49 protein-coding genes and 3 pseudogenes are annotated in these 51,842 nt (G+C 66.9%); 22 read left to right on the top strand and 30 right to left on the bottom strand.

The window, feature by feature from the left end:
- Positions 1–657 precede the first annotated feature (657 nt).
- On the top strand, positions 658–1,686 hold the full coding sequence (locus AUL32_RS23890; protein ID WP_062120952.1) for a LysR family transcriptional regulator: 1,029 nt from the start codon (positions 658–660) through the stop codon (positions 1,684–1,686).
- On the opposite strand, the gene AUL32_RS23885 is transcribed toward AUL32_RS23890, so the two are convergent.
- A complete protein-coding gene (locus AUL32_RS23885) occupies positions 1,667–1,912 on the bottom strand; it encodes a hypothetical protein (protein WP_061973655.1) in 246 nt (81 codons plus the stop codon). The genes AUL32_RS23890 and AUL32_RS23885 overlap by 20 nt on opposite strands.
- On the bottom strand, positions 1,909–2,481 hold the full coding sequence (locus AUL32_RS23880; RefSeq protein ID WP_244493256.1) for a hypothetical protein: 573 nt from the start codon (positions 2,479–2,481) through the stop codon (positions 1,909–1,911). The genes AUL32_RS23885 and AUL32_RS23880 overlap by 4 nt, the downstream gene beginning before the upstream one ends.
- Positions 2,482–2,569: 88 nt before the next feature.
- Here AUL32_RS23880 and AUL32_RS23875 point away from each other — a divergent pair, with 88 nt between their 5' ends.
- Positions 2,570–2,779: a hypothetical protein gene (locus AUL32_RS23875; protein WP_148639962.1), complete on the top strand. Its 210-nt coding sequence runs from the start codon at positions 2,570–2,572 to the stop codon at positions 2,777–2,779.
- A gap of 4 nt (positions 2,780–2,783) precedes the next feature.
- Here AUL32_RS23875 and AUL32_RS23870 read toward each other — a convergent pair whose 3' ends face one another.
- The 3 genes from AUL32_RS23870 to AUL32_RS23860 are packed head-to-tail and all read right to left on the bottom strand — an operon-like array spanning position 2,784 to position 4,784.
- A complete protein-coding gene (locus AUL32_RS23870) occupies positions 2,784–3,392 on the bottom strand; it encodes a DUF1007 family protein (RefSeq protein WP_062120950.1) in 609 nt (202 codons plus the stop codon).
- On the bottom strand, positions 3,389–4,195 hold the full coding sequence (locus tag AUL32_RS23865; RefSeq protein WP_062120948.1) for a hypothetical protein: 807 nt from the start codon (positions 4,193–4,195) through the stop codon (positions 3,389–3,391). The genes AUL32_RS23870 and AUL32_RS23865 overlap by 4 nt, the downstream gene beginning before the upstream one ends.
- Positions 4,185–4,784, bottom strand: a complete 600-nt coding sequence (locus tag AUL32_RS23860) for a HupE/UreJ family protein (protein ID WP_062120946.1) — start codon at positions 4,782–4,784, stop codon at positions 4,185–4,187. Before AUL32_RS23860 ends, AUL32_RS23865 begins: the two co-directional genes overlap by 11 nt.
- Before the next feature lie 770 nt (positions 4,785–5,554).
- On the opposite strand from AUL32_RS23860, the gene AUL32_RS23855 reads away from it, so the two are divergent.
- Entirely contained in the window at positions 5,555–6,859 is a 1,305-nt protein-coding gene (locus tag AUL32_RS23855; RefSeq protein ID WP_374700980.1) for an alpha/beta fold hydrolase, read from the top strand.
- Positions 6,860–6,889: 30 nt separating this feature from the next.
- A complete protein-coding gene (locus AUL32_RS23850; protein WP_062120941.1) occupies positions 6,890–8,053 on the top strand; it encodes a M24 family metallopeptidase in 1,164 nt (387 codons plus the stop codon).
- A gap of 99 nt (positions 8,054–8,152) precedes the next feature.
- Here AUL32_RS23850 and AUL32_RS23845 read toward each other — a convergent pair whose 3' ends face one another.
- From AUL32_RS23845 to AUL32_RS23835, 3 genes are read right to left on the bottom strand one after another with little or no spacing between them, the layout of a single operon-like run.
- Entirely contained in the window at positions 8,153–10,408 is a 2,256-nt protein-coding gene (locus AUL32_RS23845) for a xanthine dehydrogenase family protein molybdopterin-binding subunit (protein ID WP_062120964.1), read from the bottom strand.
- Complete coding sequence (locus tag AUL32_RS23840; protein WP_062120939.1) at positions 10,401–11,459, bottom strand: FAD binding domain-containing protein; 1,059 nt, start codon at positions 11,457–11,459, stop codon at positions 10,401–10,403. Before AUL32_RS23840 ends, AUL32_RS23845 begins: the two co-directional genes overlap by 8 nt.
- On the bottom strand, positions 11,456–11,956 hold the full coding sequence (locus tag AUL32_RS23835; RefSeq protein WP_062120936.1) for a (2Fe-2S)-binding protein: 501 nt from the start codon (positions 11,954–11,956) through the stop codon (positions 11,456–11,458). Before AUL32_RS23835 ends, AUL32_RS23840 begins: the two co-directional genes overlap by 4 nt.
- 199 nt (positions 11,957–12,155) lie before the next feature.
- Between AUL32_RS23835 and AUL32_RS23830 the strand changes: the two genes are divergently transcribed.
- The 8 genes from AUL32_RS23830 to rnhA all read left to right on the top strand — a co-directional run bounded on the left by AUL32_RS23830 (position 12,156) and on the right by rnhA (position 20,368).
- Complete coding sequence (locus tag AUL32_RS23830) at positions 12,156–12,752, top strand: TetR/AcrR family transcriptional regulator (RefSeq protein ID WP_062120933.1); 597 nt, start codon at positions 12,156–12,158, stop codon at positions 12,750–12,752.
- 164 nt (positions 12,753–12,916) lie between these two features.
- On the top strand, positions 12,917–14,026 hold the full coding sequence (locus tag AUL32_RS23825) for a LacI family DNA-binding transcriptional regulator (protein ID WP_082660098.1): 1,110 nt from the start codon (positions 12,917–12,919) through the stop codon (positions 14,024–14,026).
- Positions 14,023–15,078 (top strand): sugar phosphate isomerase/epimerase family protein, encoded by a 1,056-nt coding sequence (locus tag AUL32_RS23820; protein ID WP_062120930.1) that lies wholly within the window; start codon positions 14,023–14,025, stop codon positions 15,076–15,078. The genes AUL32_RS23825 and AUL32_RS23820 overlap by 4 nt, the downstream gene beginning before the upstream one ends.
- Entirely contained in the window at positions 15,078–16,223 is a 1,146-nt protein-coding gene (locus AUL32_RS23815; RefSeq protein WP_210177815.1) for a Gfo/Idh/MocA family protein, read from the top strand. Before AUL32_RS23820 ends, AUL32_RS23815 begins: the two co-directional genes overlap by 1 nt.
- Entirely contained in the window at positions 16,208–17,725 is a 1,518-nt protein-coding gene (locus AUL32_RS23810; protein WP_062120927.1) for a sugar ABC transporter ATP-binding protein, read from the top strand. Before AUL32_RS23815 ends, AUL32_RS23810 begins: the two co-directional genes overlap by 16 nt.
- Positions 17,722–18,711 (top strand): ABC transporter permease, encoded by a 990-nt coding sequence (locus AUL32_RS23805; RefSeq protein ID WP_062120924.1) that lies wholly within the window; start codon positions 17,722–17,724, stop codon positions 18,709–18,711. Before AUL32_RS23810 ends, AUL32_RS23805 begins: the two co-directional genes overlap by 4 nt.
- Positions 18,712–18,743: 32 nt before the next feature.
- Positions 18,744–19,691, top strand: coding sequence for an ABC transporter substrate-binding protein (locus AUL32_RS23800; RefSeq protein WP_061973677.1), 948 nt, complete (start codon positions 18,744–18,746; stop codon positions 19,689–19,691).
- Between the two features lie 194 nt (positions 19,692–19,885).
- Positions 19,886–20,368, top strand: coding sequence for a ribonuclease HI (gene rnhA / locus AUL32_RS23795; RefSeq protein ID WP_062120922.1), 483 nt, complete (start codon positions 19,886–19,888; stop codon positions 20,366–20,368).
- Positions 20,369–20,540: 172 nt separating this feature from the next.
- Here the strand turns inward: rnhA and AUL32_RS23790 are convergent, their stop codons facing one another.
- From AUL32_RS23790 to AUL32_RS23780, 3 genes are read right to left on the bottom strand one after another with little or no spacing between them, the layout of a single operon-like run.
- Positions 20,541–21,872 carry an NAD(P)/FAD-dependent oxidoreductase gene (locus AUL32_RS23790; protein ID WP_061973681.1) on the bottom strand — a complete coding sequence of 444 codons (1,332 nt, stop codon included), beginning with the start codon at positions 21,870–21,872 and terminating at the stop codon, positions 20,541–20,543.
- 1 nt (position 21,873) lies between these two features.
- Positions 21,874–22,587, bottom strand: a complete 714-nt coding sequence (locus tag AUL32_RS23785; RefSeq protein WP_062120919.1) for an SDR family NAD(P)-dependent oxidoreductase — start codon at positions 22,585–22,587, stop codon at positions 21,874–21,876.
- Positions 22,584–22,976, bottom strand: a complete 393-nt coding sequence (locus AUL32_RS23780) for a MarR family winged helix-turn-helix transcriptional regulator (RefSeq protein ID WP_244493254.1) — start codon at positions 22,974–22,976, stop codon at positions 22,584–22,586. The genes AUL32_RS23785 and AUL32_RS23780 overlap by 4 nt, the downstream gene beginning before the upstream one ends.
- Positions 22,977–23,888: 912 nt before the next feature.
- Between AUL32_RS23780 and AUL32_RS26495 the strand changes: the two genes are divergently transcribed.
- Complete coding sequence (locus AUL32_RS26495) at positions 23,889–24,152, top strand: HAD family hydrolase (protein WP_082639153.1); 264 nt, start codon at positions 23,889–23,891, stop codon at positions 24,150–24,152.
- A gap of 691 nt (positions 24,153–24,843) precedes the next feature.
- Here AUL32_RS26495 and AUL32_RS23770 read toward each other — a convergent pair.
- A complete protein-coding gene (locus AUL32_RS23770) occupies positions 24,844–25,275 on the bottom strand; it encodes a GNAT family N-acetyltransferase (RefSeq protein WP_062120917.1) in 432 nt (143 codons plus the stop codon).
- Positions 25,276–25,468: 193 nt separating this feature from the next.
- Complete coding sequence (locus tag AUL32_RS23765) at positions 25,469–25,948, bottom strand: DMT family transporter (RefSeq protein WP_062120914.1); 480 nt, start codon at positions 25,946–25,948, stop codon at positions 25,469–25,471.
- On the opposite strand from AUL32_RS23765, the gene AUL32_RS23760 reads away from it, so the two are divergent.
- Positions 25,947–26,924, top strand: coding sequence for a LysR family transcriptional regulator (locus AUL32_RS23760; RefSeq protein WP_244498037.1), 978 nt, complete (start codon positions 25,947–25,949; stop codon positions 26,922–26,924). The genes AUL32_RS23765 and AUL32_RS23760 overlap by 2 nt on opposite strands.
- A gap of 224 nt (positions 26,925–27,148) precedes the next feature.
- On the opposite strand, the gene AUL32_RS23755 is transcribed toward AUL32_RS23760, so the two are convergent.
- Entirely contained in the window at positions 27,149–27,529 is a 381-nt protein-coding gene (locus tag AUL32_RS23755) for a winged helix-turn-helix transcriptional regulator (RefSeq protein WP_062120912.1), read from the bottom strand.
- A gap of 97 nt (positions 27,530–27,626) precedes the next feature.
- Here AUL32_RS23755 and AUL32_RS23750 point away from each other — a divergent pair, with 97 nt between their 5' ends.
- The gene (locus tag AUL32_RS23750; RefSeq protein ID WP_062120909.1) at positions 27,627–28,688 is read left to right on the top strand and encodes an SDR family oxidoreductase; all 1,062 of its coding nucleotides are present in this window, start codon (positions 27,627–27,629) and stop codon (positions 28,686–28,688) included.
- Here AUL32_RS23750 and AUL32_RS26350 read toward each other — a convergent pair.
- The 11 genes and pseudogenes from AUL32_RS26350 to AUL32_RS26485 all read right to left on the bottom strand — a co-directional run.
- Positions 28,662–29,006 carry a diguanylate cyclase domain-containing protein gene (locus AUL32_RS26350; protein ID WP_062120906.1) on the bottom strand — a complete coding sequence of 115 codons (345 nt, stop codon included), beginning with the start codon at positions 29,004–29,006 and terminating at the stop codon, positions 28,662–28,664. The genes AUL32_RS23750 and AUL32_RS26350 overlap by 27 nt on opposite strands.
- 10 nt (positions 29,007–29,016) lie before the next feature.
- Positions 29,017–29,337: a diguanylate cyclase domain-containing protein gene (locus AUL32_RS26345; RefSeq protein WP_192847524.1), complete on the bottom strand. Its 321-nt coding sequence runs from the start codon at positions 29,335–29,337 to the stop codon at positions 29,017–29,019.
- Positions 29,338–29,407: 70 nt separating this feature from the next.
- A pseudogene (locus AUL32_RS26490) lies at positions 29,408–29,800 on the bottom strand (aquaporin); the annotation flags it as partial.
- On the bottom strand, positions 29,760–30,260 hold the full coding sequence (locus AUL32_RS23735; RefSeq protein ID WP_062120900.1) for a YidB family protein: 501 nt from the start codon (positions 30,258–30,260) through the stop codon (positions 29,760–29,762). The gene AUL32_RS23735 and the pseudogene AUL32_RS26490, both read right to left, overlap by 41 nt.
- A 70-nt stretch (positions 30,261–30,330) precedes the next feature.
- Complete coding sequence (locus AUL32_RS23730; RefSeq protein ID WP_244498036.1) at positions 30,331–31,278, bottom strand: YsnF/AvaK domain-containing protein; 948 nt, start codon at positions 31,276–31,278, stop codon at positions 30,331–30,333.
- A 4-nt stretch (positions 31,279–31,282) separates the two neighbouring features.
- A complete protein-coding gene (locus AUL32_RS23725; protein ID WP_062120897.1) occupies positions 31,283–31,720 on the bottom strand; it encodes a DUF2382 domain-containing protein in 438 nt (145 codons plus the stop codon).
- 270 nt (positions 31,721–31,990) lie between these two features.
- Positions 31,991–32,170, bottom strand: coding sequence for a CsbD family protein (locus tag AUL32_RS23720; RefSeq protein WP_062120894.1), 180 nt, complete (start codon positions 32,168–32,170; stop codon positions 31,991–31,993).
- Positions 32,171–32,294: 124 nt separating this feature from the next.
- Positions 32,295–33,800 (bottom strand): helix-turn-helix transcriptional regulator, encoded by a 1,506-nt coding sequence (locus AUL32_RS23715; protein ID WP_062120891.1) that lies wholly within the window; start codon positions 33,798–33,800, stop codon positions 32,295–32,297.
- A 181-nt stretch (positions 33,801–33,981) separates the two neighbouring features.
- Positions 33,982–34,738 (bottom strand): annotated as a pseudogene (locus AUL32_RS26540) (IS5 family transposase); the annotation flags it as partial.
- 68 nt (positions 34,739–34,806) lie between these two features.
- A complete protein-coding gene (locus tag AUL32_RS23705; RefSeq protein ID WP_244498035.1) occupies positions 34,807–35,502 on the bottom strand; it encodes a substrate-binding domain-containing protein in 696 nt (231 codons plus the stop codon).
- 63 nt (positions 35,503–35,565) lie between these two features.
- Positions 35,566–35,709 (bottom strand): annotated as a pseudogene (locus tag AUL32_RS26485) (helix-turn-helix domain-containing protein); the annotation flags it as partial.
- Between the two features lie 93 nt (positions 35,710–35,802).
- Between AUL32_RS26485 and AUL32_RS23700 the strand changes: the two are divergent.
- The 5 genes from AUL32_RS23700 to AUL32_RS23680 all read left to right on the top strand — a co-directional run bounded on the left by AUL32_RS23700 (position 35,803) and on the right by AUL32_RS23680 (position 41,599).
- On the top strand, positions 35,803–36,435 hold the full coding sequence (locus tag AUL32_RS23700) for an RraA family protein (protein ID WP_062120885.1): 633 nt from the start codon (positions 35,803–35,805) through the stop codon (positions 36,433–36,435).
- 83 nt (positions 36,436–36,518) lie between these two features.
- Entirely contained in the window at positions 36,519–38,042 is a 1,524-nt protein-coding gene (locus AUL32_RS23695) for an ABC transporter substrate-binding protein (protein ID WP_062120883.1), read from the top strand.
- Positions 38,043–38,134: 92 nt separating this feature from the next.
- Positions 38,135–39,052, top strand: coding sequence for an ABC transporter permease (locus AUL32_RS23690; RefSeq protein ID WP_062120880.1), 918 nt, complete (start codon positions 38,135–38,137; stop codon positions 39,050–39,052).
- Complete coding sequence (locus tag AUL32_RS23685; protein ID WP_082660095.1) at positions 39,018–39,971, top strand: ABC transporter permease; 954 nt, start codon at positions 39,018–39,020, stop codon at positions 39,969–39,971. The genes AUL32_RS23690 and AUL32_RS23685 overlap by 35 nt, the downstream gene beginning before the upstream one ends.
- Positions 39,968–41,599, top strand: a complete 1,632-nt coding sequence (locus AUL32_RS23680) for an ABC transporter ATP-binding protein (RefSeq protein ID WP_062120879.1) — start codon at positions 39,968–39,970, stop codon at positions 41,597–41,599. Before AUL32_RS23685 ends, AUL32_RS23680 begins: the two co-directional genes overlap by 4 nt.
- A 150-nt stretch (positions 41,600–41,749) precedes the next feature.
- Here AUL32_RS23680 and AUL32_RS23675 read toward each other — a convergent pair whose 3' ends face one another.
- From AUL32_RS23675 to AUL32_RS23655, 5 genes are read right to left on the bottom strand one after another with little or no spacing between them, the layout of a single operon-like run.
- Positions 41,750–42,379, bottom strand: coding sequence for a methyltransferase family protein (locus tag AUL32_RS23675; RefSeq protein ID WP_062120876.1), 630 nt, complete (start codon positions 42,377–42,379; stop codon positions 41,750–41,752).
- Positions 42,380–42,432: 53 nt separating this feature from the next.
- Positions 42,433–43,779 carry an ATP-binding protein gene (locus AUL32_RS23670; protein ID WP_192847522.1) on the bottom strand — a complete coding sequence of 449 codons (1,347 nt, stop codon included), beginning with the start codon at positions 43,777–43,779 and terminating at the stop codon, positions 42,433–42,435.
- A 44-nt stretch (positions 43,780–43,823) separates the two neighbouring features.
- Positions 43,824–44,567 (bottom strand): response regulator transcription factor, encoded by a 744-nt coding sequence (locus AUL32_RS23665; RefSeq protein ID WP_061973721.1) that lies wholly within the window; start codon positions 44,565–44,567, stop codon positions 43,824–43,826.
- 50 nt (positions 44,568–44,617) lie between these two features.
- The gene (locus AUL32_RS23660; RefSeq protein WP_082660094.1) at positions 44,618–47,707 is read right to left on the bottom strand and encodes an efflux RND transporter permease subunit; all 3,090 of its coding nucleotides are present in this window, start codon (positions 47,705–47,707) and stop codon (positions 44,618–44,620) included.
- The gene (locus tag AUL32_RS23655) at positions 47,704–48,912 is read right to left on the bottom strand and encodes an efflux RND transporter periplasmic adaptor subunit (RefSeq protein WP_280137602.1); all 1,209 of its coding nucleotides are present in this window, start codon (positions 48,910–48,912) and stop codon (positions 47,704–47,706) included. The genes AUL32_RS23660 and AUL32_RS23655 overlap by 4 nt, the downstream gene beginning before the upstream one ends.
- A 327-nt stretch (positions 48,913–49,239) precedes the next feature.
- On the opposite strand from AUL32_RS23655, the gene AUL32_RS23650 reads away from it, so the two are divergent.
- Together AUL32_RS23650 and chrA are read left to right on the top strand one after the other, a co-directional pair.
- Positions 49,240–50,079 (top strand): MipA/OmpV family protein, encoded by an 840-nt coding sequence (locus AUL32_RS23650; RefSeq protein WP_062120868.1) that lies wholly within the window; start codon positions 49,240–49,242, stop codon positions 50,077–50,079.
- A 478-nt stretch (positions 50,080–50,557) separates the two neighbouring features.
- The gene (chrA, locus tag AUL32_RS23645; RefSeq protein WP_062120865.1) at positions 50,558–51,778 is read left to right on the top strand and encodes a chromate efflux transporter; all 1,221 of its coding nucleotides are present in this window, start codon (positions 50,558–50,560) and stop codon (positions 51,776–51,778) included.
- Positions 51,779–51,842 lie beyond the last annotated feature (64 nt).

The raw sequence follows: 51,842 nt of genomic DNA, 5'->3' as shown, positions 1-51,842 counted from the left end.
TGACCTCAGGCAGACCGTGCGCGACGCCATGGCCAAGGCGGGGCTGTAGGATTCTAGAACCCGGGACAAAGCCTGCCGGGATCGACTGGCGGGTCCTTGGCCGCTCCCGCCGTCGCGAATGCTTAAGCTGAGCCATTGGCATCACTCCGGGCTCGCTCTTCGTGAGCTGGCCAAAGTCTTGCGCGCATCCTCCCCCCTTAAGTCTTGCCCCGATCTCTGAGGCAACGCTCCCTTATGGAGAGAGCCGCATCGTACTTCGCTTTCGATAGCAGAGCGCAGCGCCTTGGAGCGCCGAGTTCGGGGAATGGAAAACCTCCCGTTGATCTCGCCCGGTCGCCGGGCGGATCGCAACGCCGCTCCCCGGGCCGAGCAGTCTATCGCCAGTCTAACGATGCTTCGAAGCTCCCACTGACATCGGCAAGCCGATGGCTTGGCTGCCTGTATTCCACCTCCCGATCGACATCCATTCCGCGACGAAACGCCTCATGCCGCTCGCTGCGCCTCTGCCGCAACGTCAGCTAGCCCTGGTCTAATCGCCTTCGTGGCTGCTGAAGACAAGGCGCGTCCGATTTGACACGGAGGCGTTCTTTCCCGCATTTCCAAGGCGGGATCGGCGTCCGTCTGGGTCGGCGATATGAGGGAGACGACGTTTCGATCATGCCTGAGCGTCTCGGCTCCGAGCCGAACATTCCCGCCGTCGACCGCTCTCCGCTCGATGTCGCCGGTCTTCTGTCCCGCCCGATCTGGAAGGAACTTCGCACCTTTCTGGCGGTGGCCAAGAGCCGGTCCTTCGCGGAAGCCGCGGTAATGCTGAACACGAGCGGGCCGACGGTCAGCCGCGACGTGAAGCGGCTGGAATCGCAGATCAACGCGCAACTCGTGGTTTCCAGCCATTCCGGCATCACGCTGACCGAGCAGGGCCGGGGGCTGGCGATGGACCTCGCCGATCTCGACTTCAAGCTCCACACGCTCTCGTCCAATATCGGCCGCGAAAAGACGGAGCTTGCGGGCACGGTGACGATCAGCGTCACCTCCGGCCTGTCGGTCGCCTTCGTGGCGCCGGCGGTGATGCGGCTCGGCGCGCGCTATCCCAATATCGCGGTGGATCTCAAGGATCAGATTTCCTTCGTCGATTTCAACAAGAACCAGGCCGAGATCATGCTGTCCATGGCGCCGCTGCCGCGCAGCGACGTGACCTCGCGCGAGGTCGGCACGCTGCATCTCATTCCCGTCGCGCACCGCCGCTATATCGAGACGCAGGGCGTGCCAAGCCTGTCGCGCCTCGGCCAGCACCGTTTCCTGCAATGCAGCTACTACACGGCGGCGGGCGATCCCTGGGAGCGTTGGCGCGAGATCGTCCGCGCCGGGCTTCCCGCCCATAGCGCCGCCAATTCGCTCGCTTACTACTCCTTCGCCAAGAGCGGGATGGGTGTGGCGTTGCTGGGCAACTACGTGCTGATCGACCCGGATTTCGTGCCGATTGACCTGAACGTCCACATTCCCATTAAGCTCTATCTCGTCGCCCTGACGGACCGGCTTCGCTCGCGGCCCGTGCGCGCGGTGTTCGACTGGCTGGCCGGGACCATTGCGGACAATCCGATGTTCGCGCGCGAGCTGACCCTCCAGCCGACCCGCTCGGCGCCGGAAAACGATTTTCGCGCCTTTTTCAATCTGCCCTTGCTCTAGCCTCCCGCGTTCGCCGGTTCACCTCGTCGGCGATGTCGATATAGGCGTTGCCGACATCTTCCAGAAACGAGCTGAAGTCGGGCGGCAGGGCGCTGGAGTCGGACAGCAGCCGCAGCACCATTTCGGTGTGCATGCGCAGACGGTTGACGATCTCGACCTGCGTGTGAGCGATGGTGAAGTCGGTGTCGAAGACCCGCAGCGCGTCGTTCTTGGGCGCGGCGCTCATTCGAAGTCGCTCGGCCGATCCCAGTCGCCTTCCACCCGGAGAAGCAGCGCGCTGTCGGCGTCCATCGTGATCGCCTTGTCGTGCGGCTTCAGCGTGCCGACGACGGTGATGTAGGGTTCGGAATGGCCGAGGATATAAGCCGGCTTATCGTCCAGCGCCTCGAAGCCGAAGAGCTTGGTCCAGAGCTTGGTCAGGCGCGGTTCGGACTGCGTCATGACTTTCGAATAGCCCTTGCGGGCGACATGCTCGAAGGTCGCCTGGATACAGCGCTTGATGACGAAGGGGTTGCGCGCCTTCTCGCGAAAGCAGGTCCGCTCGTATTTGGCGAAGCCCGCGAACCAGCGGATGCGCAAGGCGCCGATTGGCTCCTCGTCGTCGTAGAAGACGAAATGCGTGGCCTGATTGTCGTTGCCGTCGAACACGAAGCGGGAGGGAACGTCCAACTCGTGCACGAAGCAGATGCTGCGCAGGATCGTGATGTCCCGCATATGGTCGGCGCTCGTCGCGATCACCGCGCGCAGGCTGTTGCTGCCGGGGCGGGGAGCGCTGGAAGTCGGGGAAACGGACATGATATCGTCTCGTTCGTTGCGTGACCCCAATCGTGCCAAAGACATGCGCTTGGTCGGAAGCATCAAGATTTTGAAGGGCGTTTCAAATATGAACGACTTCGACGTGCTGGAGCAGCGCTACGTCCAACTGGCGGTGGAAGGCGTCGGCCTGTTCGGCGACGACCCCGCCGAGATCCGTCGCCATATCGACCGGGCGCTGTCTGGCTGGAGCGAGGCCGATCGTCGGCGGCTGCGCGAGCTTCTGGCGATCAAGACCAGCGCGCCGGCACAGATGGGGCCGGGCGAGAGCCTGTGCTGAGAGATCAGTCGCAGGCGACGCTGACCTCCTGCGGGATGACGAGCCCGTCGAAATAGGCGTCCGCCGGCTTGGAGGCGATCACCGCGCGGCAGCTTTCCGCCCCTTCGCCGCGAAGGAGGATCGGCTCGCCCGCCGCCAGCGCCGCGCCCACGGCATAGTCGGGGTCCTTGATCTCCACGCCGATCCGCGCCGTCTTCGGCGCCAGCGGCTGGGGCAGGCGCAGGCCGAAGGAAAAGGTCACGCGCCCGTCCGCCACTGCCGCCTTGAAGCCGAAAGGCTCGGGAACCGGAACGCTCTCGCCGTTCACCGTCAGGAAGGTGAAATAGTGGATGGCCGACAGGCGCGCGAAGGTCTCGTCGCGGATCGCCCCGCTTTCCGCCTCGCTGAAGGTCCCGTCGGCGTTCTCGTCGTAATCGGCCAGAAGCTGCGCGCTGAAGGTTTCGTCGAAGGTCCAGCTTTCTCCGAGCCCGGTGATCGCCGAGCCCTCGAAATTGAACAGGAGATGGCAGTCCATCGTGATGTCGGGATGGGCCGCTGCCGGCGCGGCCGGCAGCAGGGCGGCAACCAGGCCCAAGGCCAGCGCGCGGAGGCGGATCGAAGCGCCTGTCCTCATGGCGGCGATCCCTCGCGAAACGGCGTCGCCGGGCGCGAGCCTTGCGGAAACAGCTCCTCGGCGGCCGGCCCGGCGAACGGGTTCGGCCGGGGCGCCGCCGGCCCGGACGGGGCGGGGGCCGGCGAGGGAGAAGGCGGCGGCGGGGGCGCGACCGCGCGGCGCGGCGGCACGGTGGAGGCCGCGCCGTAAAGAAGCCCGATCGCCAGCAGCCAGCTTCCCAGGATGCGCGCGCCGATCGGCGCCCAGCGCGGGCGAAAGGCGCGGACGGTGAGCGTGACGGCGAGCAGCACCCAAGCGCCGGCCAGCGCGCCGATCGGCCCGACGCGGGGGTCGTAGAGCGTCGGGTCGGTCAGGCGCATCGCCGCCATGTGGAGAAAGCCGAGAAGCGCGGCAACGGGGAGCGCGAGCGCCGGCCGCAGCCGGCTCGGCGCCAGAAGCGCCAGCCCAGAGGCGACGGCCGCCACGGGGCCTGCGAGAAACAGGTGCTCAGCCGCGTGCGGCACCGGCGCCATGACAGCGATGAACAGGCGATGCCCCTCCCAGCCCGCCGCAGCGCCAACCGCGAAGGCGGCGAGCGACAGCCCAAGGCCGAGCGCCGGCACCAGCGCCAGCGCGACGCCGAGCCCGGCGAGCGGCAGGACGCGCTCGAAGCCGAGCGCGCCGACCAGCACCCATCGCTCCAGCATGTCGCCGCCGGCGCTGTTGCGCAGGGCGAGCCACGTCACGACGCCGCCCCCGAGAAGGAGCAGCGCCGGCCCGGCCCAGCGGGCGCGGGGTGGTGCGAGCCGAGGCTCAGGCGGCAAGGAAATAGCCGCCGCCCAGCGTAATCATGAGACCCAGCGCGCGGGCGATGCGCCCATGCATCGGCCGCTCCAAGGCAAGGCCGACACCGATGCCGAGAAGATGGATGAGACCGGTCGCCAGCACGAAGCCGATGGCATAATCCGCCGGATCGGCCGCGTTCGGCAGTTCCGCGCCATGCGCATAGCCGTGACAGATGGCGAAGACCGAGATCAGCGCCAGCGCCGCCCATTCCGGCGGCTTCCAGGCGCAGGCGACGGCAAGACCCAGCGCCACCAGCGACAGGGCGATGCCGATCTCGATGCCCGGCAGCGCGATGCCGGAAATGCCGATCACCCCGCCCAGCACCATGATGAGCGGGAAGGTGACGGGCAGGGTCCAGACCGAGCGCCCGCCCATCTGCGCGCCCCAGAGGCCGACCGCGAACATGGCGAGAAAATGGTCGGCGCCGGTCAGCGGATGCTCGAAGCCGCTGCCGAAGCCTCCGGCATTGCCCTGGAGGATATGGGCCTCGGCGACGCCGGGAAGCGCCAGCGCGAGCGCGGCTGCGATCAGGGCGGCGGATGCGAAACCGGAAAGATTGGGACGCATGGACACTCGCAAGAGTTTGGGCGCGGGCTGGTGAAAGCGCGGCGCGCCGGGGATGCGATTCGGACAAGGGCCCGCCATCCTATCACGAGAAAGGGAGCGGCCCGTGACCTCGATTCCCGCCGATCGTGGCGGAAACGGGACGAAGGCTTGAGAGCCGGTTCGAAAACGCGGGCGGGGTTGGTCTTCGGACTCGGTCCACCCTCGCTTCGGGGACACGGCATAGGCTTCGCCCATCCGTATGCGCATAGGCCGATCCGTCCTGGGATCGCTCCGGTTGAGTGCATCCAAGGCTGCGAGATCTGCCTAAGGCCGCCATTCGCCGGGATGCCGAACCATGCTTCGAAGGGTGACACGCCTGCGAGCCGGAGTGCCTGCGCTCATATCCCGGTCCCGTCTTCTCGGAGGCCAACCTTTGCCTCCGACATTCCGTCGCTCGTCCGGCTAACTCGCGAGGAGTCGGCTGGCCGTCATCTTGGTCAGCACCATCGCCCATATGCCCTCGCTTCGCTCCCAGCCTTTCGGCGCCTCCATCCGCCGCCCGCAAGTCCTGTTCCCTGCGCCAAACCGCCTGCCTGTTTTCGCCTCGATCGAAAAATCCTTGGCAGCCCCGGCCGCGAAGGCGCTATCAGGAGCGCCGTGGCCGACAAGGGCGAAAGCCGGGTCGGTTTCGGAGCCGCAGCGGCGCCGGACGCTGCCCTTCGGGGCGGGACCTGTCCCGGCTCGCCGGTTCCGAGCCCGAACGGCCGAGAGAAGAAACGGAGCGTCTTGTGATCCTGTCCGACACCGTGATCCCCGGAATGCGCCTTCGCGACCATCGCGTCGCCGTGCCGCTCGACTGGAGCCGGCCGGAGGGCGGGCCGACGATCGATATCTTCGCGCGCGAGGTCGTGGACCCCTTGCGCGACCGCGAGGCCGATCTGCCCAGGCTCCTGTTTCTCCAGGGCGGGCCGGGCGGCAAGTCGCCGCGCCCGGCGGGCGGCGGCCCGTCCTGGCTGAAGGAGGCGCTGAAGACGCATCGCGTCATCCTGCTCGACCAGCGCGGAACGGGGCGCTCCAGCCGGATCGAGGGCGCCGACATGGCGCGCTTCGCCGGCGCCGAGGCGGCGGCCGAGCATTTCTGCCTGTTTCGGGCCGACAGCATCGTGCGCGACGCCGAGCACCTGCGCAAAACCGTCTTCGGCGGCGGCAAGTGGGAAACGCTCGGCCAGAGTTATGGCGGCTTCATCACCATGAGCTACCTGTCCTTCGCGCCCGAAGGCCTGTCCGCCTGCTATGTGACGGGCGGCCTGCCGGGGCTCCGGACCGGCGCGGAGGAGGTCTATCGCCGCACCTTTCCCAGAGCGCGCGAGAAGACCCGGCGCTATTACGAGCGCTACGAGGGGGACCGCGCTCTGGTCGGTCGTGTCGCGGACTTTCTGGAGGCCGAGGACGTGCGCCTGCCGGATGGCGACCGGCTCACCGCGCGCCGCCTTCAAATGCTGGGCTTCGACTTCGGCATGGGGCCGGGCTTCGAGAACGTCCATTGGCTCTTCGACGAGGCGTTTTCCGACAGCGGCCAAACGCGCCTGTCCGACCATTTCCTCGCCGCCGTCGAGGGGCTCACCGGATTCGCCGGCAACCCGCTCTATGCCGTGCTGCAGGAATGCATCTATGCGCAAGGCGAGGGGGCGACAGGCTGGGCGGCGGAGCGCGTGTCGCTCGCCCATCCCGACTTCGCGCCAGGTCATCGGCCGCTGCTCTTTCCCGGCGAGATGATCTATTCCTGGATGTTCGGCGAAATCCGCGCGCTGCGCCCCTTCCAGGCGGCGGCCGAGGCGCTGGCGGCCAAGACCCGTTACCCGCTGCTGGTGGACACGGCGCGCCTTGCCGCCAGCGAAGTGCCGCTCGCGGCGGCGGTCTATTTCGACGATCTCTATGTCGATGCCGGCCTGTCGATCGAGACCGCCGCCGCACTCGGCAATGCCCAAACCTGGATCACCAACGAATACGAACATGACGGGGTGCGCGCTTCGCCCGCCGTCTTCGCCCGCCTTCGCGACATGGTGCGCGATCGCGGCGGCCCGCTCGCTTCCTGACCCTTGGTCCCGACCCCTGGACGAATGCCCATGCTTCCCTTTGCTTCCTGGTCCCACCCCGTTCCCCGCATCACCGAGGCCGAGCGCCTTGACCGGCTCCAGCGTCTGCGCGCGGCCATGGAGGCGGAGGGCGTCGCCGGCCTGCTGCTCGGGGCGACCGAGAGCCTTCGCTATTTCACCGGCTTCGTCTGGCACGCGAGCGAGCGCTTCTGCGGCGCGCTGGTGACGCGCGATCGCCTCGTCTATCTCGTGCCCGGCTTCGAGGTCTCGCGCTTCGAGACGCTGCCGCATCTGCCCGGCGACTGCGCGCCCTGGCAGGAGGACGAGGAGCCCGCCGCCCTGGTGGCCGACCTCCTTGGCCCCTCCGGCACGCTGGCGCTGGACGAGCAGATCCCGCTCTTCGTCTACCACCGGCTGGCCGGGGCGATGGGCACGGATCGCCTTCGCGACGGCGGCCCGCTCGTGTCGGCCTTGCGCATCCGCAAGTCGGCGGCCGAGATCGAGCTGATCCGCCATGCGATGGGCATCACGCTGGAGGTCCAGGCGCGCGCGTTCGACGCCATGCGCCCCGGCGTGCGTGCGTCCGAAATCGTGGCGCTGATCGACGCCGAGCACCGCCGCATGGGCGCCGACGGTGGCTCGACCTTCGCCATCGTGTCCTTCGGCGCGGCGACGGCCCTGCCGCACGGGGCCGAGGGCGATCAGGTGCTGAGCGCGGGCGACCTCATCCTGGTGGACACGGGCTGCCGCCTCGACGGCTACCATTCCGACCTCACCCGCACCTACATGATCGACGATCCCGAGCCCGAGATCGCCCGCATCTGGGCGATCGAGCGCGAGGCGCAGGAGGCGGTCTTCGCAGCCGCCCGGCCGGGCGTCGCCTGCTCCGCGCTGGACGAGGCGGCGCGCCGGGTTCTTGCCGCGCACGGGCTCGGGCCGGACTACCATCTGCCCGGCCTGCCGCACCGGGCCGGCCACGGGCTCGGGCTGGAGATCCACGAGGCGCCCTATATCGTGCGCGGCAACGGCCGGGTGCTGGAGCCCGGCATGTGCTTCTCGATCGAACCGATGATCGTCCTGCCCGGCCGCTTCGGCATCCGGCTGGAGGACCACGCCCATGTGACGGACAGCGGTGCCGACTGGTTCACCCAGCCGCAGGACTCGCTCACCGATCTCGGTGTGACGCGCGGCTGATCGGGGGAGGGCAGGGGGTCGATTCCCCATGCCCGCCGCCGCTCTTGTCTCGCCCCGTCAAAGTCCCCGCAACGGCGCGTGGCCGTTGCGGGGAGAGTCTTAGTCGAGGAGGTCGGCCAGCGAGATCGGGAAGCGGCGGATGCGCTTGCCGGTCGCGTGCCAGATCGCGTTGGCGACGGCGCCGCCCGTGCCGGTGATGCCGATCTCGCCGACGCCCTTGATGCCGAGCACGTTCACGTGCGCGTCGTCCTCGTGGACGAGGATCGTCTCCAGCGAGGGCACGTCGGCGTTCACCGGGATGGGGTATTCCGCCAGATCCGCGTTCATCACGCGGCCCGAGCGGCGGTCGGTCACGGCGTGCTCGTGCAGCGCGAAGGAGACGCCCCAGATCATGCCGCCGAAGAGCTGGCTCTGCACCAGCTTCGGATTGATGACCCGCCCGGCCGCGAACGCCCCGACGAGGCGCGTCGCGCGGATCTGGCCGAGATCGGGATCGACCTTCACCTCGGCGAAGACCGCGCCGTGGGCGTGCATGGCATAGGCCTCCTGCGCCGCGCCATCGGCCGCCGCCTCGCCCTCGGCCTCGATCTTGGCGAGACCCGCCCGCTCCAGAATCGCGGTGTAGGGCTCGCCCCGGCTTTCGTCGTCGCGCCGCAGGAGCTTTCCCTCGCGCGCGATCGTGCCGACATTGCCGGCGCCATAAAGCGGCGAGCGCTCGTCGCTCACCGCGAGTTCGGCAAGCTTGGCGATCACGGCGAGGCCCGCCTTGTGCAGCGCCATGCCGGCCGTCGCCGTGTGGCCCGAGCCGCCGGCGATGCCGGCGTCCGGCAGATCCGACGTGCCGGCGCGGAACTCAACCTCGTCCATGCCGAGGCCGATCGCGTCCGCGCCGATCTGGGCGAGCGCCGTCCAGGCGCCCTGGCCCATGTCGTGCGCGCCGGTCTCGATCAGCCCCGTGCCGTCGCGCCGGATCGTCGCACGCGCCTTGGCCTGGAACATCAGCGCCGGGAAAGTCGCCGTGCCCATGCCCCAGCCGACCAGAAGCCCCGCCTCGTCGCGCATCTGGCGGGCTTGCTGCGGCCGCTTCGACCATCCGAAACGCTCCGCCCCCTGCCGGTAGCATTCGCGCAGGGCCTTGGAGGAGAAGGGCTTGCCCGAGATCGGCTCGACTTCGGCATAGTTCTTCAGGCGAAAGGCGAGCGGGTCCATGCCGGCGGCCTCGGCCGCCTCGTCGATGGCGCTTTCCAGCGCGATCGAGCCCGTCGCCTCGCCGGGCGCGCGCATGAAGAGCGGCGTGCCGGTGTCGAGGCGCACCACGTCGTAGCTCGTGCGGATGGCGGGGCTGGCATAGAGCGTGTGGGCGACGTCGGCGGCCGGCTCGAAGAAGTCGTCGAACGTGCTGGAGGTGGTGCGCGTGTGGTTCTCGATCGCGGTGAAGCGACCGTCCTCCGCCATCCCCAGCCGAATGCGCTGGCGCGTCGGCGCGCGGTGGCCGACCGGGCCGAACATCTGCTCGCGGCGCAGCACCAGTTTCACCGGCCGGCCGGTGAGCCGGGCGGCGAGGATGCCGAGGATCTGCGGCCCGGCGGGAAAGCCCTTGGAGCCGAAGCCGCCGCCGAGGAACGGGCTGCGGATGTGGATGTTCTCCGGCGGAATGCCGAAGAGGCCGGCGATGCGCCCCTGCGCCATGGCGAGACCCTGGCTCGGCATGTCGAGCGAGAGCGTGTCGCCGTCCCACTGCGCCACGACGCAATGGGGCTCCATGGCGTTGTGATACTGCGCAGGGGTTTCATAGGTCGCGTCCACCCGCCGCGCGGCCGAGGCGAGGCCGGATTCCACGTCGCCCGTTTCGGCGAAGGCCGGGTTGCCGACGCCGACCGACTGCGGCGCGAAGCTCTCCGCCCCGTCGAGCCCGGTGCGGGCGGGCTCCGCCTCGTAGCGGGGGGCGAGCAGCATCGCGCCCTCGGTGGCCGCTTCCAGCGTTTCGGCGATCACCACGGCAATCGGCTGGGTGGGGTAGCGCACGCGGTCGTTCTGCAGGAGGTCCAGCCGGAACATGAACGGATTGGACTTCTCGTCGGGGTCGGTGGCCAGCGCCGGCCGGTTGGCGCCGGTCATCACCTCGACCACGCCGGGATGAGCGCGCGCCGCCGCCTCGTCCAGAAAAGTGACGCGACCGCGTGCGATCGTGCTGGTCGCCACCACGGCATAGAGCATGCCTTCGGGATGGTTGTCGGCGGCATAGGTCGCCGCGCCCGTCACCTTCAACACGCCGTCGCGCCGGGTCAGCGGCTGGCCGATATTGGAGCCGTGCCGGGCCCGGCGGCCGCTTTCGCTCAAGAGGGTCTCAGACATGGACGACACCTGCGGGAAGGGGAGCAAAGGGGGAGGCCGGCAGGGCGGGCAAGCGCTTCGGCGTGCCGGCGGCGGCCAGGGTGAGCGCCCGCACCACGATGCGTCGGGCGAGCTCGATCTTGAAGGCGTTGTCGCCGGAGGGGCGGGCCTCGGCCAGCGCCGCCTCGGCCACGCGGGCGAAGAGCTCGCGCCCCGGCGTCTGGCCGGCGAGCAGCGCTTCCGCCGCCTCCGCCCGCCAGGGCTTCAGCGCCACGCCGCCGAGCGCGAGGCGGCCCGAGCGGATCGTACCCCCCTCCATCTCCAGCATGGCGGCGGCCGAGACCACGGCGAAGGCGTAGGAGGTGCGCTCGCGCACCTTGAGATAGCGCGAATGGGCGGTGAAGCGCTCGGCCTCGGGCGGCAGAGTGAGGGCGAGGATCATCTCGCCCGGCGCCAGAACGGTTTCGCGCTCCGGCGTCTCGCCGGGCAGGAGGTGGAAGTCGGTGAGCGGAACCGTGCGCCGCCCGCTCGGCCCCTCGATCTCCACCAGGGCGCCGAGCGCGGCCAGCGGCACGCAGAAGTCGGACGGGTGCGTCGCGATGCAGCTGTCGCTCCAGCCGAGCACGGCATGGGAGCGGTTTTCGCCCTCCCGCGCGTCGCAACCGCTGCCGGGCTCGCGCTTGTTGCAGGCGCTGGCCGTGTCGTAGAAATAGCGGCAGCGCGTGCGCTGGAGGAGATTGCCCCCGGCGGTGGCGACATTGCGCAGCTGCGCCGAGGCGCCCGACAGAAGCGCTTCCGCCACGGCCGGGTAGAGCCGGGCGAAGTCGGGATGGTGGGCCAGATCGGCGTTGCGCACCAGCGCGCCGATCCGCATTCCGCCGCCCGGCAGCGCCTCGATGGCGGAGAGCCCCTCCAGATGCGTGATGTCGACGAGCCGGCCGGGCCGCGCGATGCCGCCCTTCATCAGGTCGAGAAGATTGGTGCCGGCGGCGAGATAGGCCGCGCCGGGCTCGGCCGCCGCCACGACTGCCTCGGCCACGCTCTGCGGGCGCACATAGTCGAACCGGTTCATGCCGCCTTCTCCCGCTCGGATTCGGCCAGAGTGGCTTGCGCCTCCAGCACCGCCTCGGTGATGCCGGCATAGGCGCCGCAGCGGCAGAGATTGCCGCTCATGCCCTCGCGCACCCGCTCGGGATCGTCGCCTGCCTGGCCCTCGTTGATGAGGCCCACCGCGCTCATGATCTGGCCCGGCGTGCAGTAGCCGCACTGGAACCCGTCATGCGCGATGAAGGCTGCCTGAACGGGGTGCAGCGCGCCGTCGGGCGCGGCCAGACCCTCAATCGTGGTGATCTCCGCGCCGTCGAGGCTGAGCGCCAGCGACAGGCAGGCATTGATCCGCCGGCCATCGACCAGAACGGTGCAGGCCCCGCATTGGCCGCGATCGCAGCCCTTCTTGGTGCCGGTGAGGTCGAGGCGCTCGCGCAGGAGATCGAGCAGCGTCACGCGCGGATCGTCGATCTCGATCGCTCGCCTTTCGCCGTTGATCATCAAATGGATCGTCGGGTTCATGCTTTCCCCCGTTCAGTGATATGTCGATGCGAAAATTCGAGGACGCGCCGCTGCCGCAGGATCGGGCGGGAGGGGCGGATCGTTGCGAAGGGCGGAAGCGGAAGCGGGGTGTCTGACTCTGGCCCTCGGTCCGCCCATGCCATCAGATTATACGGAGGCATCCTCCGTTTTCAAGAGTCGAGGAGTTCTAAACAAGGAAATGGTCTGCGAGGCGAACAAGGCAACGCGAAAACCCCGCGCGGATTCGCTCAAGAACCGCGAGCGGCTGCTCGTGGCCGCGGCGGAGGTGTTTCGCGCCGGCGGGGCGGGGGCGAGTCTGGAGGCGGTGGCGCGCACGGCGGGCGTCGGCATCGGCACGCTCTATCGCCATTTTCCGACGCGCGAAGCCCTGTTCGAGGCGGTCTACCGCCGCGAGATCGACCAGCTCTCCCTTTTGGCCGAGACGCTGGCGAGGGACGAGGCGCCGGTGCCGGCTCTACGGCGCTGGCTTCATGCCGGGGTCGGCATGGTGGCGACCAAGCGCGGCATGCTGTCCGCGCTCGCCATCGCCATGGACGGCGCCACCGATCTCCAGGCCTATTCGCTCCAGCATCTGACGCGCGCCATCGCCCTGCTTCTGGCGCGTGCCGTCGCGTCCGGCGCGATCCGCCGGGACATCGGCCCCGAGGACCTGCTGCAGACGCTGATCGGCCTTTGCCTCATGGGCAAGCAGCCGGGCGGGGAGGCCGGCACGATCCGGCTGATCGACGTGTTCGTGGACGGGCTTCACGTGCCGGCGGAGGGCGACAGAGCTTAGGGCCGGTCGATTGCCACTTGCCGCCTACCGTCCGGCGAGGGTCCGCTCCCGGCATCTGTCTTTCCGTCTCGTCCGGCGGAAAGGGACCGGCGGACAGTGCCTGATGGAAATTGATTGACGTCTGTCAGCGCGCCTCCGATAGTCCGGTCGGGAGGAAATCATCCATGCGAAGCCCCACGTTGCACGACGTGGCGCGCAGCGCTGGTGTCAGCTATTCGACCGCCGACCGCGTTCTGAATGGGCGTGGCGGCGTGGCGGAGAAGTCTGCCCTGCGCGTCCGGCACGCCATCGAGGCGCTCGGCTATGTCCGGGACATCCATGCCGCGAATCTGTCGCGCCGGCGCAGCTATCGCTTCCGCTTCTTCCTGCCGCGCGGCGACCATGGCTTCTTCTCCGTGCTGCGCGAGACGCTGGAGCGCGAGGCCGGCGCCCGCGCCGCCGAGCGGCTCGACGTCACCTGCCGGGACGTGCCGGCGCTGGACGCCAAGGCGCTGGCCGAGGAGCTGAGCCGGATCGAGGCGGGGGACTGCGACTGCGCCGCCGTGGTCGGCGCCGATTCGCCCGATCTGACGGCCGCGATCGCGCGGCTTCGCTCCATCGGCGTTCCCGTGGTCACGCTGGTTTCCGACACGGCGGACGAGGTTCGCAGCCTTTATGTCGGCATCAACAACCGCATGGCCGGGCGCACCGCCGGCCGGCTGATGCGCATGGCCCACCGCGCTAGGGCGGGCCGCATCCTCATCCTTCTCGGATCGCTCGGTGCGCGGGACCATCGCGACCGGCTGGAGGGCGCGCGCGAGATCATGCAGGCGCCCGGCTCGAAGCTCGACCTCCTGCCGCCGATCGAGGTGCGTGACCGGCCCGAAACCATGCGCGAGCGCCTGGGCGAGGCGCTGCGGCGGGATTCGGGGATCACCGGCCTCTACTCGATCGGCGCCGGCAACCGCGCCCTGGTCGGCTTGTTCGAGGGGCTGGAGGGGCCGCGCCCCTTCGCCGTGCTGCACGAGCTGACGCCGCTCAGCCGCGCCGCGCTGGAGGGCGACCTGATCGACGCGGTGATCGACCAGAAGCCGGCCGAGGAGATCGCCCGCGCGCTGGACGCCATGCGCGCCATCGCGGACGGCCGGCCGCCGCCGCCGACCGACATCGTGCCCACGATCTATCTCAAGGACAATCTCCCCGGCGCCGGCCGGGGGGACAATCTGCCCGGCGCCGGCCGCCCGGCGTCCTGGGCAAGCGACTTAACGACAGGCATCACGGGGAGAACGGGATGAAGACGATCAAGGGGCCGGGGCTTTTCCTGGCGCAGTTCGCGGGCGATGCGGCGCCCTTCAACTCCTGGGACGCGATCACCAAATGGGCGGCCGACTGCGGCTATGCCGGCGTTCAGGTGCCGACCTGGGACGCAAGGCTGATCGACTTGGCGAAGGCCGCCGAAAGCCCCGACTATTGCGACGAGTTCAAGGGCGTCGCGCGCCAGAACGGCGTCGACGTCACCGAACTCTCCACCCATCTCCAGGGCCAGCTCGTCGCCGTCCACCCCGCCTATGACGAGGCTTTCGACGGTTTCGCCGCGCCCGCCGTGCGTGGCAATCCGAAGGCCCGGCAGGAATGGGCCGTCGAGCAGGTGAAGCAGGCGCTTACCGCCTCGCGCAACATGGGGATCGACGCCCACGCCACCTTCTCCGGCGCGCTCGCCTGGCCCTTCGTCTACCCTTGGCCGCAGCGCCCGGCGGGCCTCGTGGAAACCGCCTTCGACGAGCTCGCCCGCCGCTGGCGGCCGCTCCTCGACCATGCTGAGGAATGCGGCGTGGACGTCTGCTACGAGATCCACCCCGGCGAGGATCTGCACGACGGCGACAGCTACGAGATGTTCTGGGAGCGCACCGGCAGGCACGCGCGGGCCTGCATGCTTTACGACCCCTCGCACTACGTGCTGCAGTGCCTGGACTATCTCGACCATATCGACATCTACAAGGATCGTATCCGGATGTTCCACGTGAAGGACGCCGAGTTCAATCCGACCGGGAGGAAGGGCGTCTATGGCGGCTTCCAGCCCTGGATCAACCGCGCCGGCCGCTTCCGCAGCCCGGGCGACGGGCAGGTCGATTTCGGCGCGATCTTCTCCAAGATGGCAGCCAACGACTTTTCCGGCTGGGCCGTGGTGGAATGGGAATGCTGCCTGAAGCACCCCGAGGACGGCGCGCGCGAGGGCGCGGCCTTCGTGCGCGACCACATCATCCGCGTCACCGAGCGGGCCTTCGACGATTTCGCCGGCGGGGGCACGGACGAGGTCGCCAACCGTCGCATGCTGGGGATTTCGTGATGGCGCCGCGCATCAGGCTGGGAATGGTCGGCGGCGGCAAGGACGCCTTTATCGGCGCGGTCCACCGCATCGCCGCGCGCATCGACGGCGAGTTCGAACTGGTGGCGGGCGCCCTGTCCTCGACCCCCGAGCGCTCGCGCGAGAGCGGCCTGGCGCTGGGGCTCGACCCCGCGCGCTGCTATGCCGGCTTCGAGGCGATGGCCGAGGCGGAGGCCGCGCGCCCCGACGGGATCGAGGCCGTGTCGATCGTCACGCCGAACCATGTCCACGGCGCGGCGGCGGCGGCGTTTCTCAAACGCGGCATCCATGTGATCTGCGACAAGCCGCTGACCGCCACCATGGCCCAGGCGACGGAGCTGGAAGAGGCCGTGCGCGCCTCCAAAGCCCTGTTCCTCCTCACCCACAACTACACCGGCTATCCCCTGATCCGGCAGGCGCGCGAGATGGTGGCCTCGGGCGCGCTCGGCCAGCTGCGCATCGTGCAGGTCGAATACGCTCAGGACTGGCTCACCGAGGCGAGCGAGGGAACCGGCACCAACAAGCAGGCGGAATGGCGCACCGACCCCGAGCGCTCGGGCGCCGGCGGCTCGATCGGCGACATAGGCACCCATGCCCACAATCTCGCCTGCTTCGTCACTGGCCTGAAGGTCGAGCGCCTGTCGGCCGACCTGCAGAGCTTCGTGCCCGGCCGGCGCGTGGACGACAACGCCCATATCCTCCTGCGCTTCGAGGGCGGGGTGCGGGGCATGCTCTGGTGCAGCCAGGTCGCGGTCGGCTGCGAGAACGCGCTGCGGCTGCGCGTCTTTGGCGACAAGGGCGGCCTGGAATGGGCGCAGGAGGAGCCGAACCACATGTGGTTCACCCGCTTCGGCGAGCCCAAGCAGCTGCTGACCCGACGCGGCGCGGGCGCGTCGGAGGCGGCCAACGCCGTCAGCCGAACGCCGGGCGGCCATCCCGAAGGCTATCTGGAAGGCTTCGCCAACCTCTATGTCGGCGCGGCGAGCGCCATTCGCGCGGCGGGCGAAGGGCGGCGCGATCCCGTGCTGGACGTGCTTCCGGGTCTCGAAGCCGGGCTGTCCGGCATGCGCTTCATCGACGCCTGCGTGCGCTCCTCGGGCGGGGATGCGGCATGGGTCACGCTCTAGCCCCGCCGGTTCTGGAGCTGAAAGGGGTCGGCCGAAGCTTCGGGCCGATCCAGGTCCTGCACGGCGTCGATATCCAGCTTCGGCCCGGCCGGGTCCATGCGCTGATCGGCGAGAACGGCGCCGGCAAGTCCACGATGATGAAGATCCTGGCGGGCTACCAGCCCGTCTCCAGCGGCGAGGTGCGGCTGGACGGGCGGCCCGTTACCTTCGCGGGGATGGACGAGGCCGAGCGGTTGGGCATCTCGATGATCCACCAAGAGTTCAACCTCGCCGACCAGCTCACCGTCGAGCAGAACATCTTTCTCGGCCGCGAGTTGAAGCGCGGCTGGCTGCTCGATAAGCCGGCCATGCGAAAGCGCGCCCGCGAACTTCTCGACCGGCTGGAGTGCCGCGCCGGCACCGACCGCGTGGTCTCCACGCTTTCCAATTCCGACAAGCAGATGGTGGAAATCTCCAAGGCCATGCTGCGCGAGACGCGGGTTCTCGTCATGGACGAGCCGACCGCCGTGCTCACGAGAGCCGAGACGGCGATCCTCTTGCGTCAGGTGCGGGCGCTGCGCGAGGCGGGCACCGCCGTGCTCTTCACCTCGCACAAGCTGGACGAGGTGGAGGAGATCGCCGACGATCTCACCATCATGCGCGACGGGCGCGTGGTCTGGAGCGGGCCGGCCGGCGAGATGGACCAGCACGCCATGGCCAACGCCATGGTCGGGCGCGAGATGTCGGACCTCTTCCCGCCCAAGACCGGGCAGCCGGGCGAGGTGGTCCTTTCGGTGCGGGACTTCGCCGTGCCCGGCTTTTCCCACGACATCACCTTCACCCTGCGCCGGGGCGAGATTCTGGGCGTTGCCGGGCTGATCGGCTCGGGCCGCACCGAGACTTTCGAGGGGCTCTGCGGCCTTCGCCCGGCGCGCGGCGTGGTGGAGGTCTTCGGCCGCCCGGCGCGGATCGAGCAGCCCTGGGCCGCCCAGGCGCTCGGCCTCTGCTATCTCACGGAGGACCGCAAGTCGCGCGGCCTCCTTCTGCGCAAGGGCATGCGCGAGAACCTGACGCTCCAGGCCCTGTCGCGCTTCGACCGGGGGCTGATCGACACCGGGGCCGAGGAGCGGGCGCTGACGGAGGCCATCCGGGATTTCGACATTCGCGGCCATCGCGGCGCGCTGGTCGGCAATCTCTCGGGCGGCAACCAGCAGAAGCTGCTCTTCGCCAAGGTGTTGCTCGCCGAGCCGCGCATCCTCGTCATCGACGAGCCGACGCGCGGCATCGACATCGGCACCAAGCAGCAGATGTACGGCTTCATCCGCCGGCTCGCCTCGGAGGGACGGGCCATCGTGGTGATCTCGTCGGAAATGCAGGAGGTGATCGGGCTGGCGGATCGCATCCTGGTGATGCGCCACGGCCGGATCACCGGCGAACTCGGGGCGGACGCCACCGAGGACGCCATCGTCAAGCTGGCCATGGGCGTCGCGCCCCTGCGCACCGAGGGGGAGACCACCGCATGAGCGAGACCACAGCCAAGGCGCCGCGCCGCATCGCCATGAGCGTGGTCGGCCCGATCCTGGCGCTGATCCTCCTGGTGGTCGCCGGCGCCCTGATGAACCCGAACTTCCTCGCCTTCGACAATGTCACCAACGTCCTGGCGCGCTCGGCCTTCATCGGCATCATCGCGGTCGGCATGACTTTCGTCATCACCGCCGGCGGGCTCGACCTCTCGGTCGGTTCCATGGCGGCCTTCATCGCCGGGCTGATGATCCTCGTCATGAACAAGGCGCTGCCGGGGCTCGGCGTCGGCGTGCCCATCGTCCTCCTCGGCATGGGCGTGGCGCTGCTCGCGGGGCTCGTCGCCGGCCTTCTCAACGGGCTCCTCATCACCAAACTCGGCATCGAGGCCTTCATCGTCACGCTCGGCTCGATGGGCATCTATCGAAGCCTCGTCACCTGGCTCGCCAATGGCGGCACGCTGTCGCTCGACTTCAGCCTGCGCTCCTTCTACCAGCCGGTCTATTACGGCGGGGTGTTCGGCATCACCTGGCCGATCATCGTCTTCGCGGTGGTGGTGGTCGTGGGCGAGGTCGTCATGCGCTCCACCGCCTTCGGCCGGCACTGCGCGGCGATCGGCTCCAACGATCAGGTGGCCCGCTATTCCTCGGTGCGGGTGGCCCGCGTGCGGCTCGCCACCTATGCCGCGCTCGGCCTGCTCGTGGGTGTCGCCACCATCATGTACGTGCCGCGCCTCGGCTCGGCCTCGTCCGCCACCGGCCTTCTCTGGGAGCTGGAGGCGATCGCCGCCGTGATCATCGGCGGCACGGTGCTGAAGGGCGGCTTCGGCCGGGTTTGGGGCACGGTGATCGGCGTCCTGATCCTGTCGCTGATCGGCAATCTCCTCAATCTCACGGACTTCGTCTCGCCCTATCTGAACGGCGCGATCCAGGGCGCCATCATCGTTCTCGCTGTGGTGCTGCAGCGTGAAGGCAAAGCCGGCGCATAAGTCGGCATTCAACGAACGGGAGGACCAACCTTATGAAACATCTCTTGCCCGCATTGGCGCTCACCCTTGCCTTGTCCGTGCCCGCCTGGGCGCAGGACGCGGCCAAGAAGGTGGTCGGCGTCTCCATTCCCGCCGCGACCCATGGCTGGGCCGGCGGCATGAACTACTTCGCGCAGTCCGCCATCGAGCGGCTGAAGACCACCTATCCCCAGCTCGACTTCGTGCTGGCCACCGCCTCCGACCCCGCCAAGCAGGTCAACGACATCGAGGACATGCTCGCCACGCGCAAGATCAACGCGCTGGTGGTGCTGCCCTTCGAGTCCGAGCCGCTGACCGGCCCGGTGCAGAACGTCAAGGCGTCCGGCGCCTGGGTGACGGTGGTGGATCGCGGCCTGTCGGTGGAGGGGATCGAGAACCTCTATGTCGCCGGCGACAATCCCGGCTTTGGCCGCGTCTCCGGAGAATACATGGCCTCGAAACTGCCGAGCGGCGGCAAGGTCGTCGTCCTGCGCGGCATTCCGACCACGATCGACAACGAGCGCGTGGCCGGCTTCCAGAAGGCCGTCGAGGGCAAGAACATCGAAATCCTCGGCATGGAGCATGGCAACTGGAACCGCGACACCGCCTTCACGGTGATGCAGGACTTCCTGTCGAAATATCCCAAGATCGACGCGGTCTGGGCGTCGGACGACGACATGGCCGTCGGCGTCCTGGCCGCGATCGAGGCGGCCGGGCGCAAGGACGTGCAGTTCGTGCTGGGCGGCGCCGGCATGAAGGAGATGATCAAGCGCGCCATGGACGGTGACAAGATGGTCCCGGCCAACGTGACCTACCCGCCCTCGATGATCGCGACCGCGATCGAGGTCACGGCGGTCGGCCTCGTCTCGCCCACGCCCGTGTCCGGCAAGTTCATCATCGGCTCGACCCTCGTCACCTCCGAGAACGCCAAGGACTTCTACTTCCCCGACAGCCCGTTCTGACCGGGTCCTGAAACGCGTTCATGGCCGGGTTCGCCCGGCCATGGGCTTCATTCGGTGGCCCGGCCATCGCTCCGTGGTGAGGCGGCCTTGCCAGAGCCAAGCGAAACGGGCCTCTTCGCGCTGCAGGCGCCCGCAAGAGCGCCACTGATCTCCCGGCGGCCGAGCCGCACCCTTTCGCGTTCGCAAGAAGACGAATGTCCGACACGCCGCCTCTCCCACGCCCGCCCGTACCCCATCTCCTGATCCACACGGACGGCTCCTGCGCCGGCAATCTCGGCCCCGGCGGTTGGGCCGCCGTGGTGCGCGTGAGCGACGAGAGCGGCGCCCTTGCCGAGCCCGTAATCCTCACCGGCCACGCGCCGCGCACCACCAACAACCGCATGGAGATGACGGCCGCGATCGAGGCGCTGCGGGCCTTTCCGGACGGGGAGGCGACGATCGTCAGCGACAGCCAGTATCTGATCAAGGGCATCACCGAATGGGTGCGCCCCTGGAAGTCCCGCAACTGGAAGAACGCCGCCGGCGCCAAGGTGAAGAACCGCGACCTCTGGCAAGAACTGGACGCCCTGACCGCCGGCCGAACCATCGCCTGGACCTGGATCAAGGGCCACGCGGGGCATGAAGGCAACGAAGAGGCGGATCGGCTGGCGAGCGCGGCGGGGAAACGAGCGGAATAGGTCAGGCTGTGAGCCGGGGCTTCCGAAAGCCTTGAGCGCCCATTCTCGCACCGATGACAAGCGCCGATCGTCGAGGTGACGCGCTCCGGCCTTCTCGTTGGAAGTGTCGCGCGGCAGGCAGGGGAATGGTCCTGCACGCGAGCCCGGGCCCGGCGCCACCGGGATGATGGAGTTAGAATCCGCTGATGAGCTCGACCTTCGAACCGTCGGAAAAGCGCGAGAAGCGGAAGGCGTGGGGATCGACCAGGGGCGGGCGATCCGTGACGATGTCGGCCATCAGGCGCCCGGCGGCCGGGCCGATGCCGAAGCCATGGCCGGAAAAGCCGGTGGCGATGTGGAAGCCGGGAATGGCATCGACGGGCGAGATCACCGGCACGGCGTCGGGCGTCACGTCGATATAGCCGCCCCAGCTCTGCGCGATCTCGGCCTTCTCGAACACGGGGAAGTTCTCGCGCAGCGCCTTGAAGGCGCCGTTGGCGATGGACTTTACGGGCTTGGGGTCGAGAACGCGGTTGTACTCGAAGGGCGAGGCCTCATCGAGCGCCCAGTGCCGGCCCATGCGCATCTCGTCGCTGAAACGGCCGCCGACGCGAAAGCGCAGCGAGCGCCATTCGGCGCGCAGCGCGGGCAGGAAGTCGCGCGCATGGCGGAACGTATCCGGCACGATGTCCACCACGTTCTCGTGGCCGGAGGCGACGGTGTAGCCGCCGTCTCGGCGCTTGCGGATGGCGAAGTCCTTCGCCCAGATCGCCTGGTCGGGTCCGCCTTCCAGCGGCTTGGTGCGCAGAACGCTGTTGAGCACCTTCAACTGCGGCAGGTCGATGCCGAAGCGGTTCGAGAAAAGGCTGGACCAAGCGCCGCCCGCCAGCACGACCTGCGAGCAGGCGATCGAGCCGCGCTCGGTGACGACGCCGGAAACACGCCCGCCCATGGTCTCGATGCCACGCACGGCGCATTCGGTCAGGACATGCGCGCCGCGCTCGCGCGCGGCTTCCGCGATGGCAGGCGCGGCCTTCTGCGGCTCGGCGCGGCCGTCGGTCGGCGTGTAGAGTCCGCCCTTCACGGTCATCCGCGAGTTGGGAAGCAGGTCATCCAACTCGCTCGCCGAGAGCATGCGATGCTCGATCTGGTAGGGCTCCAGATTGCGGCCCCAGCGCTCGTGCTCGGCCATCGACTGGTCGTCGGCGCAGGTGAAGACGATGCCGGCGCGGGTGTAGCCGGTCGGGCGGCCGATGCGCTCGTCCAGCCCCTGCCAGATGCGAAGGGCTTCGGCCATGAGCGGCACCTCGCGCGGGTCGCGGCGCGAGATGCGCACCCAGCCCCAGTTGCGGCTGGACTGCTCGTGGCCGATGCCGCCCTTCTCGCACAGCGCGACGGAGACGCCGCGCTCGGCCAGTTCCAGCGCCGTGGAGGCGCCGATGATGCCCCCGCCGATGACCACCACATCCACCTTCTCGGGGAGGTCGGCATCGCCGTGGAACGGATCGACATAGGGACCGGGCATATCAGAAGCTCTCCTCGAGCTGGCACTTCACGGCGAATTCGGCGACGCTGGCGGTGTTGGACAGGTTGACGAGCATGGAGACGATGGCGGCGAGTTCCGAAGCACTCGTCATGGCCGCCGGCTCGCGATCGGTGATCGTGGCGGCCGTGTCGGTGGCGACGAAGCTGGGGCAGACGGCGGTGGCGCGAATGCCCCGATCGAACCCGGACTGGCGAATGTCGTGCGCCAGCGCCACGCCGGCGAACTTGGTCATGGCGTAGAGGCTGGAGGCGGGCGACTTCACCCGCTGGCCCGACAGCGAGGCAAGCACGATCACCCGGCCCTGGCCGCCGGCGGCCAAGGCCTCGAAAGCCGCCTTGGCGAGGCGGCGCGGGGCCTTGACGTTGACCCCCAGCATCGCGTCAAGCTCTTCGTTCTCGGCGTCGATCACGCTTTTGGGGATCATAAGCCCGGCATTGGCGACGATGGCGTCAACGCGGCCGAACCGACTGAGCGCCGCCGACACCCACTCCGCCTCGCCGTCCGCCGCCGCCTCGTGGCGCTGGAGAGGGGTGCGTTCGGGGTCGGCAAAACCGGGCAGCGCCGGCTCGCGCATGCCGAGCGAGAGATGCCAGCCCTCGCTCGCCAGCCGTTCGGCAACGGCAAGGCCGATGTCGCGCGAGGCGCCGGAGATCAGCGCGACGCGGGCCGGGGCGTCGGCGGGGCGCGGGCTCACGCGCTGGCCCCCTTGTTGGCGACGATGCGCCAGTAGATCCGCCGCAGCTGGTTGACCAACTCGGCATAGTCCGCGTTGTCGGTGCCGGCGAAAAACTCGCGCGAGTCCTTCACGATGGCGCGCACCTGAAGGGCGAGCGCCTCGCCCTTTGGCGTCAGGAACGGTTCCTGCGCCCTGGAATCGTCGCCCGCCACCTCGCGCCTGAGAGGCCCGTGGCCTTCCATGTCGTCGAGGACGCAGCCCATGGCCGAGCGGTCCTTGAAGATGATCTCTGCGATCAGGGAGGGGCGGATGCCGGGATGATTGCCGACCAGAAAGAGGGTGGTGATCTTGCGGGTGCCGCGCGCGACGTCGAGACATTCCAGCCACCGATCGAAATCGCGCGTCACCGCGATGTCGATGCTGCGGATGGGCTTCCGACATCTTCAACCGCTTATCATACGTCGCTTTTTCGTATGCTGAGACGAGGTCCGACAGCAGGATCGGCGGCTCCTCCGCCGTTCCCATCAGGGCCGAGAACCGCTGCTGATCGTCAACCGTCCCCGTCTTCGTGGTCGGCTTGCCTTCCAGGCTGGAAGCGATCCTTTCCAGGCGAGCGATCCGCTCTTCGCGAGATCGCTCCATGAGATCCTTAGCCGGGGCCAAGGTGAAGCTTTCGAGGCGCGCGTGGGCGACGATCGCCCGATCGCGCTCCTGAGCGTCGGGCCCTGCGCTGTGGAGGAGCGAACGCCAATGGTCCTCGACGATGCGGTGCAAACGCTCGCGCGCGGCGACGGCTTCGCCGAAATCGGAGGTCTCGCAACTGAACCGGACCTTCGAGCGGGGATCGAGATCCTTGTCGCGGTCGGGGACGCGGCGCTCGTAGTACCAGATGCCCTCGCGCAGGGTCAGCCATTTGAGCTTTGGTTTCGCGGCCATGTTTGCGCGAATGTCTCCCGGTTTGTTCCCCGGAAAGCCCGAGATAACGGGACCGGCCTAGCGCGGATGTCGATTTTCTGGGGAAGTGCTTGCCACACAGTCGGTTGGGAATAAAGTTCTGTTTGGTCATGGCGGAGGGAGGAGGCGCAAGCGAACCTTTCTCCGAAGCCGGGTTCGCTGTTCATAGGGAATATACAGGGATAACCAGACATCAAGCAGAGTTCTGAACAAGGGGGCGGTTTCCGACTGCCAGTGTTTCCAAGGCTCAGCCCTCATATTCCCTAAGACAGCAACAGGGAAACTTGGACTTGTAACAGGCAGGACGCGGATAGGCTCATGCCCGCCTTCTTGACCCGGACGGCGTCGAGCGGCAGGGCGAGGCGATCCCGCAGGCGCGCGGCCGCATCTATAAGGAAAGCTACGCCGATCGCATCGAGCCGTTCGCTGATGTTGCGGCCCTGTTCCGCCGGGCCCGACATCACGGCTGGACGATCGTCCTCGCGACCTCCCGTCCCAACGAGGAAATCGAGCCGCACCTGGATCGGCTCGGAGTGCGCGACCTCGTCGACGCGGTGAAGGCGGCGGACGACGCCGAGCGCTCTAAACCGCTCTTCTTTATTTGGCATGTCGAGGTCAAGCGCTCCTGAACTTATGTCTCACCTTGACTGACGTGTGATCCCTTGCGGATCGCGCTTTTCTTCGGGCTCGACCCGGCCCGCCCCTCCCATGATGGGATCGGATAGAGCGAGGCGGCTCGATCTGTTGCGCTTGCCTGTCGTGCCATTGGCATGCTCGGCTCAAGAGTCGGTGCGAGCTTGCCTCGTTTCCCGTCCCGCAAGGGACACGTTTCCGCGGGTGCGGATGCTCGGCTGGTGTTTCCGTTCCCGAAGGCGTTCTTTTTTCAGGGCCTGCTCACGCCGTTGCCCGGGTCCATCGGAACTCGCTTCCCTCGACCCAGATGCTGTGAAAGATGACGGATAGTCGCCGGGACAACGCGACGAGGGCTCGTTTCATGCCGCGCCGTCTAGCCGGATTCACAGCTCGGGCCTTCAGCCAGGACCATGCCCGAACACGGGTCAGAAGCACGGTGGCCGCCTCGAACTGAAAGCCGCGCGCTCCGTTGCAGACGCTCCCTGCCGGTGGGAGCCTTCGCGGCATCGGCATGAGGTCAGTGAGGGTTTTGGGTAAGAGTTTGGCGTTCAAGGGCCGGCACTTTTGCTCCTGACATCATTCTGCTTTGCATGCGGCGGTACTGCCGCTATGCGCTGAGCTGTCGTGACCTCGGGAAAATAAGGGTTGAGTGTGGCCTGTCGGTGGACCACAGGCGGATAGGCTGCTTTAGGCGTCCTGTATGAGCTGCTTACGCAGGAAAAACCGTCGCTGACCGATTGGATGGTCCTCGATCGTGCCGAACACTTCGAAGCCACGTTTCCGGTAGAAGCCGAGTGCCTGGAACTCGTATGTATCGAGCCAAACGCCGATGCAGCCGCTCGCTCGTGCGATATGCTCCGCCTTGTCCATAAGGTCTGTTCCATGCCCTTGCGAACGTTGGTCTGAAGGTACGGCAAGAAGTTCCACGAAGAGCCAGTCGTAGGTAATCTTGCCGTACAGACCGCCGACTGTTGCTCCGCTCTCGTCGGTCAGGAGCAAGGCGACCGGACGATAACCGGAAGGACCCGCCATCTTTTGGTTGTGCTGGACCAAGACGTCCAAGATCGCCTGCTCATGCACCTGAGTCGGAGTATCGGGTATGGTTATCCTGAGTGTCATGTCGCACCGTGGGGTTGAGGAAAGCGAACGACGTGCTGTATCGGGCTTCGATCCTGGTGCTGGCAAGGTCTTGGAAGGGTCGTCTGCGGATGAAGCGTTCTCGGACCGCAGCTTCTCTCGTCGGAGACCGGCTCGAGACCGGGCGATGTGGGTGGACGCCAACACAAGTGGCGAGCCGTCGCCGCCAGTGTTCCTACTCGAGACCCGTTCGGGAGCTGAATGTCTGCGCCTGCATCACCACCAGACCGCCGAAGATCAGAAGGAGTCCCGCCAGGCGTTGAAGCGTCATCGTCCGTTGGGGAAAGCTGATCAGGCCCCCATGGTCAATCGCGACGGACGCGATCATCTGGCCGGCGATCACCGCCGTCACGAACCCGGCCGCGCCGAGCCGGGGCGCCACCAGTATAGCCCCGGTCACGTAGAACGCTCCGACGACGCCCCCGATCCAGATCCACCGCGGCGCGTGCGATAGGTTCGACAGGGTCGGCAGCTCGACTCTCGCGATGAGGAGGAGCGGCAGAACGCACGCCATGCTGATGGCGAGCGACATCAAGGTCGCCCAGAGAGGGTGCCCGAGGGTCCTGCCCAGGGCCGCGTTCGCGCCGGCCTGAAACGGCACGGCCGCGCCGGTCACGATGGCGCAAAGGATCAGGAAAAGAGAATGGGCTTGCATGATGAACCTCCATGTCGTCTCGCTATGCGATCAGGCGGACGGATGGAAATTCGATCTTGGCAGCTTTGGTATGAGCGATGTGAATAGTCTGCGTGGGATCGACCTGAACCTCCTCGTCGTGCTCCAGGCCCTCCTGACGGAGCAGCACGTTTCGCGTGCGGCTGCCCGACTCAATATGAGCCAGCCGGCTGTCAGCCACGCCCTCGGCCGCCTGCGGGAGTTGTTCGAGGACCCCCTCCTGATACGGCAGGGACGCAGGCTCACGCTGTCCGCCAAGGCTAGGCAACTTGGCCCGCCGCTGGCACAGGCGATCCGACACATCGCCGACGTGGTGGGGCCGGGAACGTTCGATCCGGCGAGCGAGCGCATGACCTTTCGGTTGGCGATGTCGGACTACGGATCGTCCGTCGTCCTGCCGTCCCTGATGCGGGCCATGCGCCGTTTTGCTCCCAACGTCTCCCTGAGCGTCACGCAAGCCGGCCGGGAGGCCATGCTGCGTCAGGTTCTGGAGGGCGAGATCGATCTGGCCTTCGGCGTTTTCCCGAGTCAGCCCGATCGGATCGAGCACGAGGAGCTGTTCACGGAATCCTTCCTTTGCCTGTCGGACGCGGGACATGCGCCGGCAGCGGCCATCTGGGATCTCGACGCCTATCTCGCCCGGCCGCATATTCTCGTTGCGACCTCGGGAGAGGGGACGACGGAGATCGACGCGGCACTGCTGTCAATCGGGGTCACTCGTGACATCGCGATGGTTCTGCCGCACTGGAGTGCCGCACCTCGTCTCGTGCACGGCACCGACCTCCTTCTGACGATCGCCAGCCGGGCGCTCGGGACCTTTGAGAACTTGTCGGGAATCACGGTTTTCGAACCGCCGTTTCCGATCGCAACTTTCTCCTTCAAGCAGGTCTGGCACGAGCGCAAGAACGCGGATCAGGCGCATCGCTGGATGCGAAACCTCGTGCAAGAGTGCTGTTAAGCTCGCGGCGTAGTCGACATGCACCAACAGCGATCGTGCACCGCTCGAGGCTCACAGATGGAGCCTTGGCGAATGGGCCGAGCACATAGCAAAATCGCTCTTTGACGTGCCGTCGACCGCACCGGGGGGTACTGAACGTCCGAACGTCAGCAGCACGAAGGTGCGTCGGCTTGACGCGTGCTGCCGCAGAATCTGTGAGAGACAGTTCTCGAAAAGAGCGCCTCCTATCTCTTGCGCGATGAACGCCGAGCGCGCAGCAAGTCCAGCGCGTCCGCGTTCGCGCGTCCCCAGTCGTAGAGAAGCTCGACGGGCTCGACGAATCGCAGCCCGAGATCGGTCAGGCGGTATTCAACGGCGGGTGGGATCGTGCCTTCCACATGCCGCGTGACGAGTCCGCTCTCCTCCATCTCACGCAGCGTCTGCGTCAGCATCTTCTTGGAGATGCCCGGCAGGCTGCGCAGGAGGACGCCCGTTCGCGCCGACCCGCCATGGCGTGCGTGAAGCGTATGCAGGACCATGCTCGTCCACTTCGTGGCGAAGAGTTCGAGCACGCGGCGCGGCGCGCAGTCCTCGCGCCAAGCCTCGTCGGGCGTTCCGGGTCGCATGGGTGGGTACCTCTTGGTGCCTATGTCCCCAAATGGTGCCGTCTGGACGCATCTCGCAAGCCCTCCTAGCTCTTGGTCCCATGAGAAGGACAACGGCATGACACGAACGGCATTGGTTGTGGGTGCGAGCGGCATCGTCGGTAGCGCAACGGCGGCGCTTCTTCTGGAGAAGGATTGGACGGTTCACGGGCTCGCCCGCCGCCCCGTCGAACAGGCAGGTGTTCTGCCCGTGGCAGCCGACCTTCAGGACGCTGCGGCCACAGCGGTCGCGCTGAAGGATCTGAAGCCGGACGCGGTCTTCATCACGACATGGCTGCGCCAGGACACCGAGGCTGAGAACATCCGCGTCAATTCGGCTATGGTGCGCAATCTCCTCGACGGACTACGGCCGGCCGGATCGGTGCGCCATGTTGCCCTGGTCACGGGCCTCAAGCACTATCTCGGACCCTTCGAGGCATATGGAAAAGGTGCCTTGCCCCAGACTCCGTTCCGGGAGTCTCAGGGCCGACTGGACGTGCCGAACTTTTACTACGCGCAGGAAGACGAGGTTTTCGCCGCCGCCAAGCGCGATGGCTTCACCTGGAGCGTCCACCGTCCCCACACGGTGATCGGCAAGGCCGTTGGCAACGCGATGAACATGGGCACGACGCTGGCTGTCTATGCCACCCTCTGCCGTGAACGCGGCCGACCTTTCCGCTTCCCGGGCTCGGCCGCGCAGTGGAATGGGCTCACCGACATGACCGACGCCCGCCAACTCGCCCGGCAGCTTCTTTGGGCCGCCGCGACGCCGGAAGCGGCGAACGAGGACTTCAACATCGTCAACGGCGACGTCTTCCGCTGGAGCTGGATGTGGGGCCGCATCGCCGATTGGTTCGGGCTTCAGGCCGCCCCCTTCGACGGGACGCTGCGCCCGCTGGAGGATCAGATGAGGGACGATGCGCCGGTGTGGCAACAAATCGCCGAGCGGGAGGGGCTCACCGAACGCAACCTCTCGCGCCTTGCCTCCCCTTGGCACACGGACGCAGATCTCGGTCGACCGATCGAGGTGGTGACGGACATGGGCAAGAGCCGACGGCTCGGTTTCCTCGACTACCAGGCTACGGACGATGCCTTCATCGACCTCTTCGAGCGCTTACGTGCCGATCGGTTGATCCCGTGAAGAGACGCGAGAAAGCGCTGCATTTAGAACGCACCGCATGATGGTTGAGCACGTCGTCACGTTCTCTGCACCAGACATGAGATCGGCTATGCTGACGTGCTCGATCTGCGAGGGCATTACGCCGACGCTTGCCGAAATATGCGCGATCTGGTGCTCGATCGTGATGGGCGTCTCGACCGCCTGAATGATCCTTTGCCCGATCGATCTACCCTCCAGAGGGTCTGCGCTACCAGGGAGAAGGACGGCGAACTCGTCGCCGCCCAACCGGGCGATAAGATGGCTCGGATCGACGAGGGCCCGCACGCGCTCGGCAGCCACGCGCAGAACCTCATCGCCGCCCGAATGCCCGTGCCGCGTCGTTGACGCTCTTGAAGCCATCCAGATCGAAGACGAGAAGCGAGAAGTGCAAGCCGCCCGCCTGGTTCTGTTCGACTAGTTCGGCGAGCGTGTCGTGAAAGCGGGGACGGTTGGCAAGGCCAGGCAACGCATCGGCGAAAGCAAGCGATCGAATACGTGCCTCTCTGCGCAGACGCTCGCTCTGATCGCGAAAGGCGATGACGGTTCGCAGCCGTCCCGCCAGCCGCACGTCGCTGCGCAGCACGCGAACGGGTACGAGATCGCCGAACACCGAGACGAGATCGGCATCCACTTCCTCGCGCTGAGAGAGGCTCAGGCAGTCGAACTTGGGCGACGACATAGGCATCGATGCCGTAGGTAGCCCAAACAACCAAGCCAGCGAGAATGTCGCCAGCGACTTGTGCCAGGACAGAGATCGGCACCTTCGGCCAAGGGAACTTGCCGGCGACGGCCAGCCCAATGGTCACGGCGGGGTTCACGTGGGCGCCGCTGATATGCCAAAGAGCACCGACTATGGCGATCAGCGCCAAGCCGAACGACAGGGCAATGGATAGGGGTCCGTAGGCCGGAGCGGCGGTGTTGTCGCCCTGGGTGTCCGCTGTCGCGACGGCTGTGCCAACAAGCACGAGGATGAACGTGCCGACGAACTCGGCCAGGGCGCGGACATCAGCGGCACCGGAGCCAGGAACGGCAGCGGGTCCCGTTCTGTCGGCGTCACCACTTCGCCATTTCGTCGTCGTTCGGCATTCGCCCATGCGGTGTCATCCGGTCTACGACACCCGGCAGGACCCTGGACAGTTCTGTCAGGAGATCGCCTCGCTCCATTCCCGTCTGCCGGGAAAGGTCGTCGACCGTTCCATGACCGATGGCCTCGCCGAGCTGGTTTGGTGAGATCTCATGGTTCTGGTCCGGCCCCATCCACGACTGAAGAATGTCGCCGTGCCCTGCACGTTGGAAGCTTTGGACGAGGCTGCCAAGGCCGCCCATGCCGCCGCCCGGCATCGACATGGACCCGGGGTTTCCGCCTCCGGTCAAGCCGCCGAGCAGATCGCCGAGGCCTCCGGTTCCCCCGGCACCCTGGCGACCCATGGCCCCGGACAGCGCCCCGGACGAGAGAAGTGCCATCAGCGCCGTCATCAGCGGCGACGAGCCGCCCTGTTGCTGGCCTGCGCGTGAGCCCAGGGCTCCGCTCAACACCTGATCGAGAAGTCCCATGGCGATGTTCCTTGAAAGAGGGCAAAACGGGCAGGGTCGGCGCGTGCGCCGACCCTGTTCGAAATAGGTCTTAAACGCCGCGGCGGGCCCGCTCTTCGGCGGTCAGGCCTTCGTCCGTCCGTAACTTGCCCGTGCGCTCATCCTGGATGTCGACCTCGGTGCGGCGAACCGTGTCGGACACCGTTTCCGTACGGTCGGACACATGCTTGGCGAGATCGATCTCCTCGACGACGCGAGCGGTCTTCGAGACCACAGCCTCCTCGGCGGTCTCCTCCAACTCGATCGTCTGGTCCTTGAATGCATCGTCGAAGCTGGCGACGGGACGATCGACGACGCGGCGCTGGATGTCGATACGCTCGCTGCGCAGGTTCACGTCCTGACTGACCGCTTCCTCCACGACATAGGAGCGGACACGCACCCGGCCGTGGCTGACGTCGCGCTTGCCCACCTTCAGGTTCTCTTCCATGACCTCGATGGTGCCGTCGCGGTCGGCGGCGGTGCCGAGATGGGCCGAACGACGCGCGGCACTGTCCTCGGTGCGCGCGGAGCTTTCCGTCGAGCCGGCGCTGCCGACCGCCATGGCGGACTCCGTACGGACCGGTGCGACGTAGCCCGTCTCAGTGCCGGACCAGCCCTCGGACTTCCAGCTCGCCTCGCGCTTGTCCATGTCGACCGTGCCCTCGTCGTCAAGGATATCGAGGATCGCGTCGCGGTTACCGACGGTGGTCGGTACCGAGACGAGGTAACCGCCCCGGCGCAGGCCCTCCGCATAGGAGTGGCGGTCCTCGTCGGGCATGAAGAAGTCGCCCAGGGACTCGAAGAAACTGCGTTCGTGGATCGGCGCTGTGGTCGCAGGGGAGGTGCTGGTCTCGGCGCCGTCCACGATCTTGATCGCGCTGCGGGATACGCCTGCCGCGACGATCCGCTCGATCGCCGCATCGGCGTCGCTTCGGCTGTCGAAGAAGGCGGTGACGGTCTGGCTGAAAGTCATGCCTTCGCTGGCGGAAATGTTGGACATGGGTTCATTCCTCATTGGGCTGGGTGATGGCTGGACTGCCGACGGGGAGCCGCTCGATGACGGCCCGCTGCCTTCGAACCGACACGGGCAGCCGAACGCTCTCGCTCGTCGTCTCGTGGCGGATGTGGAGTTCCTCGACGAGGCGGATGCGTCGTTCGACGACGAGCACCTCCTCGAACACCGGGACGATTGTGACATTGCCCTCGACGCGCGTTTGCGGGATCGTCTCGACGATGCGGTCGATGGCGACCCGTTCGACCACGGCCTTCGTGCCCGACAGGTCCGCTGCGACCTCCTCGTCGAAGGACTCGGTCACGGTCCGGACCGACAGCGACCCTGTGGTCACGACCCGTTTGGAAACCACGGCGAACTCTTCCAAGAGTTCGATCGTGTCGGTCGCCCTAACGACCTCCGTCTCGCAGACCGGGTCTTGGTCGATCATGGCTCGGCTCCGATGGGCAACGTGGATCGCTCAAGGCTGGCGGTTGCTGACCACCAGCCTCGTGACGTCGATTGTCAGACGCGGCGACGCGTCGGGACGATGCGGTCGGCGGTGGCGGCATGGACGGATCCCGTCGTATCGCGGACGGAACTGGCGTGGTCGGTCATGGCAGTGACTTTCGGATTTCGGGACAGCGGGCCGACACATCCGAGCGCCGGCGTTCCGTTCAGGAGTGCGGCCCGGGTCCCTGCGAGACACGGGCGGATGATGTCAGACTGGCTTGTCGGGATCGGGGATGGGGGCGTGGGCGGGACCGGGAGTGCCTGTCTGGCCCGACTTCTCGCGAGCGCCCTCGTCCTCGATCTGCTTGTCGCCGATCAGCTTCCCGATCAGTTCCTTCACCGATCCGGCGACCTGTCTCCTGCGGCTCGGGTCGCGGTCCTTGCCCATATCCGTTCCTTCCCCGTTTCGGGTGAGGTCCGGTGGAGCCCGAGAGTTCGAGTGCCTGCGGATAAGAAACTATCTGGTGCGGCCGTGCCCGATCACACAGACGTGGATGAACCAGTTGACCTGGTTACTTCTGTCTTTTCTTGCCTTGTTTGGACGCGGTTCTTCCCGTCAGGCCGCGTTCACGGGCCCAAACTACCGCCGCACTCCGCCTGGCGACGCGAATCTTCCGGTAGAGCGAGCCGAGATGGTTGCGGACGGTGTGCCGCGACAGGTTGAGCGTCGAGGAGATTTCCGCGTCGGTCATGCCTTCGCAAACGAGTTCGAGAACCTCGCGTTCGCGACCGGACAAGGCCTCGAGCCCGGCCCCGGTTTCCAGCCCCTTCGAGCCGTGGCGGGCGATGGCCAAGCGTTCGACGATCTTTTGGCTGAACCACGTCGCGTCCGTCATCACCGCGTCGATGGCCTCGACCAGCTCGACCTCGGTGCGCTTGAGATCGGTGACGTCGGAGATGACGGACAGCACGCAAGGGACGTCGTCGATCTCGATGCGTTCCGCCGACAAGAGGCAGTCCGCCTGCGATCCGTCGGCTCTCCTGAGTTCCAGCGCGAAGGAGCGCACCGATCCGACGTCCGTCATCGCGGCCTCGAACGCGCTGCGTGCCGCAGGGTCCGTCCAGAGCTTCAGGTCGGGCGCCGAGCGGCCGATCACGCTTTCCGAACCGTATCCGGTCAGGTCCTCGAAGGCGGCGTTGACCTCGACATAGCGAAAGCCGTCGAGGCGACTGATGGCCGACGCCACCGGCGACAGCTTGAACGCCTTGGAGAACCTCTCCTCGCTTTGGCGCAGCGACTTCTCCGCCCGCCGCCTCGGTTCGAGATCGGCGAACGTGAACAGCATGCAGGGCTCGTCGTTGAGTTCGATCCGCTGCCCGGCGACGATCACGCATTTGGTCGACCCATCCGGAAGCGTCAGGTCGGCCTCGTTCTGCGAGATGGTACGACCTTCATGGAGGCGCTCCAGCGCCTCGTCGCGTCCCCGCGATCCCGCTAGGACATCGAACTCGGTCGCGGTGCGTCCGATCACGTCGTCCTTGGAGAAGCCCGTCATGTCGAGAAAGCCCCGGTTGACCCGGACATGGCGCTGGTCAGCGATACGACAGATCATGGCGGGCGCGGGATTGGCGTTGAAGGCGCTCTCGAACCGGTCTTCCGCGTCGTAACGCGCGGTCTCGTCCTCTACGATCAGGACGACGAAGTCGGGTTCGCCGTCATCCTTGGTGATGACCTGGAAGCGCAACGCGTGGACGCGGGACTGGTCTGGCGTTCCGTCAACCCGGACTTCCACGACAATGGGTTCCGACTGCTCGCCAGCAAGAACACCCTCGATCGACAGCCCTGTTCCTCGCACGGGATGCTTGTTGCGATAGGTCAGCCGGAAGCGCTTGCGATAATCGTCGACGTCGCAACCGAGATCCTCGATGCGCTCGGCGCCGTGCATCGTCAGGGCGGCGTCGTTGGCCCAAAGCACACGCTGGTCCAAGCCCAAAAGGATGACCCCGTCACGCAGCCCCGAGATCAACTGGTGAAGTTGGCGGCGGTCGGGATCCGTCTCCGTCTTGGGGTTCGCCATGACATCTCATCCTTGCTCCGGCTCTCGAATGCCGGGAAGCTCGATCCGGACCGGCATCGCCATGCCTGTTTACCTGAACGAAGATCGACCCCTTTGGGGACAGAAGCCATGTCGCTTTTGTGCCGTGGTCAGGTTGCTTGCGGAACGGCAGCTTTTCGCCAGGACCTGTCGCATAGTCCCTCAGCCACATGCGTGAGGGAGCAGGGGAGAGGAAGGCGAGGATGGAACTGGCGGTTTGATCGTAGCGTGTGGCGATGCGGCGAGCCTGCTTCAGACGGTTGAACATGCGCTCGATGCGATTGCGGTTCCGGTATTGCTTGAAGTCGCAAGCTGCGGGCGCCCGGCGGTTGGCCTTGGATGGGATCATCGGCAGGACGCCCTTCAGAAGCAGCGACTGGCGCACCTCGTCCCCCTCATAGCCCTTGTCGGCCGGCATGAGACGCGGCTTGCCGACTGGCAGGACGAGAAGAACGGGAACGGCTTTGTAGTCGGACACCTCGCCGCCGGTCAGGACGAAGCCGAGAGGGCGTTCGTGACCGTCGGCGCCGGCATGGATCTTCGACGTAAAGCCGCCGCGGCTTCGACCAAAGCCTCGGCGTGAGGTCCCCCTTTAGCGCCCGCCGCCTGCGAATGGCCGCGAACCATGGTGGAGTCGATCATGTGCCGCCAGTCGTCGGTCAGCCCGAGCTCGACCAGCGTCTCCAAGAGCGCATCCCAAACGCCTTGTTCGGCCCAGCGGCGAAAGCGGACCTAGACAGAGTTCCACTTGCCGTAGCGCTCGTGCATGTCGCGCCATGAGCATCCGGCCCGCAGAACAAACAGCATGCCGTCGAGGAACCGCCGATTGTCGTGCGCCGGGCGAGCCATGCGACCTCGCTCCTCGGCAAAAGCGCGCCGATCACCGACCACTCCTCGTCCGTCAGATCGCCTCGCGCCAACGCTGCCTCCAAAAGGCAGCGTTGAATCAGACCTCAGCCAATCCGTGAACCCACTATGTCAACAGCGCCTAGGAGTCCATGTTGCAGACTCGTGAGCAAATCTCGGCAACTTGGCTGCAAAAGTCGGTATGCCCATCACGGTTATAGGTCGCGAAGTATTCCAGGCGTGGCAGGGCCGTGTCGCACTCGATCACGACAAGCCGCTCATCGTCCAAAAAGTTGCGGAAGAACGCCTTTGGCAGAAGAGTCACCCCCATGCCGTGCGCGGCAAGATGGGCGAGCGCTGCCATGTTGTTGCACGAGATCCGACGCACGAACACGAGATCGGGATCGTCGAGCACGAGGCTGAGAGCGGGGTGCATGATCGACGCACTGTTCTGCGCAAGCAGTGGTAGCGCGGCCAGTTCCCCTTTGCTCAGTGACCGGCGCCCGTTCAGTATTTTGGGAGACGCCATCCAAACCAGTTCGAGATAGCCAAGCTCCGTTGCTGCGAAGCGGGGATTTCGAATGGTCGAGGGACACACCACGAAGTCCAGGCGACGATCCGAAAGACGCGTCAGGAGGGTCGCAGACAGATCGATCTCCGGCTCGATCGTCACCTGTGGGTAGACCTTCTCAAGCCACTCAAGAAGAAGCGGCATCCAAGACAGCGCGATGAGATCCGTCACGCCGAGGCGAAACCTGAAGGATGGGATCGTCCCAGGTCGCGCCAGCGCCGCAAGCCGAGCATGCAGGTGCAGCATCTCCTCCGCGATCTCGCGCACCTCCTCGCCGCGCGCCGTCAGGACAGGTCGACGTCCGGTACGATGCAGCAGCTCGTCGGCAAAGCCCGCTTCGAGCTCCGCGACACGCTTGGAGACAGTGGATTGCGCGAGGTGGAGGCGATCGGCCGCCGCTTCGAATGTTCCCAGGCGTCCAACCCAGATGAAGGCTTCGAGCTGTTTCAACGTCGCCACGACGAGATATTCCATTTCTCGATCACACAACGCGCATTAATATCGCTTTTCTTACAGTCCCGCTTCCCCAAAGATCGCCAAATGGCATTTTGCCGGCTTGGGGAGAAAGTGGCCGTGACAATCCAGGAGAATGCATGCGCAGAACCCGTCGAGGCCGCTTTGCTCGCCGCATATCGTGGATTGGCCACCTCGCTCGTCAGTGACAATCTCGATCGGATGCCCGGTGCGGTTGGCCTCAGGCCGCTGCATTCCGGCGGACCGCTCCTGGGTACCGCGCTGACGGTGAGGACGCGGCGCGGCGACAACCTCGCGATCCACGCCGGCCTGGCGCTCGCGCGGCCCGGCGATGTGATCGTCGTGGACGGCGGCGGCGATCCGAGCCAGGCTCTGATCGGCGAGATCATACTGACGCATGCCGCTTCGAAGGGTGTCGCAGGCTTCGTGATCGACGGCGCGGTGCGGGACGTCGCCGCGATCCGCGCTTCGCCTCTTCCCTGCTATGCGCGGGACGTGATCCATCGCGGCCCCTACAAGAACGGTCCAGGCGAGGTGAACGTCGCCGTCTCGGTGGGCGGACTGGTGGTGCGCCCCGGAGATCTCGTGCTCGGCGACGAGGATGGCATCGTGGCCATGGCACCGGACGTCGCGCGTGCGATCCTTCCCGCGATCCGGGCGCAGGAAGCCCGCGAGCGCATCAAGATCGATGGCTTCCTCGACGCGATGCGCCGTCGGAACGCCTGACCGTTCGCACGAGACGAAGCGGACGCGGATGGCCTGGAGGAGGCCGCGGCGTCGAGGCAAGACGAGCTGGGAGGCTTTTCACAATGCGCATGATGCTTTGCGTCACGGGATTGACGCTCGTGCTGGCGACCGCGCCCGCAGCGGCCGAGGCGCAGGTGCGCTCGGACACCGTCACCATCGTCCTGCCGGCGGCGCCCGACCGGCTTGATCCATGCGAGACGCCGCGATCGGTGATCGGCCGGATCATCCGGCAGAATGTCGTCGAAACGCTGACCGAGCTCGACTACGCGACCTCGCGCATCATTCCGCGCTTGGCGGAAAGCTGGGAAGAGACCGCTCCGAACCGCTGGCGCTTTCACCTGCGGGCGGGCGTTCGCTTCCATGACGGGTCGTCCTTCGACGCCGCTGCCGTGGTGGAAGCGCTGGAGCGCACGCTGGACCCGGCGCTCACCTGCATCACGCGCACCAAGTATTTCGGCGGCATCGACATCAAGGCCGAAGCGATCGATCCGCTGACGGTGGAATTCGTCACGGCGACGCACGTGCCGATCCTTCCGACTCTGCTGGCCCAGCTGTCGATCTCGTCGCCGGCGACGCCGCGAGGCGTCTACACCAACGAGCCCGTGGGCACCGGTCCATACCGCTTCGCCGGCTGGACGCAGGGCGAGAGCGTACGTCTCGAGCGCAACCCCGCCTATTGGGGCGAGGAGCCCGCGATCGGCGGTGCGCGTTACATCTGGCGCAGCGAGTCTTCGGTGGCAGCGGCGATGGTCGAGACCGAAGAAGCCGATCTCGCCTTCGCCATCGCGCCGCAGGATGCCACCGATCCCGCGACGGACAAGGTCTATCCGAACTCCGATACCGCACTCTTCCGTCTCTCGCTCGACATCCCGCCTCTCAACGACCGGCGCGTGCGCGAGGCGATCAATCTGTCGATCGACCGGCGCGCCTTTCTGGGCACCATCGTCAGCGGCGAGGCGCAGTTGGCGACGCAGCAGGTCGGCCCCAGCGCGCTCGGCTACAACGCCGCGCTCGTTCCCTGGCCCTACGATCCGGATCGAGCCACGAAGCTCCTGGCCGAGGCCCGTGCCGACGGCGTCGCCGTGGACCGGCCACTGCGCATGATCGGCCGTCCAGGCATGTTCGCCAACAGCAACGAGTTCGTGGAGGCCGCCGCCGAGATGCTGCGCTCGGTCGGCCTCAACGTGCGGCTCGACAATCTCGAAATGTCACAATGGCTGAAGGAGGCCAACAAGCCCTTCGCCGAGCGGCGGATGCCCAATCTCCTTCTCACCATGCACGACAACAACAGCGGGGATGCCTCGTTCACCGCGTTCTTCAAGTATGGCAGCGAGGGGCGGCAGAGCGAGTTGCACGACGCGCATGTCGACGCGCTGATCGCCGAGGCCGGCGCGGCCTCGGGCGAGAACCGCGCGCAACTCTACGGCGAGGTTTTCCGGACCGTCTACGAAGACCTCGTCGCCGACGTGCCGCTGTTCCACATGGTCAACGTCATGCGCGTCGGCCCTCGGCTCGATTTCAAGCCGACAATCGCGAACGCCGTGGAACTGCAGCTCGCCCGGCTGCGCCTTCGCCCCCAATCCTGAACCGGTCGCCGCGCCTTCTGGTGCGGGCGACGCGCATCTTCAACCTCGCGGGGCCCGCCGGGCCGCGCCATGTCCGGTGGGAGGCCGGTATCATGGGACGCTTCATTCTGAGACGATCGCTCCAGAGCGTCTTCTCGCTTCTGGCGCTGGTGGTCTTCGTCTTCGTGCTTGCGCGGCTGGCCGGATCGCCTGCCGATCTGTTCCTGCCGCCGGACGCGACCGACGAAGCCCGGCAGCAGTTCGACATCCGCTACGGCTTCGACGATCCGATCGCGGTCCAGTTCCTCCATTTTGTCGGCGGCCTCCTGCGGCTCGACTTCGGCGAATCGATCCAGTTCGGTCGCCCCGCGCTCGACGTGGTGCTGGAGGCGTTTCCGACCACGCTCGCGCTCGCGGCCATCACCATGCCGATCGTGGTCGCGGTGTCGCTCGTCGCGGGATCGCTTGCCGCGGCGCGACCGGGCAGGCTGTTCGACCGGCTGGCAGCGATCATGTCGCTCGTCGGTGCCTCGACGCCGAACTTCTGGGTCGCGATCGTCGGCGTGATCGTGTTCGCGGTCACGCTTCGCATCCTGCCGACGTCGGGAACCGGCTCGGCCGCGCATTGGGTGCTACCGGTGGCGGTGCTGTGCCTTCGGCCGGTCGGCGTCCTCGTTCAGGTCGTGCGCACCTCGATGCTGGCGGCACTCTCCTCCGCCTACGTCAAGACGGCGCGAGCCCGCGGCGTCTCGCCACGTGCGATCGTCTTCGTCCACGCGCTGCGCAACGCCATGCTGCCGGTGATCAGCGTCGCCACAGACCAGGCGGCGGGCCTCGTCAACGGCGCGGTGATCGTGGAAACCGTGTTCGGCTTTCCCGGCGTCGGCAAGCTGATGATCGACTCCGTCCTTCTGCGCGACTTTGCGGTGATCCAGGCCGCCGTGCTCGTGACGGCGCTTGCCGTCTTTCTCATCAACATCATCGCGGACATCGCCTATGCGCTCGTCGATCCTCGCATCCGCTACAGCTGAGCGCGCCGGGTCCGCCTGGCGACAGCTGAACCGCGCCGGACAAGCGACAGCGGAGCTTCTGGCGACCCTGCGGGGCGACCGGGCAGCCCTTGCCGGTGCCTTGTTCCTCCTCCTGGCACTCGCCGCGACCCTCTTCGCCCCGCCGATCCTCGCGGACGAGGCGCGCAGAATCGATCTTGCCATGCGCAACGCGCAGCCTTTCGATCCCAACCTGCCTTGGCGCTACTTGCTCGGCGCCGACTCCTTGGGCCGCAGCATCCTCTTTCGCTTGCTGGTCGCCACACGCAACACGCTCCTGATCGCCGGCACGGCGACGCTTGGAGCCGCGATCGCCGGCACGCTGCTTGGCATCGTTGCAGGCTATCGCGACGGGGCCATATCGACGTTCCTCCTACGCCTGGCCGACGCGATCATGAGCTTTCCATCCATGCTCCTGGCTGTGTTGGTTTTGTTCGTCTTCGAGCCCGGCATCCTCAACGTCGTCGCGGTGCTCGCCGTCTCGCGTCTGCCGATCTTCCTGCGCACGGTGCGCGCGGAGGTGCTCGAAATCCGACAGCGGCTGTTCGTGGTCTCGGCCCAAGCAATGGGCGCTGGCCGCACGCGGATCGTTCTCAAGCACATCCTACCCATGGTGATGCCGACCGTCGTTACCTTGACCGCGCTCGAGATGGCCTTCGTGATGCTTTTGGAATCGGGCCTCTCGTTCCTGGGCATCGGCATTCAGCCACCCGAGATCACCTGGGGACTGATGGTGGCGGGCGGGCGCAACTACATCGGCTCGGCGTGGTGGGTGGCGTTCTGGCCCGGTCTCGCGATCTTCCTCGTCGCCGCGGCTCTCAATCTCGTCGCGAACTGGCTCCGCACCGCCCTCGACCCGGCGGAGCGCTGGCGGCTCGGATCGTCCCTGGAGGTCTCATGAGCACCCTTCCGCTTCTCGAGGTCCGCGACCTCTCGATCCGATTTCCTGGTCGCAATGGTCTCGTACGAGCCGTGGAGCGCGTGTCCTGGAAGGTCGAGGCCGGACAGACCCTGGCGATCCTCGGTGAAAGCGGCTCGGGAAAAAGCGTCTCCGCATCCGCCGTGATGGGGCTCGTGGATGCGCCGCCGGCGGTGATCGCTTCGGGACAGATCCTGTTCGAGGGCCACGACCTCTTGCGCGTCACCCCGACCGAGCGGCGACGGATCAATGGGTCTAGCATAGCGATGATCTTCCAGGATCCGCTGGCGGCCCTCAACCCCGTTTATCCGGTCGGACGGCAGATCGCCGAGGCGATGCGCGTTCATGGTGTCGATGCCCAGACCGCGCGCCGACGGGTGGTGGAGCTTCTGGAGCGCGTCGGCATTCCCGAGCCCGAGCGACGGATGCGCGACTATCCCCATCAGTTCTCGGGCGGCCAGCGACAGCGTATCATGATCGCGGCCGCGATCGCGCTGGCGCCGCGCCTCCTGATCGCCGACGAGCCCACCAGCGCGCTCGACGTCACCGTGCAGGCGCAGGTGCTCGATCTTCTGAAGGACATCCGGCGCGACAGCGGCATGGCACTCGTCATCATCACGCACGATCTCGGCGTCGTGGAGAGGATCGCCGACGACGTCGTGGTGATGCAGGGTGGCGAAGTGGTCGAGCGCGGCACGCGACAAGCGGTGATGCACAGTCCGCGACACCCTTACACGCAACGCCTCCTCGCTGCGGTGCCCGGCCAGGGCGTGGCGGAAAGCGCCAAGAATGCTGCGGACGGGAGTGTCAGACCCCTTCTGTCCGTGCGCAACGTCTCCAAGCGGTACTTTGGCCGACCTCCAATGCTGTCGCGGCGCCCCCAACCGGTGTTCACGGCCCTAGACGGGGCGAGCTTCGACCTCCACCGGGGCGAAACGCTCGGCATCGTCGGCGAGTCCGGGTCGGGCAAGTCGACACTTGTGCGCATCCTGCTGGGTCTCGACGCGCCGACCGAGGGTCAGATCGCCTTCGAGGGGCGGGACATCGCCTCGCTCAGCGAGGTTGAACTGAAGGCGCTCCGCCGCCGCGTCCAGTGCGTGTTCCAGGATCCCACCGCTTCCCTCAATCCGCGCATGCGCGTCGGCGAGATCATCGCCGAGCCCTTCGCGATCCACAAAGGCGTGCTCGAGCCTGTGCGGGGCCCGGCGCGCGTTGCCGAACTGTTGGAACTGGTCGGTCTCAAGGCCGAGCATGCCGAACGTTTCCCGCATCAGTTCTCGGGCGGTCAGCGACAGCGCATCGCCATCGCGCGGGCGATCGCGCTCAGGCCGGACCTCGTCGTCTGCGACGAGGCGGTGTCCGCCCTGGACGTGTCCGTGCAGGCGCAGGTCATCGACCTTCTAAAAAGGCTGCAAAGGGAGTTCGGCCTCGCCTACGTCTTCGTTGCCCATGACCTCGCGCTCGTGCGCGACTTCGCCACGCGCGTCGCTGTCATGTATCGAGGTCGGATCGTCGAGCAAGGATCGACGGAGGAGGTTTATGGCCGCCCTCGCGACGACTACACGAGGCGTCTCCTGCGAGCCAGCGGCCTGACGGCGGCGCAGAGCTGACGAAGCCAGTCATCGGCGGGTGGAGGTTCGCCGGTTCCCGAGGAGCGCCTGCTTCCATCGCCGATGCCGCCGGCATCGACTGCGGTTGGCGCCTCACGACACCCAAAAATCCCTCGCCGGCCCTCCGCCGCCGAGTTTCCAAACAGACTCTCAGAAGAGACGAACGAGCGGCGCGCCGAGCGTCGAGACCTGCGCCCATCCGATACCGCGCAGGACCGGAACGAAGGCCAGAAAGAACAGGGCATCGAGAACCGTCTGTCGCCAGCGGCCGGGGTCCACGCAAAGCGCGCCGACATCGCGCCAGAGAGAGGGTCGCGGCAGGAAGCGGGGTACCATTTGCCGATATCGGTCGAACGCGGCGCCGTGCAGGGTGGCGAGCGCTTTCTCCTCGTCGCGCACCACCGGCAGAAAAATCGCGTAGGCGCAGAGGAGAAGAACCAAGGTGATGGTGAGGCTGGCGGTTTGGGCGCCGAGACCGGCGGCCGCGAGGAAGGACGAGACGTAAAGCGGGTTGCGCGTCACGGAATAGGGTCCCGCCGTCACGAGCTCGCGAACCTTGCGGCCGCCGATGTAGAGCGTACTCCAGGAGCGGCCGAGGATGGCAAGGAACACCAGGACAAGCCCGAGGTCTTCCATCGCCTCCCGCTGCCACGAGGCAATGCCCCAAGGGCCCGAGGCCAGAAGAACCAGCGGCAGCGAGACGAGGGCCGCGAGGCGGATGCGCAGCTTCCTGCGCGATTGCGTGCGATCCAGCGCGTGATGGATGGTGGCGTCAAACATTGGCGAGCGTTCCGAACGATCGAGCGGCGGGCGCCGCTTGTTGCGTTCCCTGCTTAGCCGCCTCCCGAGCCCTTCGACGCTTCGTTTGATGTCGAGATGTTGCGGCTCGTCGTGTGCGTGTCGCGTCGGTGCAGCGGCAGCACGAGGCGCACGACCAGACCGTGAGGCGCACGGGCCAGAAGGCTCATCGTGCCGCCATGCGCCCGCACGATGTCGGCGACGATCGAAAGACCGAGGCCGAAGCCCTCACGCGGGCGCTCGCCACGCGCCGCGTCGATCTTGAAGAAGGGTTCGGTGACGAGCGCGCGAAGCTCCGCGGGGATGCCGGGGCCGTCGTCGGCCACCTCGATCCAGATCGTGTCGGCATTCGGGATCAGCGAGACGACGACCCGCTTCCCGAACTTCACGCCGTTGTCGCACAGGTTCGTCACGGCGCGCGTCAGCGCGTTCGGCCGGCAGGTCGCGGCAAGACGGGCCGGCCCCTCGTAGCGCAGGTCGAAGCCGACGTCGGCGAAGTCGGCTTCGATCGTCTGGAGGAGGCTGGCAATGTCGACGCTCTCCTCGGCCTCGCCCTGCGCGTCGAGACGCAGGTAATCGAGCGTCTCGGTGGCGAGTGCGTCGATGCGTTCGATATCGGAGATCATCGCATCGCGCTCTGTTCCCTCCGGCAGCCGCTCCACGCGCAGGCGCAGGCGCGTGAGCGGTGTGCGCAGGTCGTGGCTGACGCTGCGGAGCATGCGCATGCGCATGTCGATCATGCCACGGATGCGTGTTCGCATGCCGTTCAAAGCCTTGGCGAGGGCAACCACTTCGACCGTTCCGCGCTCCGGGATTAGGCGCTCCTCGGCGATGCCGTCCGTCCGGTCGAGTTCGGCCACGATGCGATCGATGGGCCGCGCAACCGTCTGCGCCGCATAGTAGGAGAACAGAAGAAGGAGAATGACGAAAGAAAGGACGTAGTAGGTCAAGGGTCCCACGACGTCGTTGGTCAGGACGTCGGGAAGGTTCGGCACGACGAGCACCGATCGACCGTCCACGGGCACCGCCAAGGCCCGATGACCGTCCAGAACGATCCAACGGGCTCCGGTCGACAGATCGGTGTCCTGCGGAAACAGGAGTCCGACCAGTTGCGCCGCAAGACCAAGCGGTGGCGACGCCGCGATCCGCGCATCGAGATCGCCCGTCGCGATGAGTTCGATCTCGAAGCCGAGGCGCGCGGCGCTTGCGAGCAACCATTCGCGCTGCGCCGGGTCGGCTCCCTCCATCTGCCGGCCGATCGTGAACGCCCGCTCGGCGATCGCGTCGGTATCGGCAGTCGGAAGAATCGTCTTGCGCAACGGTTCGATGGCGCCCTCCAACGAGACCACGGCGACCACCGCGAGGACGATGACGATCATCATCTGCGCGCGGATCGTCTTGGGCCACCATCGCCGCGGTTCGCCCATCACGCCCGCTCGACGGTCGCGGCGAAGAGGTATCCCGCCAAGCGCACCGTGGTCAGCAGGGTCGGCTGCGCGGGGTCGGGCTCGATCTTCTGACGCAGGCGGCTGACATGAACGTCGATCGAGCGTTCGATCGGTCCGGCCAGCCCCGCATGGGTCATCGACAGAAGCTGCTCGCGCGAAAGGACACGGCCCGGATTGCGGCACAAGGCCAGAAGGAGGTCGAACTCCGTCGTCGTCATCGCGACCCGCGCGCCGGACGGGTTGCGCACCGTGCGGCGCTGGGGGTCGATCGTCCAACCGTCGAAGCGCAGCGTCTCGCTTTCGTTGCGTCCTTCCGGTGCGTAGGCGGCTCGGCGGAGAAGGCTGCGGATGCGCGCGACGAGCTCGCGCGTCGAGAATGGCTTGGTGACGTAGTCGTCAGCACCGAGCTCCAATCCGACGATCCGGTCGATCTCCTCGTGCTGCGCCGTCAGCATGAGCACCGGAATTGTGCTCGACGCGCGCAGCCGCCGGCAGATCGAGAAGCCGTCCTCGCCCGGCAGCATCAGGTCGAGAACGATGAGGTCGTAGGTCGAACGGCGCATGGCCGCGTCCATCTCGGCGCCGCTGCCCGCGATATCGGCGAACAAGCCCGCGTCCCCGAAGGCTGCCGCAACCATGCGGGCAATCTCCGGGTCGTCCTCCACGAGAAGCACGCAAGGCATCTCGCTGTTTCGCTTCGGGGGCGTCGGCGTCAGGATCATCGTAGTCCCGTTTGAAATGCACGAAGGCGAGTGAAGGAAAGCGGATCGCATTAGACTAGCATCTCGGAGCGGCCGGTGTCGGAAGCGGACGACGTCGCGCGGCGGGCATTCCGCAGGCGTGCCGCCCATGCCGTCCAGTCCCCGAACAGACAGTGAAGCGCTGGAACCACGACCAGTGACAGAAGTGTCGAGACCACGAGCCCGCCGATCACCGCGATCGCCATCGGCGAACGGATGCCTCCGCCCTCGCCGATCCCGATCGCGGCCGGCACCATGCCGGCCACCATTGCAAGCGTCGTCATGACGATCGGCCGAGCTCGCTCCATGCCGGCTGCGACCGAAGCGTCGCGGCGGGACATCCCGGCCCGTTCGCGATCCAACGCGAAGTCGATCAGCATGATGGCATTCTTCGTGACGATACCCATCAGCATCAGAATGCCGATCACAACCGGCAGGGAAACGGCGGTCCCGGTCACGAGAAGAGCCAGAACCACGCCGCCGGCGGAGAGCGGCAGCGTCACGAGGATCGTCAGCGGCGTCAGGAGGCTGTTGAAGAGAAGGATCAGCACCACGAGGACGAGGCCGATGCCCGTGCCCATCGCGACCGCGAAGCCCGCGAAGACCTCGCCTTGCGTGTCGGAATCGCCGCTCGGCACGACGCGCACATCGTCGGGAAGGGATCGGACCGATGGCAGCGCCATGAATGCTCGCAGTCCGTCGCCCGCCGCCATGCCGGATGCCATATCGAAGCCGATCTCGACCCGGCGCTCCCGGTCGAAGCGCTGAATGCGCGAGAGGCGGCTCGCCGTCTCGAAGGATGCGACCTGCGCAAGCGGAATCGTGCCGCCTTCGAACGTCGGGACGCGAAGCGCCTCCAACGTTTCGATGCTGTCTCGACCCACCTCCGACAGGCGAAGACGGATCGGAATCCTGCGCTCGCCGTCCGTGAAGTCGGGTAGCGCTTGTTTGGCGGCTCCCCTCGTGGACACGCTCAGCGTCTCGGTGATCGCTGCGGTGGTGACGCCTGCATCCGCCATGCGCTCCGGCAGCAGCCGGAGGCGAAGCTCGGGACGCGATCCCGCCTCGCTCGACGCCTCCCCGACGGCGAAGGGAGCGGTGGACAGGTCGCGCAGGATCGCGGCGGCGGCACGGCTCGCAGCCGCTCCGTCCCGCGACAGGACGTCGAGCGAAACGTCGCGGCCGCCGCGACTGTTCAGTATCTCGAAGCGGATGTCCGGGACCGTGCGCAGCCGATCGGCGACACCACGTGCGATCGCCGCCGCCGTATCTTGCCGATTGTCCTTCGGGTGCAGTGTCACCAGCACGGCGGCTCGCCGGAGTTCCCGAACGCCAAGCGCGTTGACCCCACCCTCGATGAAGACATGCGCGACGTCCTCGAGCGCGCCCACGGCTTGCGTGATCTCGGACGCGGCGGCGCGTGTCTCGGCCAGGGTCGAGCCGGGCGGAAGCTCGATCGAGAGCTGGAGCCGTCCGTTGTCCTCGGCAGGCAGGAACTCGGTCGGCAGGCCGGTTGCCGCGCCAACCGATAGGGCAAAGAGCGCGACCGCGAGCGTCACGGTCGCGAGCGGCGCGGCGACGGCCAGCCTTGCGAGATCGCCGTAGAGACGCATGGCGCGTCCGGGCGGACGAGGGGTCTCGTGCCGCAGCCGCATCAGCCGCGCGGCCAGGAGCGGCGTGACGAGACGCGCGACAAGGAGCGAGAAGAAGACCGCGATCGCGACCGTCACGCCGAACTCGCGGAAATACTGTCCGACCACGCCGCCCATGAAGCCGACCGGCACGAAGACGGCGATGATCGTCGCCGAGATGGCGACGACCGCAAGGCCGATCTCGTCGGACGCGTCGATCGCCGCATCCCAGGCCGACTTGCCCATCGCGCCATGGCGCGCGACGTTCTCGATCTCGACGATGGCGTCGTCGACCAAGATGCCGGCGACCAACGTTATGCCGAGCAGGCTGATGACGTTCAGTGAGAAGCCGAACAGCAACATGGCGAAGAAGGTCGGGATCGCGGCCAGCGGCAGCGCGACCGCCGCGATCAGCGTTGCACGCCAGTCGCGCAGGAACAGAAACACCACCGCCATGGCGAGAAGCGAGCCTTCCACAAGCGTGCTCATGGCCGCGTGGTAGTTTCCGAGCGTGTAGGTCACGCTGTCGTCGATGAGAGTGAAGGCGAGGCCGGCATGCTCGCTCTCCAGCTCTTCGGACAGTGTCGCAACGGCCTCGGCGACCGCGTCCTCGCTGGCTCCGGGCGCGCGGAACACCGTGAAGCCTATCACCTCGTGCCCGTCCAGGATGGCGAAGCCGGCGGGGTCGGCATCAGCGTCACGAATGGTCCCGAGGTCCTCCAGCGCGACCGCGGAGCCATCGGCAAGCGTGATCCGGGTCGCCCTCAGCGATCCCAGCGAGTTGATTTCGCCCGATGCCGACAGGGCGCGATCAAGGCCGCCGGCTTCGGTCGTCCCGGCGGCTCGGTTCACGGCAAGCGCGCCGAGCTGCCGGTTGACCTCGGCGACGGTGACGCCGAGTGCGAGAAGACGGTCGGGATCGAGGCGTACCTCGATCTCGCGATCAACGCCGCCGACCCGATCGATCCGCCCGACACCCGGGAGTGCGCGCAACCTGCGCAGGACCACATCGTCCACGAAGAAGGAAAGGTCCACCGCACTCATCGACCGGTCCGAGACGGCGTAGCGCACCACCGCGCCGTTTTCGACATCGACGCGCTGGATCACGGGTTGGTCGGTGGTCGCGGGTAGATCGGGGACGATCGCGGCGACCGCATCGCGCACGTCCGTGACGGCGCGATCCACCGGGATGGCGAGGTCGAAATCGATCGTGGTCACGCTCTCGCCGTCCCGGATCGTCGAACTCAGCTTGTCGATACCCAGAATCCGGGCGACGCTGTCTTCGACCCGCCGCGTGATCGCCGCTTCGATCTGCTCCGGGGATGCGCCGCTGTCGGTGATGGAGACGCTTACCCGCGGCACGTCGATCGTCGGGAAGTAGGATATGGGAAGGCGCAGGAATCCGACGATCCCAAGCCCGAGCAGAGCCACGAAAAGGAGAACGGAAGGCAGGGGCCTACGGATCGCCCAGGCGGAGACGTTCACGCTCATCGCTCGCTCGCCATTCGCAGGGTCGCCGGTTCGAAGCCGGTCGGAGACGCTGGGTAGGGCGTCTCGATCGGCGTGACGCGATCGCCGTCGGCAAGAACGCCTGCGGATTTCAGAACCACACTGTCGCCGGCCTCGACGCCGCCGAGAACCTGCACGAGGTCGGCCGTCTTGATGCCGGTTCGCACCATCGTTCGGGTGACCGCGCCATTCCGGTAGGTCAGGACCGTACTGGCGCCGCCCTCCGTCTGCACGGCAGAGGTGGGTAGAACAACGCCATTCCCGATCCCGACTTCGATCTCCCCGCTCGCGAAGGCGCCGATCGGCAGGTCCGTCCCTTGGGGAAGCGTCACGCGGAGGCGACCCAGCCGGCTTCGGGACCCGAGTTCGGGTTGGAGAAGGCGCAGACGTCCCATGATCGCATCTGGCGCGCCGATCGTCCTGACGCTGGCCATCTGCCCCGCTTGCAGCTTGGCGAACCCGCGCTCCGACACTTCACCGTCGATCTCCAGGAGGCCGTCCTTGATGATCTGAAAGAGCGGTTCGCCGCCTCGTGCGGGAATAGCGCCGATCGATGCGGTGCGCCGCGCGATCTTTCCCCCTGTCGGCGCGCGGATTTTCGTGAAGCCGAGTTCAAGCGCGATACGCCGCGCCTCGGCCTGGGCTAGGCTTTGGTCGGCCTCTGCACCCGCGAAGCCTTCGCGGGCGGTCGCCAGCGCGGCGTCGGCGCGGCGCAGCGCCGTTTCCTGCGCCTCGAGCGCCCCCTGCGAAAGCAGCCTCTTATCGCGCAACTGCGCGCTTCGACGAAGGTCGGATCGGATCTGGTCAAGCGCGATCTCGGCGTCCTCGGTGGCCACTTTCGCCTGCCTGACCGCCGCCGCGGCTCGTGCGAGCTTTGCCGCCGCGCCCGCTTCCTCGACACGCAACATCGTGTCGTCGAGCTCGGCCAAGACATCGCCGGCCCGCACGACGTCGCCCGCCTCGGCCCGCACCGTCAGGATGCGAAAATCGTCAAGGCGCGAGGAGACAGACACGGTTTCGCCCGCCACCACACTTCCCGTCAGGCGAACGGTTTCACGCACCTCGCCTCGCTGCGCCGCCACGACACGTATGGCTGGAGGAGCTTCGCTTGGTTGAGCCAGAGCGGCACCTGACTGAACGACGCCGAGAAGAGCCAGCAGAACCGAGAGGCGGGCGACGCGGGACATGGGGCAGCGGCATCTCGGATCGTGAACGGTTCGGGCAAGCAAGGCGGGCATTGTCGATCTCCCAAGGCGGGGGCTCCCCCGCGGATAGGGGCGGAGAGCAGGTCGATACCGTTCTAGAAGGTCGCTACCGCGCCGCGGGTGTTGAACTGTTGCGTTATGTTAAGCTCGCAGGTTGGGATGGCTTCGCCCCAATCCCGCCCCGTTCGGCAATGAACCGCAACACAACGACACCCGCGCCGACGCGGCGTTGCGGCAGGAAAGTGATGCCGCCGCTTCCGCCCACCATCGGTTTCGCGCGGACGGCGACCCGTTCCTCCCGGAGTTCCCATGTCGCGTTTTGCTTCCAACATCCGTTCCCTGTCCTGTGTCGCCACGGTTCTCCTTCTCGGAAGCGCGCCCGTCGCGATGCCCGCTGCTGCGGCCGATGCGACACTTGCCGAGCGCCTGGCGGAGCCGCCCGTCGAGGACGCGGCGACCACGCCGGTCCGCAATTGGACACTGATCGTTGGTCTCGGCGGCGCGCTCAAGCCCGAGTACGAGGGCGGCAAGGATCTGGAGGTCAGCCCGCTGCCGATCTTCCTGTTCACCTACGGCGACTGGCTGAAGGTCGATCCGACGGGCCTCGAACTCGAAGCGTTCGAGGCGAACGGCTTCTCGGTCTCCGCATTGGCAGGCTACGAGTCGGGGCGGGACGAGGACGACGACCCAATCCTGCGCGGTCTCGGCGACATCGACTTCGCCGCGACGCTCGGCGGCAAGGTGGCTTACGAGACCGGCCCGTTCGCAATCTACGCGACGTTGGAGAAGACGCTCGGCGGAAGCGACGGATTGGTCGGCACCTCTGGCGTATCGCTTACCGCGCCGGTCAGCGAACGGATCATTCTTGGGGCGGACGCGAAGGCGGTGTTCGCCGACGATCGTCACATGCAATCCTATTTTGGCATCGATGCCACGCAATCGGCGCGCTCCGGCTTGCCGGCCTACCAAGCGGAGGCGGGACTCAAACGCATTGATGTGTCCGCCTCCGCCACATATCTGGTGAACGAGCACTGGCTCGTGCGGGGCGAGGCGGGTGCAAAGTTCCTGACGGGCGACGCCGCCGACAGCCCGATCGTCCGCGAGACCGTGCAGCCGAAAGCGTCGCTCATGCTCGGGTACAAATTCTAAGGAAAAGCCCAGCGCGTGCGAAGCGACCGATAGCGATCGGCTACGGCTCCCGTATCGTTCTCAGCACGCGACTGCAGGCTGCAAGACGAGCCGGTCGCTTATCCGGCGCCATCATGGTCGCCCTGGCGGCGTTTCTAAGGGCAAAGCAGGTTTATGGCCACCTTGCCGCCACGGCAGCGATGTTGGGGGGCGCTCACCGATGTCCGGTTTGGAGCGTATCCATATACCCTTCGATATGTCTTAGTTGGATTGTTCGCAGAACGGCAGCTTTTCGCTCGATCTCTCTTAAAGCTGCCGGTCGGCTATCGACCCGATCAGGCAGACAAACTTACAGCCGGGTTGGGGGAAACCTGCCGTTAGGCTTGATCAAGCGCGACGGACGAATGTCACGGACGTTTTGTACAACACGGTCAAAGGAGTGGGAGAGGGCGTGTTTTTGTGACCGCGCCTTCTAGGGTTCAAAGTATTCGGAAGCGACATGACCGACCACGTCCATGGAGACCGAGACCGCGTCACCCGTGGAAGTTTCGGCGAGGTCTTCCGCGTTTTCCTGAAGCTTGGCCTAACCTCCTTCGGCGGACCCATCGCCCATCTCGGCTACTTTCGCGCCGAACTCGTTGAACGACGTCGCTGGATCGGTGAGAGCGGCTACGCCGACCTCGTCGCTTTGTGCCAATTCCTGCCCGGTCCCGCCTCGAGCCAAGTCGGCTTCGCGCTTGGGCTGCTGCGTGCGGGCTTCTTCGGAGCCCTCGCCGCCTTCCTGGCCTTTACGCTGCCGTCGGCAATCCTGCTCGTCGCCTTTGCGTATGGGGCCGACGTGTTCGGCGGGCCGATCGGACACGGCGTCATCTCAGGTCTCAAGATCGTCGCCGTCGCAATCGTCGCGCAAGCCGTGTGGGGCATGGCCCGCAGCCTTTGTCCGGACCGGGAACGGGCGACGATTGCGGTGGGCGCCGTCCTGGTGCTTGTGGTCTCGGGAGATGCGCTCGGGCAGATCGCCGCGATCGTCCTTGGCGCCCTCGCCGGTCTTGCCTGGTGCCGTGGACGCGCGGTGGCGGCCTCCACTCAGCTATCGTTCGGCGTCTCGCGCAAAATCGGTATCGCCTGCCTGATCCTGTTCGCGACCCTGCTCGTAGGGCTACCTCTGTTGGCGTCGGGGGTAGGGTCGCAATCGCTGGCGGTGTTCAACGCATTCTATCGATCCGGCTCGCTGGTGTTTGGGGGTGGCCACGTGGTGCTTCCTCTGCTGGAAGCTGAGACCGTCCGAACGGGCTGGGTCTCCGCCGACGCGTTCCTTGCCGGCTACGGTGCAGCGCAGGCGATGCCGGGCCCGCTGTTCACCTTCGCCGCCTACCTCGGTGCGGTGCTCGGCCCCGCGCCCAACGCCATCGTCGGCGCCACGATCGCGTTGGTGGCGATCTTCCTTCCCGGTTTTCTCCTGCTGCTCGCGGCGCTGCCGTTCTGGGATGTGCTGCGGGGACGGTCGAAGATGCAGGCGATCATGCGCGGGGTGAACGCCGCGGTCGTCGGAATCCTGGGGGCCGCGCTCTACGATCCGGTTTTTACAAGTGCTGTGGTCGACAGGCGCTCGTTCGCGCTTGCCCTGACCTGTTTCGCGCTTCTGATGGTCTGGAGTGCGCCGCCTTGGCTGGTCGTTCTGCTCGGTACGCTGGGGGGCGTCCTCATCGGCGCACGATAAGACGGGATCGAGAGAACGACTGCTATCGAGCCCCGCGCTGCATCGTCTTGTGACTGTCTCGGGT

It is taken from the genome of Aureimonas sp. AU40, from assembly GCF_001463785.1.
Taxonomy (GTDB): Bacteria; Pseudomonadota; Alphaproteobacteria; order Rhizobiales; family Rhizobiaceae; genus Aureimonas.
Note: the sequence above shows the minus strand (reverse complement) of the source record. Positions and strands in the feature narration are given on the sequence as shown.

What these genes read in the sequence shown, in the direction of transcription:
- AUL32_RS23890 (WP_062120952.1), top strand. Translation starts at nt 658, where the DNA reads ATGCCTGAGCGTCTCGGCTCCGAGCCGAACATTCCCGCCGTCGACCGC.
- AUL32_RS23885 (WP_061973655.1), bottom strand. Translation starts at nt 1,912, where the DNA reads ATGAGCGCCGCGCCCAAGAACGACGCGCTGCGGGTCTTCGACACCGAC.
- AUL32_RS23880 (WP_244493256.1), bottom strand. Translation starts at nt 2,481, where the DNA reads ATGTCCGTTTCCCCGACTTCCAGCGCTCCCCGCCCCGGCAGCAACAGC.
- AUL32_RS23875 (WP_148639962.1), top strand. Translation starts at nt 2,570, where the DNA reads ATGAACGACTTCGACGTGCTGGAGCAGCGCTACGTCCAACTGGCGGTG.
- AUL32_RS23870 (WP_062120950.1), bottom strand. Translation starts at nt 3,392, where the DNA reads ATGAGGACAGGCGCTTCGATCCGCCTCCGCGCGCTGGCCTTGGGCCTG.
- AUL32_RS23860 (WP_062120946.1), bottom strand. Translation starts at nt 4,784, where the DNA reads ATGCGTCCCAATCTTTCCGGTTTCGCATCCGCCGCCCTGATCGCAGCC.
- AUL32_RS23850 (WP_062120941.1), top strand. Translation starts at nt 6,890, where the DNA reads ATGCTTCCCTTTGCTTCCTGGTCCCACCCCGTTCCCCGCATCACCGAG.
- AUL32_RS23845 (WP_062120964.1), bottom strand. Translation starts at nt 10,408, where the DNA reads ATGTCTGAGACCCTCTTGAGCGAAAGCGGCCGCCGGGCCCGGCACGGC.
- AUL32_RS23840 (WP_062120939.1), bottom strand. Translation starts at nt 11,459, where the DNA reads ATGAACCGGTTCGACTATGTGCGCCCGCAGAGCGTGGCCGAGGCAGTC.
- AUL32_RS23835 (WP_062120936.1), bottom strand. Translation starts at nt 11,956, where the DNA reads ATGAACCCGACGATCCATTTGATGATCAACGGCGAAAGGCGAGCGATC.
- AUL32_RS23830 (WP_062120933.1), top strand. Translation starts at nt 12,156, where the DNA reads ATGGTCTGCGAGGCGAACAAGGCAACGCGAAAACCCCGCGCGGATTCG.
- AUL32_RS23825 (WP_082660098.1), top strand. Translation starts at nt 12,917, where the DNA reads ATGCGAAGCCCCACGTTGCACGACGTGGCGCGCAGCGCTGGTGTCAGC.
- AUL32_RS23820 (WP_062120930.1), top strand. Translation starts at nt 14,023, where the DNA reads ATGAAGACGATCAAGGGGCCGGGGCTTTTCCTGGCGCAGTTCGCGGGC.
- AUL32_RS23815 (WP_210177815.1), top strand. Translation starts at nt 15,078, where the DNA reads ATGGCGCCGCGCATCAGGCTGGGAATGGTCGGCGGCGGCAAGGACGCC.
- AUL32_RS23810 (WP_062120927.1), top strand. Translation starts at nt 16,208, where the DNA reads ATGGGTCACGCTCTAGCCCCGCCGGTTCTGGAGCTGAAAGGGGTCGGC.
- AUL32_RS23805 (WP_062120924.1), top strand. Translation starts at nt 17,722, where the DNA reads ATGAGCGAGACCACAGCCAAGGCGCCGCGCCGCATCGCCATGAGCGTG.
- AUL32_RS23800 (WP_061973677.1), top strand. Translation starts at nt 18,744, where the DNA reads ATGAAACATCTCTTGCCCGCATTGGCGCTCACCCTTGCCTTGTCCGTG.
- rnhA (WP_062120922.1), top strand. Translation starts at nt 19,886, where the DNA reads ATGTCCGACACGCCGCCTCTCCCACGCCCGCCCGTACCCCATCTCCTG.
- AUL32_RS23790 (WP_061973681.1), bottom strand. Translation starts at nt 21,872, where the DNA reads ATGCCCGGTCCCTATGTCGATCCGTTCCACGGCGATGCCGACCTCCCC.
- AUL32_RS23770 (WP_062120917.1), bottom strand. Translation starts at nt 25,275, where the DNA reads ATGACACTCAGGATAACCATACCCGATACTCCGACTCAGGTGCATGAG.
- AUL32_RS23760 (WP_244498037.1), top strand. Translation starts at nt 25,947, where the DNA reads ATGATGAACCTCCATGTCGTCTCGCTATGCGATCAGGCGGACGGATGG.
- AUL32_RS23765 (WP_062120914.1), bottom strand. Translation starts at nt 25,948, where the DNA reads ATGCAAGCCCATTCTCTTTTCCTGATCCTTTGCGCCATCGTGACCGGC.
- AUL32_RS23755 (WP_062120912.1), bottom strand. Translation starts at nt 27,529, where the DNA reads ATGCGACCCGGAACGCCCGACGAGGCTTGGCGCGAGGACTGCGCGCCG.
- AUL32_RS23750 (WP_062120909.1), top strand. Translation starts at nt 27,627, where the DNA reads ATGACACGAACGGCATTGGTTGTGGGTGCGAGCGGCATCGTCGGTAGC.
- AUL32_RS23735 (WP_062120900.1), bottom strand. Translation starts at nt 30,260, where the DNA reads ATGGGACTTCTCGATCAGGTGTTGAGCGGAGCCCTGGGCTCACGCGCA.
- AUL32_RS23730 (WP_244498036.1), bottom strand. Translation starts at nt 31,278, where the DNA reads ATGTCCAACATTTCCGCCAGCGAAGGCATGACTTTCAGCCAGACCGTC.
- AUL32_RS23725 (WP_062120897.1), bottom strand. Translation starts at nt 31,720, where the DNA reads ATGATCGACCAAGACCCGGTCTGCGAGACGGAGGTCGTTAGGGCGACC.
- AUL32_RS23720 (WP_062120894.1), bottom strand. Translation starts at nt 32,170, where the DNA reads ATGGGCAAGGACCGCGACCCGAGCCGCAGGAGACAGGTCGCCGGATCG.
- AUL32_RS23715 (WP_062120891.1), bottom strand. Translation starts at nt 33,800, where the DNA reads ATGGCGAACCCCAAGACGGAGACGGATCCCGACCGCCGCCAACTTCAC.
- AUL32_RS23695 (WP_062120883.1), top strand. Translation starts at nt 36,519, where the DNA reads ATGCGCATGATGCTTTGCGTCACGGGATTGACGCTCGTGCTGGCGACC.
- AUL32_RS23690 (WP_062120880.1), top strand. Translation starts at nt 38,135, where the DNA reads ATGGGACGCTTCATTCTGAGACGATCGCTCCAGAGCGTCTTCTCGCTT.
- AUL32_RS23685 (WP_082660095.1), top strand. Translation starts at nt 39,018, where the DNA reads ATGCGCTCGTCGATCCTCGCATCCGCTACAGCTGAGCGCGCCGGGTCC.
- AUL32_RS23680 (WP_062120879.1), top strand. Translation starts at nt 39,968, where the DNA reads ATGAGCACCCTTCCGCTTCTCGAGGTCCGCGACCTCTCGATCCGATTT.
- AUL32_RS23675 (WP_062120876.1), bottom strand. Translation starts at nt 42,379, where the DNA reads ATGTTTGACGCCACCATCCATCACGCGCTGGATCGCACGCAATCGCGC.
- AUL32_RS23670 (WP_192847522.1), bottom strand. Translation starts at nt 43,779, where the DNA reads ATGATGATCGTCATCGTCCTCGCGGTGGTCGCCGTGGTCTCGTTGGAG.
- AUL32_RS23665 (WP_061973721.1), bottom strand. Translation starts at nt 44,567, where the DNA reads ATGATCCTGACGCCGACGCCCCCGAAGCGAAACAGCGAGATGCCTTGC.
- AUL32_RS23660 (WP_082660094.1), bottom strand. Translation starts at nt 47,707, where the DNA reads ATGAGCGTGAACGTCTCCGCCTGGGCGATCCGTAGGCCCCTGCCTTCC.
- AUL32_RS23655 (WP_280137602.1), bottom strand. Translation starts at nt 48,912, where the DNA reads ATGTCCCGCGTCGCCCGCCTCTCGGTTCTGCTGGCTCTTCTCGGCGTC.
- AUL32_RS23650 (WP_062120868.1), top strand. Translation starts at nt 49,240, where the DNA reads ATGTCGCGTTTTGCTTCCAACATCCGTTCCCTGTCCTGTGTCGCCACG.
- chrA (WP_062120865.1), top strand. Translation starts at nt 50,558, where the DNA reads ATGACCGACCACGTCCATGGAGACCGAGACCGCGTCACCCGTGGAAGT.